Annotated in this window: 50 protein-coding genes and 1 pseudogene (1 of these 51 running past the window's edge); 36 read left to right on the top strand and 15 right to left on the bottom strand. The window is 73.3% G+C overall.

The genetic code is table 11. The features are described 5' to 3' along the window. Positions 1-347 precede the first annotated feature (347 nt). The gene (locus C4U44_RS17390; protein WP_103886698.1) at positions 348-1,667 is read right to left on the bottom strand and encodes a DUF1015 domain-containing protein; all 1,320 of its coding nucleotides are present in this window, start codon (positions 1,665-1,667) and stop codon (positions 348-350) included. A 75-nt stretch (positions 1,668-1,742) separates the two neighbouring features. On the opposite strand from C4U44_RS17390, the gene C4U44_RS17385 reads away from it, so the two are divergent. Next, positions 1,743-2,765 (top strand): HAD-IIA family hydrolase, encoded by a 1,023-nt coding sequence (locus tag C4U44_RS17385; protein ID WP_103886697.1) that lies wholly within the window; start codon positions 1,743-1,745, stop codon positions 2,763-2,765. Between the two features lie 44 nt (positions 2,766-2,809). Here C4U44_RS17385 and C4U44_RS17380 read toward each other — a convergent pair whose 3' ends face one another. Further along, entirely contained in the window at positions 2,810-3,664 is an 855-nt protein-coding gene (locus tag C4U44_RS17380) for a siderophore-interacting protein (protein WP_103886696.1), read from the bottom strand. A gap of 4 nt (positions 3,665-3,668) precedes the next feature. Further along, positions 3,669-4,688 carry an ABC transporter substrate-binding protein gene (locus C4U44_RS17375; protein WP_322973634.1) on the bottom strand — a complete coding sequence of 340 codons (1,020 nt, stop codon included), beginning with the start codon at positions 4,686-4,688 and terminating at the stop codon, positions 3,669-3,671. 91 nt (positions 4,689-4,779) lie between these two features. On the opposite strand from C4U44_RS17375, the gene C4U44_RS17370 reads away from it, so the two are divergent. The 3 genes from C4U44_RS17370 to C4U44_RS17360 all read left to right on the top strand — a co-directional run bounded on the left by C4U44_RS17370 (position 4,780) and on the right by C4U44_RS17360 (position 7,993). Beyond that, the gene (locus C4U44_RS17370; RefSeq protein ID WP_407642849.1) at positions 4,780-5,844 is read left to right on the top strand and encodes a FecCD family ABC transporter permease; all 1,065 of its coding nucleotides are present in this window, start codon (positions 4,780-4,782) and stop codon (positions 5,842-5,844) included. Beyond that, a complete protein-coding gene (locus tag C4U44_RS17365; RefSeq protein ID WP_103886693.1) occupies positions 5,841-6,872 on the top strand; it encodes a FecCD family ABC transporter permease in 1,032 nt (343 codons plus the stop codon). Before C4U44_RS17370 ends, C4U44_RS17365 begins: the two co-directional genes overlap by 4 nt. A 110-nt stretch (positions 6,873-6,982) precedes the next feature. Then, positions 6,983-7,993, top strand: coding sequence for an ABC transporter ATP-binding protein (locus C4U44_RS17360; RefSeq protein ID WP_103886692.1), 1,011 nt, complete (start codon positions 6,983-6,985; stop codon positions 7,991-7,993). Here the strand turns inward: C4U44_RS17360 and C4U44_RS17355 are convergent. Further along, complete coding sequence (locus tag C4U44_RS17355; protein WP_103886691.1) at positions 7,941-8,288, bottom strand: SCP2 sterol-binding domain-containing protein; 348 nt, start codon at positions 8,286-8,288, stop codon at positions 7,941-7,943. The genes C4U44_RS17360 and C4U44_RS17355 overlap by 53 nt on opposite strands. 156 nt (positions 8,289-8,444) lie before the next feature. Between C4U44_RS17355 and C4U44_RS41935 the strand changes: the two genes are divergently transcribed. The 7 genes from C4U44_RS41935 (at position 8,445) to C4U44_RS17320 (ending at position 15,830) form a co-directional block, all read left to right on the top strand. Beyond that, positions 8,445-9,674: a hypothetical protein gene (locus tag C4U44_RS41935; protein WP_200823283.1), complete on the top strand. Its 1,230-nt coding sequence runs from the start codon at positions 8,445-8,447 to the stop codon at positions 9,672-9,674. A 142-nt stretch (positions 9,675-9,816) separates the two neighbouring features. After that, a complete protein-coding gene (locus C4U44_RS43620) occupies positions 9,817-9,945 on the top strand; it encodes a hypothetical protein (protein ID WP_407642846.1) in 129 nt (42 codons plus the stop codon). Positions 9,946-9,952: 7 nt separating this feature from the next. Beyond that, on the top strand, positions 9,953-10,759 hold the full coding sequence (locus tag C4U44_RS17340) for a TlyA family RNA methyltransferase (RefSeq protein WP_103886689.1): 807 nt from the start codon (positions 9,953-9,955) through the stop codon (positions 10,757-10,759). After that, positions 10,756-11,700, top strand: coding sequence for an NAD kinase (locus tag C4U44_RS17335; protein WP_235032146.1), 945 nt, complete (start codon positions 10,756-10,758; stop codon positions 11,698-11,700). Before C4U44_RS17340 ends, C4U44_RS17335 begins: the two co-directional genes overlap by 4 nt. Before the next feature lie 59 nt (positions 11,701-11,759). Then, on the top strand, positions 11,760-13,538 hold the full coding sequence (recN, locus tag C4U44_RS17330; RefSeq protein ID WP_200823282.1) for a DNA repair protein RecN: 1,779 nt from the start codon (positions 11,760-11,762) through the stop codon (positions 13,536-13,538). A gap of 184 nt (positions 13,539-13,722) precedes the next feature. Further along, positions 13,723-14,553 carry a hypothetical protein gene (locus C4U44_RS17325; protein WP_235032145.1) on the top strand — a complete coding sequence of 277 codons (831 nt, stop codon included), beginning with the start codon at positions 13,723-13,725 and terminating at the stop codon, positions 14,551-14,553. A gap of 155 nt (positions 14,554-14,708) precedes the next feature. Then, positions 14,709-15,830 carry a glycosyltransferase family 4 protein gene (locus C4U44_RS17320; RefSeq protein WP_103886688.1) on the top strand — a complete coding sequence of 374 codons (1,122 nt, stop codon included), beginning with the start codon at positions 14,709-14,711 and terminating at the stop codon, positions 15,828-15,830. A 174-nt stretch (positions 15,831-16,004) separates the two neighbouring features. Here the strand turns inward: C4U44_RS17320 and C4U44_RS17315 are convergent, their stop codons facing one another. Next, positions 16,005-17,828 (bottom strand): glycoside hydrolase family 15 protein, encoded by a 1,824-nt coding sequence (locus tag C4U44_RS17315; RefSeq protein ID WP_265737332.1) that lies wholly within the window; start codon positions 17,826-17,828, stop codon positions 16,005-16,007. Between the two features lie 532 nt (positions 17,829-18,360). Between C4U44_RS17315 and C4U44_RS17310 the strand changes: the two genes are divergently transcribed. The 10 genes and pseudogenes from C4U44_RS17310 (at position 18,361) to C4U44_RS17260 (ending at position 31,162) form a co-directional block, all read left to right on the top strand. Next, a complete protein-coding gene (locus tag C4U44_RS17310) occupies positions 18,361-20,028 on the top strand; it encodes a CTP synthase (RefSeq protein ID WP_103886686.1) in 1,668 nt (555 codons plus the stop codon). A 64-nt stretch (positions 20,029-20,092) separates the two neighbouring features. Next, on the top strand, positions 20,093-20,716 hold the full coding sequence (locus C4U44_RS17305; RefSeq protein ID WP_103886685.1) for an NUDIX domain-containing protein: 624 nt from the start codon (positions 20,093-20,095) through the stop codon (positions 20,714-20,716). Positions 20,717-21,239: 523 nt separating this feature from the next. Then, positions 21,240-23,507, top strand: a complete 2,268-nt coding sequence (locus C4U44_RS17295; protein WP_103886683.1) for a tetratricopeptide repeat protein — start codon at positions 21,240-21,242, stop codon at positions 23,505-23,507. Between the two features lie 366 nt (positions 23,508-23,873). Continuing rightward, positions 23,874-24,989, top strand: a complete 1,116-nt coding sequence (gene ald, locus C4U44_RS17290; protein ID WP_103886756.1) for an alanine dehydrogenase — start codon at positions 23,874-23,876, stop codon at positions 24,987-24,989. A gap of 260 nt (positions 24,990-25,249) precedes the next feature. After that, the gene (locus tag C4U44_RS17285) at positions 25,250-26,338 is read left to right on the top strand and encodes a ParA family protein (RefSeq protein WP_103886682.1); all 1,089 of its coding nucleotides are present in this window, start codon (positions 25,250-25,252) and stop codon (positions 26,336-26,338) included. Continuing rightward, the gene (locus C4U44_RS17280; protein WP_103886681.1) at positions 26,323-26,958 is read left to right on the top strand and encodes a hypothetical protein; all 636 of its coding nucleotides are present in this window, start codon (positions 26,323-26,325) and stop codon (positions 26,956-26,958) included. The genes C4U44_RS17285 and C4U44_RS17280 overlap by 16 nt, the downstream gene beginning before the upstream one ends. A gap of 154 nt (positions 26,959-27,112) precedes the next feature. Further along, a pseudogene (locus C4U44_RS17275) lies at positions 27,113-28,225 on the top strand (segregation and condensation protein A); the annotation flags it as partial. A 191-nt stretch (positions 28,226-28,416) separates the two neighbouring features. Beyond that, complete coding sequence (gene scpB / locus C4U44_RS17270; protein WP_235032144.1) at positions 28,417-29,133, top strand: SMC-Scp complex subunit ScpB; 717 nt, start codon at positions 28,417-28,419, stop codon at positions 29,131-29,133. Continuing rightward, positions 29,133-30,206 carry a pseudouridine synthase gene (locus C4U44_RS17265; protein WP_103886680.1) on the top strand — a complete coding sequence of 358 codons (1,074 nt, stop codon included), beginning with the start codon at positions 29,133-29,135 and terminating at the stop codon, positions 30,204-30,206. Before scpB ends, C4U44_RS17265 begins: the two co-directional genes overlap by 1 nt. Before the next feature lie 113 nt (positions 30,207-30,319). After that, the gene (locus tag C4U44_RS17260; protein WP_103886679.1) at positions 30,320-31,162 is read left to right on the top strand and encodes a nucleotidyltransferase domain-containing protein; all 843 of its coding nucleotides are present in this window, start codon (positions 30,320-30,322) and stop codon (positions 31,160-31,162) included. Between the two features lie 36 nt (positions 31,163-31,198). Here C4U44_RS17260 and C4U44_RS17255 read toward each other — a convergent pair whose 3' ends face one another. Then, on the bottom strand, positions 31,199-31,963 hold the full coding sequence (locus C4U44_RS17255; RefSeq protein WP_103886678.1) for a nucleotidyltransferase domain-containing protein: 765 nt from the start codon (positions 31,961-31,963) through the stop codon (positions 31,199-31,201). A gap of 252 nt (positions 31,964-32,215) precedes the next feature. Between C4U44_RS17255 and C4U44_RS17250 the strand changes: the two genes are divergently transcribed. The 4 genes from C4U44_RS17250 (at position 32,216) to der (ending at position 36,481) form a co-directional block, all read left to right on the top strand. Further along, on the top strand, positions 32,216-33,301 hold the full coding sequence (locus C4U44_RS17250; protein WP_103886677.1) for a prephenate dehydrogenase: 1,086 nt from the start codon (positions 32,216-32,218) through the stop codon (positions 33,299-33,301). Between the two features lie 214 nt (positions 33,302-33,515). Next, positions 33,516-34,193 carry a (d)CMP kinase gene (cmk, locus tag C4U44_RS17245; RefSeq protein ID WP_103886676.1) on the top strand — a complete coding sequence of 226 codons (678 nt, stop codon included), beginning with the start codon at positions 33,516-33,518 and terminating at the stop codon, positions 34,191-34,193. Between the two features lie 134 nt (positions 34,194-34,327). Then, positions 34,328-34,915: a lysophospholipid acyltransferase family protein gene (locus tag C4U44_RS17240; RefSeq protein ID WP_103886754.1), complete on the top strand. Its 588-nt coding sequence runs from the start codon at positions 34,328-34,330 to the stop codon at positions 34,913-34,915. 108 nt (positions 34,916-35,023) lie between these two features. Further along, positions 35,024-36,481 (top strand): ribosome biogenesis GTPase Der, encoded by a 1,458-nt coding sequence (der, locus tag C4U44_RS17235; RefSeq protein WP_103886675.1) that lies wholly within the window; start codon positions 35,024-35,026, stop codon positions 36,479-36,481. 36 nt (positions 36,482-36,517) lie between these two features. Here the strand turns inward: der and C4U44_RS17230 are convergent, their stop codons facing one another. Together C4U44_RS17230 and C4U44_RS17225 are read right to left on the bottom strand one after the other, a co-directional pair. Continuing rightward, entirely contained in the window at positions 36,518-36,886 is a 369-nt protein-coding gene (locus tag C4U44_RS17230) for a hypothetical protein (RefSeq protein WP_146088281.1), read from the bottom strand. A gap of 218 nt (positions 36,887-37,104) precedes the next feature. Next, complete coding sequence (locus C4U44_RS17225; RefSeq protein ID WP_103886753.1) at positions 37,105-38,010, bottom strand: hypothetical protein; 906 nt, start codon at positions 38,008-38,010, stop codon at positions 37,105-37,107. Between the two features lie 787 nt (positions 38,011-38,797). Here C4U44_RS17225 and C4U44_RS43465 point away from each other — a divergent pair. Both C4U44_RS43465 and C4U44_RS17215 read left to right on the top strand, forming a co-directional pair. Further along, the gene (locus C4U44_RS43465) at positions 38,798-39,229 is read left to right on the top strand and encodes a LysM peptidoglycan-binding domain-containing protein (protein WP_322973631.1); all 432 of its coding nucleotides are present in this window, start codon (positions 38,798-38,800) and stop codon (positions 39,227-39,229) included. A 319-nt stretch (positions 39,230-39,548) separates the two neighbouring features. Further along, a complete protein-coding gene (locus C4U44_RS17215; RefSeq protein ID WP_103886672.1) occupies positions 39,549-39,767 on the top strand; it encodes an I78 family peptidase inhibitor in 219 nt (72 codons plus the stop codon). Here C4U44_RS17215 and C4U44_RS17210 read toward each other — a convergent pair. After that, positions 39,724-40,911 (bottom strand): phosphatase PAP2 family protein, encoded by a 1,188-nt coding sequence (locus C4U44_RS17210; protein WP_407642845.1) that lies wholly within the window; start codon positions 40,909-40,911, stop codon positions 39,724-39,726. The genes C4U44_RS17215 and C4U44_RS17210 overlap by 44 nt on opposite strands. Before the next feature lie 592 nt (positions 40,912-41,503). On the opposite strand from C4U44_RS17210, the gene C4U44_RS17205 reads away from it, so the two are divergent. Together C4U44_RS17205 and C4U44_RS17200 are read left to right on the top strand one after the other, a co-directional pair. Then, the gene (locus C4U44_RS17205) at positions 41,504-43,192 is read left to right on the top strand and encodes an MFS transporter (RefSeq protein WP_103886671.1); all 1,689 of its coding nucleotides are present in this window, start codon (positions 41,504-41,506) and stop codon (positions 43,190-43,192) included. Positions 43,193-43,253: 61 nt separating this feature from the next. Continuing rightward, complete coding sequence (locus C4U44_RS17200; protein ID WP_103886670.1) at positions 43,254-44,444, top strand: acyl-CoA dehydrogenase family protein; 1,191 nt, start codon at positions 43,254-43,256, stop codon at positions 44,442-44,444. Between the two features lie 118 nt (positions 44,445-44,562). Here C4U44_RS17200 and C4U44_RS43260 read toward each other — a convergent pair whose 3' ends face one another. Then, the gene (locus C4U44_RS43260; protein WP_265737331.1) at positions 44,563-44,691 is read right to left on the bottom strand and encodes a hypothetical protein; all 129 of its coding nucleotides are present in this window, start codon (positions 44,689-44,691) and stop codon (positions 44,563-44,565) included. A 118-nt stretch (positions 44,692-44,809) separates the two neighbouring features. Next, positions 44,810-45,253, bottom strand: coding sequence for a cell division protein SepF (locus tag C4U44_RS17195; protein WP_103886669.1), 444 nt, complete (start codon positions 45,251-45,253; stop codon positions 44,810-44,812). A gap of 392 nt (positions 45,254-45,645) precedes the next feature. Between C4U44_RS17195 and C4U44_RS17190 the strand changes: the two genes are divergently transcribed. Both C4U44_RS17190 and C4U44_RS17185 read left to right on the top strand, forming a co-directional pair. After that, positions 45,646-46,917, top strand: coding sequence for a DUF5685 family protein (locus C4U44_RS17190; protein ID WP_103886668.1), 1,272 nt, complete (start codon positions 45,646-45,648; stop codon positions 46,915-46,917). Between the two features lie 203 nt (positions 46,918-47,120). Further along, positions 47,121-48,077 (top strand): helix-turn-helix transcriptional regulator, encoded by a 957-nt coding sequence (locus C4U44_RS17185; protein ID WP_103886667.1) that lies wholly within the window; start codon positions 47,121-47,123, stop codon positions 48,075-48,077. On the opposite strand, the gene C4U44_RS17180 is transcribed toward C4U44_RS17185, so the two are convergent. Further along, positions 48,074-48,538, bottom strand: a complete 465-nt coding sequence (locus C4U44_RS17180) for a PPOX class F420-dependent oxidoreductase (RefSeq protein WP_103886666.1) — start codon at positions 48,536-48,538, stop codon at positions 48,074-48,076. The two genes, C4U44_RS17185 and C4U44_RS17180, sit on opposite strands and share 4 nt — an antisense overlap. A 109-nt stretch (positions 48,539-48,647) precedes the next feature. Then, on the bottom strand, positions 48,648-49,184 hold the full coding sequence (locus tag C4U44_RS17175; RefSeq protein ID WP_103886665.1) for an ArsR/SmtB family transcription factor: 537 nt from the start codon (positions 49,182-49,184) through the stop codon (positions 48,648-48,650). Positions 49,185-49,271: 87 nt separating this feature from the next. Between C4U44_RS17175 and C4U44_RS17170 the strand changes: the two genes are divergently transcribed. Next, a complete protein-coding gene (locus C4U44_RS17170) occupies positions 49,272-50,690 on the top strand; it encodes an MFS transporter (RefSeq protein WP_103886664.1) in 1,419 nt (472 codons plus the stop codon). Positions 50,691-51,051: 361 nt separating this feature from the next. Next, on the top strand, positions 51,052-52,044 hold the full coding sequence (locus C4U44_RS17165; protein WP_160145052.1) for a polyprenyl synthetase family protein: 993 nt from the start codon (positions 51,052-51,054) through the stop codon (positions 52,042-52,044). A 92-nt stretch (positions 52,045-52,136) separates the two neighbouring features. Here the strand turns inward: C4U44_RS17165 and C4U44_RS17160 are convergent, their stop codons facing one another. Continuing rightward, on the bottom strand, positions 52,137-52,895 hold the full coding sequence (locus C4U44_RS17160) for a hypothetical protein (protein WP_103886662.1): 759 nt from the start codon (positions 52,893-52,895) through the stop codon (positions 52,137-52,139). A 268-nt stretch (positions 52,896-53,163) separates the two neighbouring features. Here C4U44_RS17160 and C4U44_RS17155 point away from each other — a divergent pair, with 268 nt between their 5' ends. The 3 genes from C4U44_RS17155 to C4U44_RS17145 all read left to right on the top strand — a co-directional run bounded on the left by C4U44_RS17155 (position 53,164) and on the right by C4U44_RS17145 (position 55,706). Further along, positions 53,164-54,024 carry an esterase/lipase family protein gene (locus C4U44_RS17155; protein WP_103886661.1) on the top strand — a complete coding sequence of 287 codons (861 nt, stop codon included), beginning with the start codon at positions 53,164-53,166 and terminating at the stop codon, positions 54,022-54,024. Between the two features lie 177 nt (positions 54,025-54,201). Next, positions 54,202-55,338: a methyltransferase domain-containing protein gene (locus tag C4U44_RS17150; RefSeq protein WP_103886660.1), complete on the top strand. Its 1,137-nt coding sequence runs from the start codon at positions 54,202-54,204 to the stop codon at positions 55,336-55,338. Then, positions 55,335-55,706 carry a GntR family transcriptional regulator gene (locus tag C4U44_RS17145; RefSeq protein WP_103886659.1) on the top strand — a complete coding sequence of 124 codons (372 nt, stop codon included), beginning with the start codon at positions 55,335-55,337 and terminating at the stop codon, positions 55,704-55,706. Before C4U44_RS17150 ends, C4U44_RS17145 begins: the two co-directional genes overlap by 4 nt. Before the next feature lie 16 nt (positions 55,707-55,722). On the opposite strand, the gene C4U44_RS17140 is transcribed toward C4U44_RS17145, so the two are convergent. Further along, a protein-coding gene (locus tag C4U44_RS17140) for a DUF5925 domain-containing protein (protein ID WP_235032143.1) crosses the window boundary here: on the bottom strand, positions 55,723-56,670 show its 3' portion. It continues 219 nt past the right edge of the window; only the last 948 of its 1,167 coding nucleotides appear in the window; the start codon falls outside the window, past its right edge; its stop codon occupies positions 55,723-55,725.

Here is a 56,670-nt window from a genome sequence, read left to right as displayed (position 1 = left end):
GGACGACGCCGAGGGTGCGGACGACGCGGACGACGCGGACGACGCGGACGACGCCGAGGACGAGGACGACGCCGAGGACGCGGACGACGCGAAGGACGCCGACAACGCCGACGACGCGAAGGACGCCGACGACGAGGAGGACGGCGAATCGTCCGTGCCCTCGTCCTTCCTCGACTCCCCGTTCCGCGCCCCGGAGCACCCGGAGCGCGAGGACGACTGACCGGCCGGTGTGACCGGGCACCGGGCAGCACCCGGAGGAGAGGGGCGGCATCCGCGACAGCGCGGGTGCCGCCCTTTCCGTTCCCCGGGTCCAGGCGTCCAGGTGTCCAGGGCTCGAAACGTCCGCCTCAGCCCAGGTCCACGCTCCGCATCACCAGTCCGCTGGCCGGCTTCGGCCCGAAGGAGGTGGACTTGCGGGGCATCATCACGCCCTGCCGGGCCAGGTCGAGGACGATGTGCTCGCGTACCGGGTGCATGAGCACCGCGGTGCCGCCCAGTTGGCGGGCGAGGTGGACCGCCGCGTCGGCCTCGTGGATGTAGCGGATGTGATCGGGGGAGTCCGGCACCCGCCAGACGCGGTCGAGCAGCAGGCTGTGCAGGACGGTGGCGTCCAACTGCCGCCAGGCCGCGGGCCGGTCGTCCGGCACGGCCTCCCGCAGCCGGGCGGGGTCCGGGCGGTCCAGCAGGTGGAAGCCGTCGCCCGCCAGCAGGAAGGCGTTGCCCCGGGCCGGGCCGGCGCCCGGATCGGCACCCGCATCCGATCCCGCTGCCGCGCTCGCCTTCGCGAGCGCGTCGAGCGCGCCTTCGAGGTCGACGTCGACCAGCGGCCGTACCCGGAAGACCTCGCCGGCTGCCTCCAGCGCGGCGGCGGGCGTGAGTTGGGGGAGCAGGCGGTGGATGGCGCGCACCCGCAGCGGGTAGCGGGCGGTGTCCACCAGCAGCACGAGGCCGTAGTCCCAGCCGCTGCCGGGCGGATGGTCGGCCTGGAGCCGGCGGTAGGTGGCCCAGCGGTGGTGGCCGTCGGCGATGAGGGCCTGCAGGCCGGCCAGTTCGGCGTCGATCGCAGTGAGGTCGGCGGGATCGGTGAGGGCCCACAGCCGGTGCCGTACGCCGTCCTCCGTGGTCGTGGCGAGCAGCGGCTTCGCGGTGGCGGCGGTGCGGGCCACGACGTCGGCGGTGGCGGGGCCGTCGCGGTAGGCGAGCAGCAGGGGTTCGAGGTTGGCGCCGGTCGCGCGCATCAGGGCGGCGCGGTCGGCGACCGGTCCCGGCATGACGTCCTCGTGCGGCAGTACGGAGCCCTCCTCGGGGCCGCTCAGCCGCAGGGCGCCGATCACCCCGCGCTGGAGGTGGTCGCCGTCGGACTGCTCGTAGACGTAGAGGGCGGGGGCCGGGTCGGGGGCGAGGACACCCTGGTCGAGCCAGGCCGTCAGGGTGCGGGCGGCCTTGCGGTGCCGGGCGTCCGGGGTGGCGGCGTCCGGGAGGATCAGCCGGACCACGTTGTACGGGTCGGCCGTCTCCAGGTGGCGCTGTCCGTCGGGGCGTACCACGACGTCGTACGGCGGCGAGGTGACGGCGGCGAGGCTGCCGACGTGCTCCCGTACGAAGCGCAGCCCGCGGAAAGGCGCCAGGTGAGGGCCCCGCGGGTGGTCCTGATCGGTGTCGGTCATCCGCGCATGCTACGACGGCCTCCGGGCATGGGGGATGATCGACGGGTCGGCCACACACGAGGAGCCCGCCCCGCCATGACGCACCGCACCAGCCCGCACGGCAGCGAAGAGCCGCTGGACACCGCCTACGACACCGCCCTCCTCGACCTCGACGGCGTCGTCTACGCGGGCGGGGAGGCGATCGCGCACGCGGTGGAGTCCCTCGGCACGGCGCGGGAGCAGGGCATGCACCTCGCCTACGTCACCAACAACGCCTCGCGCACGCCGGACGCGGTCGCCGAGCACCTGACCCGGCTGGGGGTGCCGGCGGACCCGACGGACGTGATCACCTCGGCGCAGGCGGTGGCCCGGCTGATCGCCGAGCAGGTGCCGGCCGGTTCGAAGGTGCTGGCGGTGGGCGGTGAGGGGCTGATGGCGGCGCTGCGGGAGCGCGGCCTGGTACCGGTCGACTCCGCGGACGACGCGCCGGCGGCGGCGGTGCAGGGATACGGCCCCGACCTGCGCTGGGCCCAACTCGCGGAGATGGCCTACGCGGTGAACCGCGGGGTGCCGTGGTTCGCGTCGAACACCGACCTGACGATTCCCAGCGGCCGGGGGATCGCGCCGGGCAACGGTGCCGCGGTGCAGGCGGTGCGCTTCGCGACGGGCGGGTCCCCGCAGGTCGCGGGGAAGCCGCTGCCGCCGATGCACCGGGAGACGGTGCTGCGTACGGGCGCGCGGCGGCCGCTGGTGGTGGGGGACCGGCTGGACACCGACATCGAGGGGGCGTTCGCCGGCGGGGTCGACTCGCTGCTGGTGCTGACCGGGGTCACCGATCCCGCGGCCTTGCTGGCGGCTCCGCCGGAGCACCGCCCCACGTATGTCGGCCGCGACCTGCGGGACCTGCTCGCGGCGCAGCCGCCCGTCGAGGTGGCGGGGGAGGGCGCGGCGGCCTGTGGGGGGTGGACCGCGTCCGTGTCGGGGGGCGCCCTCGCGATCGAGGGCGAGGGCGAACCCCTCGACGGGTTGCGCGCGTTGTGCGGCGCGGCCTGGACCCGGGCGGGTGCGGGAAGCGGCGATCTGGACGTGGCCAAGGCGGTCGAACGCCTTGGCCTGTAGCCCGGAGCCACTGGCGCTCTCCGGCTCCGGGGAGCCGGTGCGGCTCAACTCGCGGCCGCGGACACCTTCTCCGCCGCCGCGACCGCCTCGGTGAGCAGGTCGTCCTCGGTGCGGCCCTGGCGCCAGTAGCCGGTGAAGCAGACGGCTCCGCGGTCCAGCCCGCACTGGGCGACCAGGTGGCGCCGCAGCGCCCGGACGCAGCCGGACTCGCCGGCCAACCAGGCGTAGGGGGAGGCGCCTTCGGGGACCGGGGTGGCGGTGATCGCGTCGACCAGGGCGGTGGTGCGGTCGCGGCCGGTGCGGACCAGCCAGGTGATCTCGGCGTCGGCCTTGGTGGGCATCAGGATGCGGTCGTCGGGGTGGCCGACCTCGACGAAGGCACGCACCGGCAGGTCGGCGGGGAGGGTGGCGAGGATGTTCGCCACCGCGGGCAGCGCGGTGGCGTCCGCGGCGAGCAGCACCCAGTCGGTGCCGGCCGGCGGGCGGAAGTCGACGCCGCCGTTGTCCTCGGTGACCGGCGCGAGGATCGCGACCTCGTCGCCGGGACGGGCCCGCGTGGCCCAGCGGGAGGCGGGGCCGAGGTCACCGTGCAGCGCGAAGTCGATGTCGAACTCGGGTGGGTCCTGGCGTACCGCGCTGATGGTGTAGGTGCGCATGATCCCGCGTACGCCGGGGTCGAGCGCGCGCCAGCGGGGGTACCAGTCGGCGTCGAGGACGTCGGGCAGCACGGGACCGGCCTGGCCGGGGTGCGGGAGGAACAGCTTGAAGCGCTGGTCCCGGCCGCCGCTGACGACCCGGGAAAGGTCGGCGCCGCCGAGTACCACGCGCAGCAGCGTCGGCGAGAGGGCCTGGGTGCGCACCACGCGCGGGTGGAAGAAGCGGTACGGCAGGTCCGACACGGTGTCAGCTCACCTTCTTCGCGGAGGTGATGGCCTTGGTCAGGGCGTCGATCCGGTCGGCGCACTTGGCGTAGGAGAAGATCGGCTCGCTCGGCCAGGGCACCACCTGGTCGGCCTTGACCGCGGGGAGCCGGCCCCATGTGGGCTTGCCGGTCAGGTCCTTGGGCTGGAGGGTCGCGGTCCGGCTGTCGAGCATGATGACGTCCGCCGTGTACTTGTCGGCGTTCTCCCAGCTCAGCGTCTCGAAGAAGCCGCCCTTGACGTTGTTCGGCATGATGAAGTCCACGCCGAGGCTCTTGTAGTAGCTCAGGTCGGAGGCGGAGGGCGGGGTGGAGACGTAGAAGGAGTCGGTGCTGGCGGAGGCGGCCATCACCGTGATGCCCGGATGCGCCTTGGCGGCGGCGCGCAGCTTCGCCGACGACTGCTCGAAGCGGGTCTTCTGGGCGGCGTTGGTGCCCGAGGTGAGGTCCGCGCCGAGGGCCCGGGCGAGTTCGGCGTAGCGCTGGAGCGGGGTGGTGATCGGGACGCCGGCGACGTTGATGCCGACACTGGGCGCGAGGGCGAGGATCTTCTTGGAGCTCTCGTCGGGGACGTACCAGAGCGTCGGCGCCTCGTACATGTGGCTGATCAGCAGGCCGGGGCTGAGGGCAGCGTACTTCTCGATGTTGAACTCGCCCCAGGTGTTGCCGATCACGGTGACCTTGCTGACGTCGATGTCGCCGGCCATCGGGTCGGCGGAGCCGTCCTTGAGGGTGGTGGGGCCGAACACGCCGGTGCACTCGACACCGTAGTCGTGCAGGGCGGCCGCGGAACCGATGTAGGCGACGAGGTGGCCCGGGATGTGGTCGGCCTTCACGGTCTTCTTGCGGTCGTCGGTGAAGGTGAACGGGCCGGACGGGGTCGCGCTGCCGGAGGCTTTGCCGTCCGCGCCGGAGTCGGACGACCCGGACGAGCCGCCGCACGCCGCCAGCAGCGCGCCGAGGCCGACCGATCCGCCGGCGGCGAGGACACCTCGGCGCGACATTCCGGACGGTGTTGCGAAACGGGACGAATGCATGACGGCTACCGCTCTGCTCGAAGGTACCTGGCGAGGGTAGGCTAACCTAACTCCCGTGCTGGTCGACCGTCACTCCCCGCCTGAGGCGGATACCGGGCCCCCGACGGCCCCACCGCGCGGCAGCGTCTCCGGTGCCAACGCGCGCCGGGCCACCGGCCTGCTGCTGGCCGTCGGGCTGCTCGCCCTCGTGGTGGTGGCGAGCGTCGCGATCGGCGCCAGGAACATCCCCGTCGACCAGGTCTGGCACGGCCTGTTCCACTACTCCGGCACCGACGACGACGTGGTGGTCCGCCAGTTGCGACTGCCCCGCACCGTGCTCGGGCTGATGGTCGGCGCGGCCCTCGGCGTGGCCGGCGCGGCGATGCAGGCGCTGACCCGCAACCCGCTCGCCGACCCGGGACTGCTCGGCGTCAACGCGGGGGCCGCCGCGGCCGTCGTCTCCGGGATCAGCTTCCTCGGCGTCACCTCGACCACCGGGTACGTCTGGTTCGCGCTGGCCGGCGCCGCCGTCGTGTCCGTGCTCGTCTACGCCATCGGCGGCAGCCGCTCCGCGACCCCGGTCCGTCTCGCGCTCGCCGGCACCGCGATCACCGCGCTGCTGCAGGGCTGGACCACCGCGGTCGAACTCACCGACAAGGTCGCGCTGGACCGGATGCGCTTCTGGCAGGTCGGCTCGCTCGCCTCCGCGGACATGGCCACCGTCCGGGACATCGCCCCTTTCCTCGCGGCCGGCGCGCTGCTCGCCCTCGCCGCGGCCCGGCCGCTGAACGCGGTCGCGCTCGGCGACGACACCGCCCGCGGTCTGGGCGCCAAACTGACCCGCACCCGCGTCATGGTGATGGCCGCGATCACCCTGCTGTGCGGCGCGGCCACCGCCGCGTGCGGGCCGATCGTCTTCGTCGGCCTGATGGTCCCGCACGTCGTGCGCGGCATCACCGGACCCGACATGCGCTGGATCCTCCCCTACGCCGCGGTGCTGTCGCCCGTGCTGCTGCTCGGTTCCGACATCATCGGACGCGTCGTCACCCGGCCCGCCGAACTGCAGGTCGGCATCGTCACCGCCGTCATCGGCGGCCCCGTCTTCATCGCCCTGGTCCGCCGCCGAAGGATGGCCGAACTGTGAGCCGGACCGTACTTCGCCGCGGCGGCAGGTCCGTACGCGTCGACCGGCGCTCCCTGCTGGTGTGCGTCGCCCTGCTGGTCGTCGCGCTGGCCGTGTCCGTGGTGCTGATCGGCACCGGCGACTACCACATCTCGCCGGCCGACGTCCTGCGCAGCCTCACCGGGCACGGCAACCCCGGACAGGACTTCATCGTCCGCCAACTGCGGCTGCCGCGCGTGGTGGTGGCGCTGCTGGTGGGCGCGAGCCTGGGGATGGCGGGGGCCGCCTTCCAGACCGTCTCGCGCAACCCGCTCGGCAGCCCCGACGTCATCGGCTTCGGCCAGGGCTCGGCCGCGGGCGCCCTGGTCGTGATCGTGCTGCTCAAGGGCTCGTCGTACGAGGTCGCGGTCGGAGCGGTCGCCGGCGGCCTGCTCACCGGGATCGCGGTCTACCTGCTGGCCTGGAAGCGCGGGGTGCACGGCTACCGGCTGGTGCTCGTCGGGATCGGCGCCTCCGCGGTGCTGTCCGCGGTCAACAGCTATCTCCTGGTCAAGGCGGACATCGTCGACGCGGCCCGGGCCGTGGTGTGGATCACCGGATCGCTCGACGGCCGGGACTGGTCGCAGGCATGGCCCCTGCTCGGCGCGTCCGTCGTCCTGATGCCGATCCTTCTCGTCAGTGGACGCGCCCTGCGGATCACCGAGATGGGCGATGACGCCGCCAGCGCGCTCGGTGTACACGTCGAGCGGATCCGGTTCGTCACGGTCCTGGTCGCCGTCCTGCTGACGGCCTCCGCGACCGCCGCCGCCGGACCGATCTCCTTCGTCGCCCTCACCGCGCCCCAACTCGCCCGCCGCCTCACCCGCTCGCCGGGCGTCGCCCTCGTCCCGTCCGCCCTCATGGGCGCGGCGCTGCTGGTCGCCGCCGACTGGGCCGCCCAGCGCGCCTTCGGCTCGGGGGAGGTGCCGGTCGGCGTCGCCACCGGGGTGCTCGGCGGCTCCTACCTGCTCTGGCTGCTGGTCAGCGAACGCAGGGCGGGGCGGATATGAGCGGCGGGACGGGCACGGGGACGCCGAGCGGGGCGGACCCGGGGCGCAAGCAGGGCCAGGGCCAGGATCAGGGCCGGTCAACGGCACGACCAGGAAAGGGGTTCCGCCGGATGTTCCGCGGTACCGACAAGTCGACACGTGCCGCGGGTGACCGGGCAGAGGGGGCCCAGGCCCACGGTCCGGCCCAGGTCCCTCCACAGGAATCGGCCCAGGGTCCGGCACCGGAGGCCCGCCTCGCCGCCGAGTCCGTCACGCTCGGGTACGACCAGCGGATCATCGCCGAGGACCTCTCGGTCGCGATACCCGACCGCTCCTTCACCGTCATCGTCGGCCCCAACGCCTGCGGCAAGTCCACCTTGCTGCGTGCCCTGTCGCGGTTGCTGAAGCCCGCCGAGGGCCGGGTGCTGCTGGACGGCCGGGCGATCGGCGCCCTTCCGGCCAAGGCCGTGGCCAGGACGCTCGGCCTGCTCCCGCAGAGTTCGGTCGCCCCCGACGGCATCACCGTATCCGGCCTGGTCGCCCGCGGCCGTTACCCGCACCAGGGCCTGCTGCGGCAGTGGTCCGCGGAGGACGAGCGGATCGTCGACGAGTCGATGGCCGCCACCGGCGTCGCCACCCTCGCCGATCGCTATGTCGACGAACTCTCCGGCGGCCAGCGGCAACGCGTGTGGATCGCGATGGCCCTCGCCCAGCAGACCCCGCTGCTGCTGCTCGACGAGCCGACCACCTTCCTCGACATCCAGCACCAGATCGACGTCCTCGACCTGTGCGCGGACCTGCACGAGCAGCGCGGCCGCACCCTCGTCGCGGTCCTCCACGACCTCAACCAGGCGGCCCGCTACGCCACCCACCTCATCGCCATGAAGGACGGCCGGATCGAGGCGCAGGGCCCGCCCGCCGAGATCATCACCACCGAACTGGTGGAACGCGTCTTCGGGGTGCGCTGCCGGATCATCGACGACCCGGAGAGCGGGACGCCCCTGGTGGTGCCCGCCGCCCGGCGCGCTTCCGGCGCCGGCCCGAAGGCGGACGACGCGGCGTCCGACGGCGCGGACCCGGCCGGCCCCGCTACAGCAGCGAGCGCAGCCTCAGCACGTCCCGCAGACTCGCCTGCACCCTGACCCGGCCGGAACCCCACGCCTTCGCGAAGTTCAGCTCGCCGTCGACCAGCCGGACCAGGTCGTCGCCGGTCATCGCCAGCCGGATCTGCGCCTTCCCCTCGGGCGGGCCCGGCCGGGCCACCACGTCCTGGATGCTGCCGTTCGCCAGCCGGCCGACGAAGGTGACGTCCAGGTCGGTGATCCGGCAACTCACCGAGCGGTCCAGCCCGGAGACGTCCCGGACCGCGTCGTCCGCCTGCGCGAGATTCGCCGACAAGGTCTCGAGCGCGCTGCGGCACTCCTCGATGGTGGCCATCGGCTGCGGTGTCTCCCGGTCGTGCGGTGCGTCCGGATGACGGTACCGCAGGGCCCGTCATCGGGGCCCGGCGACGGAAAGAGGTAGCGTCGTCACCGCATGCATCAGCGTGCGGCGACACGACATGCGTCGAGGGCGAAGCGAGGAGTGTGAGCGATGCGGGACGCGCTGCGTACCTGTCTGCAGATCGCGGGCGGCCTGACCGAGGCCACCCGGCGCCGTGCGGTCGAGGCGGCGAAGGAACTGTTCGACCAGGCCGGCATCGACCCGGCCGCACTCCAGCAGCGGATCGGTTCGGCGATCCCGGCGGAGGTGCAGACCCTTGCCGACGAGCTGATCGCGTCCGGGCGGGCCAACCGTGACCTGCTGGTCGGCCTCGTCAAGGAGGAGGTCGACAGGACGATGGGCCGGGTCGGCCGGCTCGCGGACGAGGTCACCAAGGTCGGCGTGGTCCTGGAGACGCTGGAGCGCCGGATCAGGAACCTGGAGACGCCCGAGCCCGGCACGGAGAAGCCGGCCCCGCCCAAGGGTCCCGGCAAGGCGGCGGACGAGGGCGGCGCGAAGGACCGGACGAAGGGCGCCACGACGCCGCCGCCGGTCGAGCACGTCCGCGTCGACCCCGAGCCGGCGGCGCCCGCCCGGCCCGCGCCGAGGAAGACCACGAGCGCGGGTCAGCAGTCGGTCGCCAACCCGCGCAGGACCGGCACGCCGAGCGGCTCGGCCGCCACCCGCAAGCCCACGGCGAAGAAGACCGCGAAGAAGACCGCGAAGAAGACCGCGAAGAAGGCCGCGCCGGCGAAGTCCGCGGCTCCCGCGAAGAAGGCGGCCGCGAAGAAGGCGGCGCCCACGAAGAAGGCGGCGGCGAAGAAGGCGCCCGCGACGCCTGCGAAGTCCGCCGCGCCGACGCAGTCCGCGGCACCTGCGCAGGCGACCCCGGCGACCGTGACTCCCGAGAAGCCCGCCGCCCCCGCGCCGGCGTCTCCGGCGACTACTGCGACGCCTAAGAAGGCCGCGACGGCCAAGAAGACGGCCACCGCGAAGAAGGCGACGACCGCCAAGAAGACGACCGGCGCGAAGAGGGCCGCGTCGACGCCGAAGAAGACCGCGACGCCGCGGAAGACGGCTGCCGCGCAGAAGACGGCGACCGCGCAGAAGGCCGCGGCCAAGAAGGCGACCCCGAAGAAGACGGCCACCGCCAAGAAGTCGGCGACGGCGCAGACGTCCTCATCCGCGCAGAAGACCGCACCCGCGCAGAAGACCGCACCCGCACAGACCTCGGCACCCGCACAGAAGTCCGCGCCCGCCAAGAAGTCGACCCCGGCCAAGAAGTCCGCCCCGGCCGCCGAGCCGACCCGGCCGAACGGCCCCGGCAGCGGCGATGAGTGAGGGCTACGACCTGCCGGGCTTGGCCCCCGAGCCCGGGTTCGCGCCTCCGGCGGACCCTTCCGGGCAGCCCCCGGCCGTGGCCGAACCCGATCGGGGGCCGGTGCACCTGGGGGTGACCGTCGATACGACGGGGAATGCTGAGGTGGACGCCGTGGTTGAGCGGCTGCGGGATGCTGACGCGCTCCCTACGGACGCGCACATCGAGGTGTACGAGGATGTGCACGCGGGACTGCGAAACGCGCTGACCGCGCTGGACGAGAACAGGGGCTGAACCGTACGTGGCACGACGCCGACTCGACGCTGAGCTGGTGCGCCGGAAACTCGCGCGCTCCCGGGAGCATGCGAGCCAGTTGATCGCCGCCGGCCGGGTGACCGTGGCGGGGGCGACCGCGACCAAGTCGGCCACGCAGGTGGAGACCAGCGTGGCCGTCGTCGTGGCGGAGGACCGCGACGAACCCGACTACGTGTCGCGGGGCGGGCACAAACTCGCGGGGGCGCTCGCCGCGTTCACCCCGCGGGGCCTGGTCGTGGCGGGCCGCCGGGCGCTGGACGCGGGCGCGTCCACCGGCGGCTTCACCGACGTCCTGCTGCGTGCGGGCGTCGCCGAGGTGGTCGCCGTCGACGTCGGGTACGGCCAGCTCGCCTGGTCGCTCCAGAGCGACGAGCGGGTCGTCGTCAAGGACCGCACCAACGTACGGGAACTGACGCTGGAGGCGGTCGACGGCAGGCCGGTGGACCTGGTCGTCGGCGACCTGTCCTTCATCCCGCTCGGCCTGGTGCTGCCCGCCCTGGTGCGGTGCGCCGCGCCCGACGCGGACCTGGTGCTGATGGTGAAGCCGCAGTTCGAGGTGGGCCGGGAGCGGCTGGGCAGCGGCGGCGTGGTCCGCAGCACCCAACTGCGGGCCGAGAGCGTCCGGAAGGTGGCCGAGCAGGCAGCCGCCCTCGGGCTGGGCGCCCTCGGTGTCACCGCGAGCCCGCTGCCCGGCCCGTCCGGGAACGTGGAGTACTTTCTGTGGCTGCGCTCCGGCGCCCCCGCGCTGGACCCGGCCGACGTCGACCGTGCTGTTGCGGAGGGGCCCCGATGAGCGAGTTGTCCAAGATGTCCGACGTGTCCGCGGTGGATGCGGCCGCGCACCGTACGGTCTTCCTGCTCACCCACACCGGCCGCGAGTCGGCGATCCGCAGTGCCGAGCGGGTGGTGCACGGGCTGCTGCGCTGCGGGATCGGGGTGCGGCTGCTGGAGGACGAGGCCGCGGACCTGCCGCTGCCGGCCGCGGTCGAACTCGTCGGCGAGGTCGGACCGGGTTCCGTGCAGGGCTGCGAGCTGATCATCGTGCTGGGCGGGGACGGCACCCTGCTGCGCGGCGCGGAGTTCGCCCGGGCGTCCGGCGTGCCCATGCTCGGGGTCAACCTCGGCCGGGTCGGCTTCCTCGCCGAGGCCGAGCGGGACGACCTCGACAAGGTCGTGGACCGCGTCGTCACCAAGGAGTACGAGGTCGAGGAGCGGATGACCCTCGACGTGCTGGTCCGCAACGACGGCCGCATCGTGCACACCGACTGGGCGCTCAACGAGGCGTCGGTCGAGAAGGCGTCGCGCGAGCGCCTGCTGGAGGTCGTCACCGAGGTCGACGGCCGCCCGGTCTCCGGGTTCGGCGGCGACGGCGTGGTGTGCGCGACCCCGACCGGCTCCACCGCGTACGCGTTCTCCGCCGGCGGGCCCGTGGTCTGGCCCGAGGTCGAGGCGCTGCTCATGGTGCCGATCAGCGCGCACGCGCTCTTCGCCCGGCCACTGGTCACCTCGCCGCGGTCCGTGCTCGCGGTGGAGGTCCAGCCGCAGTCCCAGCACGGGGTCCTGTGGTGCGACGGGCGGCGGACCGCCGAGCTCCGCCCGGGCGCGCGGGTCGAGGTCCGGCGCGGCGCGGTGCCGGTCCGGCTCGCCCGCCTCCACCACGCCTCCTTCACCGACCGCCTCGTCGCGAAGTTCGCCCTTCCGGTGTCCGGGTGGCGGGGCGTCGCGGCGCCCTGACCCCGGGAACCTCCGGGACCAGGTACCCCGGGCGGTCCCGCGGCCAGCAGAAACCTCGTATGGTCGTATCCGTGTTGGAGGAAATGCGGATTCGGTCGCTCGGAGTCATCGAGGATGCCGTGGTGGAGCTGTCACCCGGCTTCACCGCGGTGACCGGTGAGACCGGCGCGGGCAAGACCATGGTCGTCACCAGCCTGGGGCTGCTGCTCGGCGGCCGCGCCGACCCGGCGCTGGTGCGGATCGGCGCCAAGCAGGCGGTCGTCGAGGGCAGGATCAGCCTCGACCCGGACGCGCCCGCCGCGGTGCGGGCGGCGGAGGCCGGTGCGGAACTGGACGACGGCGACCTGCTGATCAGCCGGACCGTCTCGGCCGAGGGCCGCTCCCGCGCGCACGTCGGCGGACGCGGGGTCCCGGTCGGGCTGCTCGGCGAACTCGCCGACGAACTGGTCGCGGTGCACGGCCAGACCGACCAGCAGGGCCTGCTGCGCCCGGCGCGGCAGCGCGAGGCCCTGGACCGGTACGCGGGCGACGCCGTCGGCGGGCCGCTGGTGAAGTACGGCTCCGCGTACCGCCGGCTGCGGGACGTCGCCGAGCAGCTGGACGAACTCACCACCCGGGCAAGGGAACGCGCCCAGGAGGCCGATCTGCTCCGCTTCGGGGTGGAGGAGATCGGCGCGGCCGAACCGCTGCCCGGCGAGGACGTCGAACTCGCCGCCGAGGCGGAGCGGCTCGGCCACGCCGAGGCGCTCGCCTCCGCGGCGACCCTCGCGCACGCCGGCCTGGCCGGGAACCCGGAGGACCCCGAATCCGTCGACGCCGGCACGCTCGTCGCGGCGGCCCAGCGCGCGCTGGACGCGGTCAGCGCGCACGACCCCGTCCTGGCCGACCTCGCGGTCCGGCTCGGCGAGATCGGCATCCTGGCCGGTGACGTCGCCGGCGAGCTGGCCGGATACGCCGACAACCTCGACGCCGACCCGCTGCGGCTGGCCGTCGTCGAGGAGCGCCGCTCCGTCCTCGCCCACCTCGTCCGCAAGTACGGCGCCGACCCCGCCGACGCCGGGTCGGGCGAAGGCATCGACGCGGTGCTGGCCTGGGCCGAGCGCGGCGCCATCCGGCTCACCGAACTCGACGGCGACGACGACCGGATCACCGAACTCACCGCCGAACGGGACGGGTTGCGCACCGAACTCGGTGAACTCGCCCAGCACCTCACCGACGCCCGCACCGGGGCGGCCGAGCGGTTCGCCGCCGCCGTGACCGCGGAACTCGCCGAACTCGCCATGCCGCACGCCCGCGTCACCGTCGCGATCCGGCAGACCGACGCGGCCGACCCCGCCACCGGCATCGAGGTCGGCGGCCGCGCCGTCTACTTCGGGCCCACCGGCGCCGACGACGTCGAACTCCAACTCGCCCCGCACCCGGGCGCGCCCGCACGGCCCATCGCCAAGGGCGCCTCCGGCGGTGAGCTGTCCCGGGTGATGCTCGCGGTGGAAGTGGTCTTCGCCGGGTCCGACCCGGTGCCCACGTACCTCTTCGACGAGGTCGACGCTGGCGTCGGCGGCAAGGCCGCGGTCGAGGTCGGCCGGCGGCTCGCCCGGCTGGCGCGCACGGCCCAGGTCGTCGTCGTCACCCACCTTCCGCAGGTCGCGGCCTTCGCCGACCGGCAGTTGCTGGTGGAGAAGACGAACGACGGGTCCGTCACCCGCAGCGGTGTCTCCGTCCTCGAAGGGGAGGACCGCGTGCGTGAGCTGTCCCGCATGCTCGCGGGGCTGGAGGACTCGGAGCTGGGTCGCGCCCACGCCGAGGAACTCCTCGCCGCGGCCAAGGCATCTCGCTGAACCCGGCCCGCCCGGGCCGTCCCGCGCCGCCGGTTTCCGGACCGCCTTCCGGTGGCGGGAACCGGCGCGGTGCGGTGGACGGCGCCGCGGGGGCCGGTTCGCACGGGGCGCCGACGGGGCGCGAGCAGCCACGATCCGCGGCTGGTCCGGGAGTTCGCAGAACCAGCCAGGACGGGGAGAACACGTGAAGCCACGCAGCGGATACCTCTCGGTGGGCGCGGCCGCGGCCGCGGCGACCCGGGCCGCCTACCGTCAGCTGCGCCGCAGGCCCCCCGTCGAGGCGCGGCTGTGGCAGCGCACCAACTACGCGGGACGCGGCGTGGAGTTGTACGGCGGCCTGGCGGCGGCCGCGGGCGCCGCGACGGCGATGGCGGCGGCCCGCGGGGTGAGCGCGCGGGCGCGGATCGCCGCGGTCGGCGCGGCACTGGCGGCCGGAGCGTGCGGGGCGTACGACGACCAGAAGGGCGTGCCCGGCGAGCGCGGCTTCGCCACGCACCTGCGCGCGCTGCGGGAGAAGCGGCTGACATCGGGCGGGGTCAAGCTGCTGGGTATCGGCGCGGCGGGGCTGGCCGCGGGGGCGCTGCTGAAGACCCGCCCGCTCGACCAGGTGCTGGCCGGCGTGGTCATCGCGGGCAGCGCCCACGCGGTGAACCTCGCCGATGTCGCCCCGGGCCGCGCCGCGAAGGCCGTGATCACGGCCGGGCTGCCCGGGTTGCTGCGCCGCGGCCCCGGCGCGGTGCTCGCCTCCGCGCCGCTCGGCGCGGCCGCCGCGGTGCTGGGCGACGACCTGAACGAGCGGACCATGCTCGGCGACGCGGGCGCCCACGCGCTGGGTGCCGCGCTGGGCTCGGCACTCGCCCTCGCCGACGGCCGTACCGCGCTCTTCCTGCACGCCGCGGTCGTGGTCGCGCTGGCCGCCGCGGGCGACCGGGCCGGCGCGGGCGAGTGGTTCTGGACCGCCCCGGGGGTGCGGCGGTTGGACACCTGGGGCCGCCCGGCGCACCCGTTCGGGTGATCCGGGGTGCGGGTGGACACCAGCGAAGCCCTACGCGGCGGTCAGGCCCGGGCCACGGCCTGGCATCCTGGACCGGGCGCCCGCATCCGCGCCCACCGCGTCCGCCGCGTCCGCGCATCCGCAACCACGCCCACCGAGTCAGGAGTTCTCCCCGCGTGAGCAGCACCCCGCGCCCCGCCCAGGGGCAGCTCCACGCCGTGCACGTGCTGAGCACGGCGGCGGGTGCGCATGTCTGCTCGCTGGCGTCGGGACTGGTCGCGCGAGGCGTGGACGTCACCGTGTGCGGCCCGGCGTCCGTCGGTGCCGACTACGGATTCGCCGCGGCCGGCGCCCGGTTCGCCCCCGTCGAGCTCGGCCGGTCCGCCGCCTCCGACGCGCCCGCGGTCGCCGCGCTGCGGTCGCTCTGCGCCGGCGCGGGCGTGGTCCACGCGCACGGCCTGCGGGCGGCGCTGCTCGCCGCCCTCGCGCTCGGTGGCCGCCGCGTCCCGCTGGTGGTGTCCTGGCACGGCGCCGAGCCGCCCGCCGACGGCCGGGCCGGGCTGATGGCGCGCTGGCTGGAGCGCCGTGCGGTGCGCGCGGCCACCGTGGTGCTCGGCGTCTCCTCCGACCTGGTCGACCGGGCGCGCGGCCACGGTGCGCGCGACGTGCGGCTGGCGCCGGCCGCCGTACCGCGTCCGCTGCCCCGGCCCCCGCGGCCCCCTGCGGACGGGGAGTTGCGGAAGCGGCAGGTGCGGGCCGAGTTGGGCGCCGAGGACCGCCCGCTGCTGCTGGCCGTCGGCCGGCTGGAAGCGTCCAAGGGGTACGACCTGCTGCTGTCGGCGTCCGCGCACTGGGCCGACTCCGAACTGCGGCCGCTGCTCGTGATCGCGGGTGAGGGCGAGGAGCGGGCGGCCCTCGAACACCGCATCGACCTGGAGAAGTTGCCCGCGGTGCTGCTCGGGCGGCGTGACGACGTGCCCGAACTGCTGTCCGCCGCTGACCTCGTGGTGCTGCCCAGCCTCTGGGAGGGCCGCGCCCTGATCGCGCAGGAGGCGCTGCACGCCGGGGTGCCGCTGGTCGCCACCGCGGTCGGCGGCACCCCCGAACTCGTCGGCGAGGCCGCGCTGCTCGTGCCCTACGGCGACCCGTACGTGTTCGCGCGCGCGGTCACCGAGTTGCTGGCGGAGCCCGAGCGGCGTGTTGCTCTCGCCGTCGCCGGGCGGGCGCAGGCCGCCACTTGGCCCACCGAGGACGACACGGTGGCGCAGGTCCTCAGCGTCTACGACGAGTTGATCTGACCTTCCGGGGTGCCCCTTGTCCGCCGGTTGAGGGACCACCCGTGAGTGGGTGGCCTGCCGCGCAGTTCTCCCCCCAGAGCTCCGCCTGGGGGCACCCCCACACCACAGCCGGACCGCAAGGTCCCGCAACTCGCAGGCGGGGGTACCCCGGAGGGTCAGAGGCACCCTGGTTGATTACTGGAAGGCGCCGCAGGCGGTGAGGCGGAGGGCGGTGTCGATCAGGGGGACATGGCTGAACGCCTGGGGGAAGTTGCCCACTTGGCGCTGGCGGCGCGGATCCCACTCCTCGGCGAGCAGCCCCAGATCGTTGCGGAGCGCGAGCAACTTCTCGAAGAGGCGGCGGGCCTCCTGCACCCGCCCGATCATCGCAAGATCATCCGCAAGCCAGAACGAGCAGGCCAGGAAGGCCCCTTCGTCACCGGGCAGCCCGTCGAGGTTCTGGTCGCCGCTGCCGTCGCTGCGCGAGGTCGGATAGCGCAGCACGAACCCGTCCTCGGTGGACAGCTCCCGCTGGATCGCCTCGATGGTCCCGATCACCCGCTTGTCGTCCGGGGGAAGGAAGCCCATCTGCGGGATGAGCAGCAGGGAGGCGTCCAGCTCGCGCGAGCCGTAGGACTGGGTGAAGGTGTTGCGCTCCCGGTCGTAGCCCTTCTCGCAGACGTCGTAGTGGATCTCGTCCCGCAGGTCCTTCAGGCTCTCCAGCGGCCCGTCGATCTCGCCGGACTCGATGAGCTTGACGGTGCGGTCGACGGCCACCCAGGCCATCACCTTGGAGTGCACGAAGTGGCGGCGCGGGCCACGCACCTCCCAGATGCCCTCGTCGGGCTCCATCCAGTGCTTCTCCAGGTAGGCGATCAGCTTGAGCTGGAGCACGCTCGCGTAGTCGTTGCGGGTGAGGCCGGTCATGTGGCCCAGGTGCAGCGCCTCGGTGACCTCGCCGTACACGTCGAGCTGGAGCTGGTGCGCGGCCTGGTTGCCGATCCGTACCGGCGACGAGCCCTCGTACCCCGGCAGCCAGTGCAGCGTGTTCTCGCCCAGCTCACGCTCGCCGGCGATGCCGTACATGATCTGGAGGTTCTCCGGATCGCCGGCCACCGCGCGCAGCAGCCACTCGCGCCAGGCGCGGGCCTCGTCGCGGTAGCCGGTGCGCAGCAGCGAGGAGAGGGTGATCGCCGCGTCGCGCAGCCAGGTGAAGCGGTAGTCCCAGTTGCGCACCCCGCCGATGTCCTCCGGCAGGGAGGTGGTGGGCGCGGCGACGATCCCGCCGGTCGGCCCGTAGGTCAGGGCCTTGAGGGTGATCAGCGAGCGGATCACGGCTTCCCGGTAGGGGCCGCTGTACGTGCACTGTTCGACCCACTCCCGCCAGAAGTCCTCGGTCGCGTCGAGCGAGCCCTGCGGGTCGGGCAACGGCGGCTGCGGCTTGTGCGAGGGCTCCCAGCTGATCGTGAAGCACACCCGGTCGCCGGGGGAGACGGTGAAGTCGCTGTACGTCGTCAGCTCCTCACCGTACGTTTCGACATCGGTGTCCAGCCACACCGAGTCGGGACCGGCCACCGCGACCGTACGGTCCCCGACCTGCTGGACCCACGGGACCACCTGGCCGTAGGAGAAGCGCATCCGCAGGGAGGAGCGCATCGCCACCCGGCCGCTCACGCCCTCCACTATCCGGATCACCTGCGGCGCGCCGTCGCGCGGCGGCATGAAGTCGATCACCCGGACCGTGCCGGTGCGGGTGTCCCACTCCGACTCCAGGACCAGGGATTCGCCGCGGTAGTGGCGGCGTGTCGCGTCCGGCGTCCTCACGCCCTCGGCGACGGCCGGGCCGATCCGCCAGAAGCCGTGCTGATCGGTGCCGAGCAGGCCGGCGAAGACCGCCGGCGAGTCGAACCGCGGCAGGCACAGCCAGTCGACAGTGCCGTCCCTGCAGACCAGTGCAGCGGTCTGCATGTCGCCGATGAGTGCGTAGTCCTCGATACGCCCTGCCACGTGTAACTCCAGTCGAACACGGCGCCGCCCCCGTGGGACGGTCTTGCGGTATGGGGGCAATTCCTGCGGCAAAACAGCTCTGGAACTGTGGGCGAGCTGGTGATCCGGAAGGGGGCGGGGATGGTGCCGTGCCGGTCACTCGCGCAATGCGTTCGAGCAGAATACGTCCTCACAGGGAGCGGCGCGCGCCTCTCACTGATCTTTACTGAGCCGGTCGGGTGGCCGCACGCACCGGTGCGTGCGGATCGGCCGTCACCGCAGGCAGGCGCGTTCCGCGCCCGCCATCCAGCCTCGCACGCGCGGCGCCGCGCACGCGATCGGCACCCGGTCTCCGCGCGGTCGCCACGAATCCCACACACGCTCGCCATGCGGTCGCCGCCCGGTGAAAACTCCTCGGCGGCCCGCGCCTGCCGACATCCGCCCCCGACGGCGCTGATACCCTGGTAGCCCGTGGGCCGGTGGGCTGTGAACCACTGAACCGCCGCGACGGCGCGAACAACCTGAGCGCCGTCCCGACTCACCTCGCGACCACGGGAGCCCCCTCTTGGCAGCATTCTCGAACAGTGCGCCCAAATCCACGACGACCAAGCACATCTTCGTCACCGGAGGGGTGGCCTCCTCGCTGGGCAAGGGACTCACCGCCTCCAGCCTGGGCGCGCTGCTCAAGGCGCGTGGCCTGCGCGTCACCATGCAGAAGCTCGACCCGTACCTGAACGTGGACCCGGGCACCATGAACCCGTTCCAGCACGGTGAGGTCTTCGTCACGGACGACGGCGCGGAGACCGACCTCGACATCGGCCACTACGAGCGCTTCCTCGACGTGAACCTCGCGGGCTCCGCCAACGTCACCACCGGCCAGGTGTACTCCTCGGTGATCGCCAAGGAGCGGCGCGGCGAGTACCTGGGCGACACCGTCCAGGTCATCCCGCACATCACCAACGAGATCAAGTCCCGGATCCGGCGGATGGCCGGCGGCGACGTCGACGTGGTCATCACCGAGGTCGGCGGCACCGTCGGCGACATCGAGTCGCTGCCCTTCCTGGAGTCGGTCCGCCAGGTCCGCCACGAGGTCGGCCGCGACAACGTGTTCGTGGTGCACATCTCCCTGCTGCCCTACATCGGCCCGTCCGGCGAGCTGAAGACGAAGCCGACCCAGCACTCGGTGGCGGCTCTGCGCAACATCGGCATCCAGCCCGACGCGATCGTGCTGCGCGCCGACCGCGAGGTGCCCATCGCGATCAAGCGGAAGATCTCCCTGATGTGCGACGTCGACGAGGACGCGGTGGTCGCGGCGATCGACGCCCCGTCCATCTACGACATCCCCAAGGTGCTGCACACCGAGGGCCTGGACGCCTATGTGGTGCGGCGGCTCGACCTGCCGTTCCGCGACGTGGACTGGACCCAGTGGGACGATCTGCTCAAGCGGGTGCACGAACCCGCGCACGAGGTCACCGTCGCCCTGGTCGGCAAGTACATCGACCTGCCCGACGCCTACCTGTCCGTCACCGAGGCGATCCGGGCCGGCGGCTTCGCCAACAACGCCCGGGTCACCGTGAAGTGGGTCGCCTCCGACGAGTGCAAGACCCCGGCCGGCGCGGCGGCGCAGCTGGCCGGCGTCGACGCGGTGTGCGTGCCCGGTGGCTTCGGCGACCGCGGCGTCGAGGGCAAGGTCGGTGCGATCACCTACGCCCGCGAGCAGCGGCTGCCGCTGCTGGGCCTGTGCCTGGGCCTGCAGTGCATCGTGATCGAGGCCGCCCGCAACCTCGCCGGGATCGCCGACGCGAACTCCACCGAGTTCGACCCGGGCACCGCCCACCCGGTCATCTCCACCATGGCCGAGCAGCTCGACATCGTCGACGGCAAGGGCGACCTGGGCGGCACCATGCGGCTGGGCACCTATCCGGCCAAGCTCGCCGAGGGCTCCCTCGTCCGCGAGGTCTACGACGACCAGCCCTACGTCGAGGAGCGCCACCGGCACCGCTACGAGGTCAACAACGCCTACCGGGCCGAGCTCGAGCAGAAGACCGGGCTGGTCTTCTCGGGTACCTCGCCCGACAACAAGCTGGTGGAGTACGTCGAGTACCCGCGCGACGTGCACCCCTACCTGGTGGCGACCCAGGCCCACCCCGAGCTGAAGTCCCGGCCGACCCGCCCGCACCCGCTCTTCGCCGGACTGGTGAAGGCCGCGGTGGCGGCCCAGGCGAAGCGCTGAGACCGAGCCGGGGTCCGCGGACCCTGACGGCACCCTGACATCCGACCTCCCGGAAGGCCCACGCATGCTCCAGGACACCCCGCAGGAGTGGCGGGTCACCGCCACCTCCACGCCGTTCACCGGCAACAAGACCGGTGTGCGCACCGACCAGGTGGTGATGCCCGACGGTTCCACCGCCGGCCGTGACTACCAGGTGCACCCCGGTTCCGTGGCCGTCCTCGCGCTCGACGACGACGACCGGGTGCTGGTGCTCAAGCAGTACCGGCACCCGGTCCGGCACAAGCTGTGGGAGATCCCGGCCGGCCTGCTCGACATCCCCGGCGAGAACCCGCTGAACGCCGCGCAGCGCGAGCTGTACGAAGAGGCGCACGTCAAGGCCGACGACTGGCGGGTGCTCGCCGACATGTACACCAGCCCCGGCGGCTCCGACGAGGCGGTGCGGATCTTCCTGGCCCGTGGCGTCTCCGAGGCCGAGGGAGAGCGCTTCGCCGTCAGCGAGGAGGAGGCGGACCTGGAGTACGCGCGGGTGCCGCTGGCCGAGCTGGTGCAGGGCGTGCTGGCCGGCGAGCTGCACAACAGCTGCCTGGTGGTCGGCGTGCTCGCGCTCAGTGCCGCGCTCGGCACCGGCGGGCTCGACGCCTTGCGCCCGGCGGATTCGCCCTGGCCGGCGCGGCCCTTCACGACGTAGCCCCAGGCAAGGGTGCCCCGGCGGGTGATCCGAAAGGGTGATCATTCGGCCCTCCGTCGGCCACGGACCCAGGGGCGTGGCGCCCGGCGTGAACTAGGCTCGACGCGCCCCCTTCCCGGGGCATCACCTCACCTCCGGGAGCGTGCTCGTGCCGGACCAGGCCCTCGACCCGCGGCGGACTCCTGCGGGGAGCGCCGACGAGAACGGAGAGCCTGCGCCCGGGCGCCCCGCGGGGGAGCCGGGACCGATCGCGGAGCCGGCGGCCTCCTCGTCGGCGGGGGTGGGTCCGGTCGCGGAGGCAGTGCTTTCTCCGCCCACGGAGGCGGGTGCGGTCGCGGAGGCAGCGGTTTCTCCTTCCGCGGAGGCAGGTCCGGTCGCGGAGCCGGTGGTTTCTCCGTCCGCGGAGGCAGCCCCGTCCACGGCTGAGGTCCGGCCGGGTGTGGTGCCCCAGCCCGCCGCGGGTCCGCCGGTGCCGCCGCGCCCGACGCTCCCCCCGCGCCCGCCCGTCCCGCCGGCCGACCCTGTGGTCCCGCCACCTGCCCCGGCCCCTGTCCCCGCCGACGCCGAGCCGGTCGGCACCGTCGTCGCGCGTGAACTGCCCGGGCCGGCCCCCTACTTCGTCGGGCGGGAACGCGAACTGGCCCAGCTGCGCGCCGAGATCGGCCGGCCCGGGCTCGCCGTGGTGGGCGGCAAGCAGCCGGACCGCGGCCGGGTGCTGCTGGTCGTCGGCCGTCCCGGCGCCGGGCGGACCGAACTGGCGATCACCCTGGCCCGCGAGGTGGCGCCGGCGTACCCCGACGGGCAGTTCTTCCTGCGGCTCACCGGCACCGACGGCGATCCGGTCGCCCCCGCGGACACCGCCCGCGCGCTGCTGCGGGTGCTCGCCGCCGGCCGCCGCGCGGTTCCGGGACAGTCCGTTTCCGGTCACGTCGCTCCTGGTCATGTCGCTCCTGGCGGGGCCGTTCCCGGGCAGGCCCTTCCCGGCGGGGCGGAGGACGCGCCCGGCCCGGACCCGGCCGTCGATCCGGTCGCCGCCCTGCGCGAGGCGACCGCCGGGCGCCGCCTGCTGCTCGTCCTCGACGACGTGCCGCACGCCGACCAGCTCGCCGGGCTGCTGCCCGAGTCGCCCGGCAGCCTCGTGGTCGCCACCGCCGACGGCCCGCTGTCCGGCGTCCCCGACGTCCGGCCGTGCACCCTCGGCGGCCTGGACACCCCCGCGGCCCTCGCACTGCTCGCCCGCACCATCGGCGGGACCCGGGTGACCAACGACCCGCGCGCCGCCGAGACGCTGGTGCAGGAACTCTCCGGCCACCCCACCGCCGTGCGGCTGGCCGCGGCCTGGCTCGCCGCCCAGCCGCGTATGCCCCTGTCCGAGGCGGCCGTGCACCTGCACGCCACCCCCGACTCGCCGCTCACCCCGGCCCCGCCCGCGCCCGCGGCACCCCCCGCGTCGGCAGCCGGCCCGGCCGACGCGAAGGGCGTCGCCGCCGACGCTCCCGCCGCCGAGCAGCCGCCGCCCGCGCGCCGGCCCGCCGCGCCGGGCGAACTCCTCCGCGCCTTCCGGGCGGCCTACGGCACCCTTCCTCCCGCGGTCGCCCGACTCCTGCGCAGCCTCGTACTCGCTCCCGCCGGCAGCGTCGACGCCCACGTCGCCTCCGCGCTGGCCGGCTGCGCGGTCGACGTCGCCGAGCGCGCGCTCTCCGACCTCGCCGACTCCGCGCTGCTGCTCCGCGGCCCTGCTGACGGGTTGTACCGGGTGCCGGGGTGCCTCGAACCGCTGCTGCGCGCGCTGCTGGCCGCCACCGACCGCCCGCAGGACATCACCCTGGCCCGGGCCCGGATGCTGGAGCGGACGGTCCGGCTGCTGGAATCGTGCCGGGTCACGCTGGCCCGCGAGGCCGGCGCGGACGCGCTGCCCGGCACCGTACGCTTCGCCTCGCCCGCCGCCGCGGCCGAGTGGCTGCGCACCCGCCGCCCCGCGCTGATGGCCGCCGCCCGCGCCGCCGTGGCCGACGGCGAGCTCGACACCCTCGCCCGCCGGCTGATCACCGCCCTCGTCCGCGCCGTGCTCGCCCAGCCCGCGCCCCCGGCCGCCGGCCGCCCCCGCCGGCTCCCGGCCGGCGCCGACCGGTACGAGTTGCACACCCTCGCCCTCACCGTCGCCGAACGCCGCCACCTGCCCCACGAGAAGGCCGCCGCGCTGATCAACCTCGCGGACCTGGACGTCGAGGCGGGCCGTACCGACCGCGCCGTCACGGCGTACCGCAAGGCGCTCGAAGCCGCGCGCGCCGCCGACGACACCGGTGCCGAGGGTCGCGTGCTGGAGGCCATCGGTGCCTGCTACCTGGAACAGCGGGACCTGTCGCGGGCCTGCGACTGGTTCGGCCGCGCGCTCGCGCTGCGCCAGGGCCGCGGTGAACTCGTCGACCAGGCACGGCTGCACGCCCGGATCGGCGCCGTCCTGACCTACCTCGGCAGCCACGGCCCCGCGCTGCGGGAATGGCGTGCCGCGGCCGGGGTGCACCGCAGGCTCGGCGACCTGTCCTCGCAGGCCCGGGCGCTGGCCGAGGCGGCCCGGGTGCAGGAGTACGCCGGGCTGCCCGAGGACGCGATGCGCACCTGCCGGGACGCGCTCTACTACGCCCGCCAGGCCGGCGAGCGCCGCCTCGAAGCCGCCGTGCTGATGCGGTTGGCCGAGGCACTCCAGCGGCTCGGCGACAGCGGGGGCGCCGATCTCCAACGCGCCGCCGCCGGCCGCCTGCTGCAGGCGGGTGAGTCGCCGGCGTTCTGAGCCGGCCCGGCCCCCGAACACGGGTCAATCCCGGCCCGGTCCGGCGGTCCACCCCGTCCGCCTCTGCCGCTTCCGCGCCGGTGTGCCGCCCCCGCCTCCTCCTGGCCCGGCGGGTCCCGGCTCGTCCGGGCCCGGTGACCGGCACTTCTCGCTCCCCGGCGCCTTCAACCTACGAAACTGCCAATGCTCTCCGGGAAACCCACCACTTTGTAAGGCTGGACAGCGGCTACTCCTTCACTAGACTGAGCCCAGCCGCACACAAGCCGGTCAGATCCGGTGTGTCGCGCGATGCTGCCTCATGTCCGGACAGACGGATATATGGACGCACCCTCCCCTCCCCTCCTGAGTGCAAGGACCGTGATCGACGTGAAGGTGGGCATCCCCCGCGAGGTCAAGAACAACGAGTTCCGCGTGGCCATCACCCCCGCCGGTGTGCACGAACTCGTCCGGCACGGCCACCAGGTCGTCGTCGAGCAGGGCGCGGGAGCCGGCTCGTCCATCCCCGACGAGGAGTACGCCACCGCGGGTGCGGCGGTCCTCGGCACCGCCGACGAGGTGTGGGGCGCCGCCGACCTGCTGCTGAAGGTCAAGGAGCCGGTCGCCGAGGAGTACCACCGGCTGCGCAAGGACCAGATCCTCTTCACCTACCTGCACCTGGCCGCCTCCCGCGCCTGCACGGACGCCCTGCTGGAGTCCGGCACCACCGCGATCGCCTACGAGACGGTGGAGACCCCCGGACGCCGGCTGCCGCTGCTCGCCCCGATGTCGGAGGTCGCCGGGCGGCTGGCCCCCCAGGTCGGCGCGTACCACCTGATGCGCTCGGCCGGCGGCCGCGGAGTGCTGCCCGGCGGGGTGCCCGGGGTGAAGTCCGGCCGTGCGGTGGTGATCGGCGCGGGTGTCTCCGGCTGGCACGCCACCACCATCGCGCTCGGTCTCGGCTTCCACGTCACGCTGCTCGACAAGGACGTCGACAAACTGCGCGAGGCCGACAAGGTGTTCGGCAACCGCGTGCAGACCATCACCTCCAACGCCCTTGCGCTGGAGCAGGCCGTCCTCGACGCCGACCTCGTCGTCGGCGCGGTGCTGGTGCCCGGCGCCAAGGCCCCCAAGCTGGTCACCAACGAGCTGGTCTCCCGGATGAAGCCGGGTTCGGTACTTGTCGACATCGCGATCGACCAGGGCGGCTGCTTCGAGGACTCGCGCCCCACGACGCACGCCGAACCGACCTTCACCGTGCACGACTCGGTCTTCTACTGCGTGGCCAACATGCCCGGCGCGGTGCCCAACACGTCGACCTACGCGCTCACCAATGTGACGCTGCCCTACATCGTCGAACTGGCCAACCGCGGCTGGCGCGAGGCGCTGCGTCGCGACGCAGCGCTCGCCCTCGGCCTCAACACCCATGAGGGGCAGGTCGTTTACGGCCCGGTCGGCGAGGCCCACGGCCTGGACACCGCTGACCTGCACACCCTGCTGGGCTGAGCCCCGGCGCCGGGAGAAAACGTCACGCATCGGCACCTTGTGCCAACTACGCCTGCACGGCGGGGTCTTGTCCTTCGAGACCCCGCCGTTCGCGTGGTTACGCCCTTGACAGCCGGGTGTTCGCTTCCCGACACATCGTGCCGTCTCCGGCGGATTGTGTTGCTGCGGACCACCGACACGCCATAGAGTCGCGAAACGTCGGCTGTAGTCACGCTGACCTATTGAGAAGTTTCCTGGTCACCAAGGAGGTAAGACGACTTGTGAATGAGTCGACATTTGCTCCCGGGGGTGGTCAACCAGGAACGACCGTCGGTTCCGCAGCGGTCCGTACCTTCGAGTCCCGCCGGCCCGAGACGACGACCACGGAGACAGTGCCCGGTTACACCATGGCTCCTTACGACGATCACGATCTGCAAGACGGTCAGTTCTACGACCCCGACGCCGAATACGAGCCGGACCCGGAGTACGCCGCGACGCTCGCGCCCGACGCCGCCCGACAGCGCCGCGAGCGGGTCGGCCCCACCGGCCGCCCGCTGCCGTACTTCCCGATCCCGAACCCGCTGACCGACCACGGCCCGGCGAAGATCGTCGCGATGTGCAACCAGAAGGGCGGGGTCGGCAAGACCACCTCGACCATCAACCTGGGTGCCGCGCTCGCCGAGTACGGCCGCCGCGTGCTGCTCGTCGACTTCGACCCGCAGGGCGCCCTGTCGGTCGGCCTCGGGGTCAACCCGATGGAACTCGACATCACGGTCTACAACCTGCTGATGGAACGCGGGCTCGCCGCCGACGAGGTGCTGCTGAAGACCGCGGTCCCCGGCATGGACCTGTTGCCGAGCAACATCGACCTGTCCGCCGCCGAGGTGCAGCTGGTCAGCGAGGTCGCCCGCGAGTCCGCGCTGCAGCGCGCGCTCAAGCCGCTGATGGCCGACTACGACTACATCGTCATCGACTGCCAGCCCTCGCTCGGCCTGCTCACCGTCAACGCGCTGACCGCCGCGCACTCGGTGATCGTGCCGCTGGAGTGCGAGTTCTTCGCGCTGCGCGGCGTCGCGCTGCTCACCGAGACGATCGAGAAGGTCCGCGAGCGTCTCAACCCCGAACTCGAACTCGACGGCATCCTCGCCACGATGTACGACTCGCGCACCGTGCACAGCCGGGAGGTGCTGGCCCGGGTGGTCGAGGCGTTCGACGACCACGTCTTCCACACCGTCATCGGCCGCACCGTGCGGTTCCCGGAGACCACCGTCGCCGGTGAGCCGATCACCACGTACGCCTCCAACTCCGTGGGTGCCGCGGCCTATCGCCAACTCGCCAGGGAGGTGCTCGCCCGGTGCCACGCCGAGTGAGCCTGCCGGGCGCCGACGAACTGTTCCGGACCACCGGCGGCGCCGCACTCCAGGCACCCTCGCCGACCCACAGCGCCGAGGCCGACTCCGACGCGCGCTCCGGCGGCCCGGGCTCGCAGGGCACCGGCAACGGCACGGTCCAGGCCGCCGCGACGGCGCCCGCACCCGCCCGCAGCGACGAGCACACCGGCCGCGACGGGGCCTCCGCGGTTCCCCCCGGCCCGCGCCGACCGCTCACCGGCGAGCGCGCGCCCGAGCGCAACGGCACGGTCCAGGCCGCCGCGAGCGCCACCCCCGTGGCCACGGCGACCGTCACCTCGCAGAAGCCCACCCCCCCGCCGATCACCGCGACCCCGCAGCCGGCCGCGCCCGCCCGCCGCAAGGCGCCCCGTCAGAACCGCAGGCCCAGCGGCCGCGAGCGCCACGACGAGAAGATCACCGTCTACGTCTCCGCCGAGGAGCTGATGGATCTGGAGCACGCCCGCCTGGTGCTGCGCGGCGAGCACGGCCTCGCGATCGACCGCGGCCGGATCGTCCGTGAGGCCGTCGCGGTCGTGCTGGCCGACCTCGAATCCCGCGGTGACGCGAGCATCCTGGTCCGGCGGCTGCGCGGCCGCTGAGCCCCGCGGGGTGCGGTGCCTCGGCCCTCCGGAGTGCCTCGTCCCGTCGGGCGAGGGGCTACTTGCCGACGGGGGCTGCTCGCAGCAGTTCTGCCCCCGGAGCGCCGAACCCGCCGACGGAGCGCGAGCCGCTACGGCGAGTAGCCTGCTTCCGATGCCGACCTCACCCGCTGCTCGCCGCCGCAGCCTCGGACGCGGCCCCGCCGCCGAGGCGGAACCGGCCCCTGCCATGGAACCGTTGGCGGGAGACGCCGAACCCGTGGCGCCAGGCGCGGCCGAACCGTCCGGAGAAGCCGCACCCGGAGCCGTGGAAGCGTCGGAGGAGGCGGAAGCCGCTGCCGTACAGCCGCCGCAGGAGACGGAACCTGGTGACGGCCGGCCCGAGGAACCCGCGAACGTCGACGTCCCGGAAGCCGCTCGGATCCCGGAGGACGTCCCGACCCCGGAAGCCGCTCCGACGCCGGAAGCCGCCGGGGACCGTTTCACCGTACGGCTGGCGAACTTCGAGGGGCCGTTCGACCTGCTGCTCCAGCTGATCTCGAAGCACCGGCTCGACGTGACCGAGATCGCGCTGTCGAAGGTCACCAACGAGTTCATGGCCCACATCCACGCGATGGGCCCGGACTGGGACCTGGACCAGACCACGGAGTTCCTGGTGGTCGCGGCGACGCTGCTGGACCTGAAGGCCGCACGGCTGCTGCCGGCCGCCGAGGTGGAGGACGAGGCGGACCTCGCGCTGCTGGAGGCGCGGGACCTGCTGTTCGCGCGACTGCTGCAGTACCGCGCGTTCAAGCAGATCGCGGCGATCTTCGCGGAACGGCTCGAACAGGAGGCGCTGCGCCACCCGCGGACCGTCGGCCTGGAGCCGCAGCACGCCGAGCTGCTGCCGGAGGTGGTGCTGAGCATCGGCCCGGAGCGGTTCGCGCGCCTGGCGGTGAAGGCGATGCAGCCGAAGCCGAAGCCGCAGGTGTACGTGGACCACATCCACGCCCCCCTGGTGAGCGTGCGGGAGCAGGCCGAGCACGTGATCGCCCTGCTGCGCGAGCGGGGTGCGGCAAGCTTCGGGGAGCTCACCGCGGACGCGGCCGACACGCTCACGGTCGTGGCCCGCTTCCTGGCGCTGCTGGAGCTGTACCGGGAGAAGGCGGTCGCACTGGACCAGGAGGAGGCGCTGGGCCTGCTCCAGGTGCGGTGGACGGGGACGGCCGAGGACGCGGCTCCGCTGGTGACGGACGAGTTCGACCAGGAGCGCCCGCCGAAGCCCCCGGCGGGGGGCCGTGAGCGGGGCGGCCGTGCGGAGGGTGACGCCACCGGGTCCGCCGGCAGCGAGTCCTCCGTCATCGGGTCCGGTGAGCCCGAGACCGGTGAGCCCGAGACCGGTGAGCCCGAGACCGGTGAGCCCGAGATCGGCGAGACCGACATCAGTGAGCCCGGTTCCGCCGGGAGAGGAGAGCAGGGATGACCGACGTGACGGACCTCACGCGGGCCGCTTCCGGCGCCGCCGTCCCGGCCGCCGAGCCCGCTCCGGCGGGGCTGCTCGCCGCCGCCACCGCCGAGCTGGAGCTGAAGCCGGCGCTGGAGGCCGTGCTGATGGTGGTCGACGAGCCGGCGACCGAGGAGCACCTCGCGAAGGTGCTGGACCGGCCGAGGCGGGCGGTCGGCAAGGCGCTGCGCGAGCTGTCCGACGACTACACCCGCGAGGGCAGGGGCTTCGACCTGCGGCTGGTCGCGGGCGGCTGGCGGTTCTACACCCGCCCGGAGTTCTCCCCGGCGGTGGAGAGCTTCGTGCTGGACGGCCAGCAGGCCCGGCTGACGCAGGCCGCACTGGAGACGCTGGCGGTGGTCGCGTACCGCCAACCGGTGAGCCGGTCCCGGGTCTCGGCGGTGCGCGGGGTGAACTGCGACGGTGTCATGCGCACCCTGCTCCAGCGCGGGCTCGTGGAGGAAGGTGGGACGGAACCCGAGACAGGTGCGATCCTGTACAGGACGACGAACTACTTCCTGGAACGTATGGGCCTGCGCAGCCTCGATGAGCTGCCCGAGCTCGCCCCGTTCCTGCCGGAGGCGGAAGCGGTCGAGGCGGAGTCCGCGGAAGGGCTGCCGTCCTTCGACCCGGACGCCCCGGACGATCCACCGACGACCTCGAACTCGATCACCTCGATTACGGAACCTTGATGCGAAGCAGCGACAGGAACAGCGGCGGCAACCGGAAACCCCGCGGCGGCAGTGGCGGCGGCTCTGCCGACCGGCGCGGCGGGGAGCCGGAGCGCCCCCGCAAGCCCCGTCCGGAGGAGCGCCGCTACGACGTCGGCGGCACCGGCCAGTCCGGTGCGAACAGGCCCGGCGGCATGCCCCGCACCAAGGACGCCGGCGGTGCCAAGCCCGGCGCCCGGCCGACCGGCAACCGGGGCCGCAAGCCGGTCCCGGCCCGGCCGCGCGAGCTCGACGCCCAGATCGAGGAGCGCAACCGGGAGCGGCACAGCAAGCCCCAGGTCAAGACGCCCAAGACGTTCCCGGGTGCCGAGCAGGAGGGTGAGCGGCTGCAGAAGGTGCTGGCCAGGGCCGGCATGGGCTCGCGCCGGGCGTGTGAGGAGCTGATCGAGCAGCTCCGGGTCGAGGTGAACGGCGAGATCGTCACCGAGCAGGGCATGCGGGTCGACCCCGACCGCGACGAGGTGAAGGTCGACGGCCTGACCGTCGCCACCCAGTCGTACCTGTTCTTCGCGCTCAACAAGCCGGCCGGCGTGGTCTCCACCATGGAGGACCCCGACGGGCGGCAGTGCCTGGGCGACTACGTCACCAACCGCGACACCCGGCTCTTCCACGTCGGCCGGCTCGACACCGAGACCGAGGGGCTGATCCTGCTCACCAACCACGGCGAGCTGGCCCACCGGCTGACCCACCCGCGGTACGGCGTGAAGAAGACCTACCTCGCCGCGATCCAGGGCCCGCTGCCGCGCGACCTCGGCAAGCAGCTCAAGAGCGGTATCGAGCTGGAGGACGGCTGGGCCCGCGCCGACCACTTCCGGATCGTGCAGAACACCGGCAAGAACTACCTCGTCGAGGTCACCCTCCACGAGGGCCGGAAGCACATCGTGCGCCGGATGCTGGCCGAGGCCGGCTTCCCCGTCGACAAGCTGGTGCGCACCAGCTTCGGGCCGATCCCGCTGGGCGACCAGAAGTCCGGCTGGCTGCGCCGCCTCACCAACACCGAGGTCGGCATGCTCATGCGCGAGGTCGACCTGTAGGACGGCGCCCCGGAGTGGGGGAGCCCCGGGTAAGGGGCGCGATCCAGGGCGGCGGCCCCTTACCGGGGACCGCCGCCTCGCCAACGGGCCGCCCTTGGCGCTTGGATGAGCGGATGACCGTGCCCGCCTCCGCCGCTTCAGCCGCTCCTTCTCCCGCTTCCGTCGTCCCCGCCGCCTCCCCGTCCGCCCTGTCGGCCGCAGGCGTGCCCGACCTCGGCCCGGCCGTCCGCGACCTGGTGGGCGGCGGCCCGGAGCTGCTGTTCGTCACCGTCTCCGGTGCGCACCTCTACGGCTTCCCCTCCCAGGACTCCGACGTGGACCTGCGGGGCGTGCACCTGCTCCCGCTGCGCGAGGTGATCGGCCTGCGCGAGGGGGAGCCGACCCGGACCCGGATGTGGGAGCGCGAGGGCCTGGAACTGGACCTGGTCACCCACGATCTGCTGAAGTTCGCCCGGCTCATGCTGCGCCGCAACGGCTACGTGCTGGAGCAGGTGCTCTCGCCGCTGGTCGTCCGCACCACCGCCGTCCACGCCGAACTCGCCGCCCTCGCACCCGGCGTGGTCACCGCGGGCCACGCGCACCACTACCGGGGCTTCGCCACCACCCAGTGGCGCCTGCACCTCAGGAACGGCGAACTCAAGCCGCTCCTCTACACGTTCCGCGTGCTGCTCACCGGCATCCACCTCATGCGTACCGGCCGCGTCCTGGCCGACCTCCCCACGCTGCTCGCCGAGGTCCCCGAGGCACCCGCCTACCTCCCTGACCTGATAGCCGCCAAGGCCGCCGCCGAGCACGCCCCCGCCCCCGGTCTCGCGCCGGACCGCCTCCTCGCGGACGTCGAGGCACTCCACACCACCCTCTCCGCCGCCCAGGGCGCCTCCGCGCTCCCGGCACACCCGACCGCCCAGGACGGCCTCCACGACCTGGTGGTCCGTACCCGAGAGGGCGCCGTCTGACGAGCCGGCCCTCGCCCGCCGCTTCCCGGGGACGGGCTAGGAGCGTCGTGCGACGTCCGCGACGGGCGAGGACAGGTCGGGAGAGGCCGAGACGCCCCGTACGCGGATCAGGAAGTCCTCGACGCGGGTGCGGTCCGGGTCGGCCGGTAGCGGGCTGCGGGGAGAGGCGTCGTCGATCTCGTCGTGGAGCGTGCGGGTCCAGGCCCGGACCTCGTCCCAGGTGAGTTCGCCGCGTTTGACGGCCAGCAGGCGGTCGCGGTGCTCACGGGCGTCGATGTCGAGCCGGCCGGTGCGCAGCAGGTCGCGGCAACTGGTGAGCAGCCGTAGCAGGTGCATCGCGTGCTTCCAGCGGGGCCGCCCGTGGGTGCGGATGTCTGCCTCGAGCTTGCCGAACTGCTGCGCGGCGTACCCGCGGAAGGTCGACTCGGCGTGACGGGACAGGAACGCCTCGCGCAGGTGGAGCAGTTCGCGGCCGGTGGCGTCGGCGTACTCGACGAGGGGGGAGTGCAGGCACTCCAGGATGTTCGGGTTGGCGCGCAGCGCGAGCACGCAGAAGCGCTCCAGCTCCCAGGAGAACTGCTCGTCCAGCGGCCCCGTGACGTGGGTGGGCGGCTTGTCCAGCCGCCAGAACAGCGGGGTCGGCGCCACGAACACGCCGCGCCGGTCGGTGTCGCTGGCGTCCGTGGCCAGACCGAAGGCGCGCGAGCCCATCACGCACGCGTAGACCGTGTGGTCCCTGACCAGTTCGTGCTGCTCCACGTCGTCCCCCAGCGCCTCGCCTCTCAGGGCGATTATGTCCATTCGCTCGGACCGGGCGCGCGATTTTCGTGTTCCGCACGGTGAGCGCGGGTGACCCGGGAGTGATGCGGCGGCTGGGACGCGGGGGAGCCGCGGGTGCTGCGGAGGCGCGCGCGATCCGTGACCCGGGCGTCTCGGCCCGCGGTCCGCGCGGCGCCGTCAGGGGGCGCATGGCTACGCTGGACGCGGACCGCGGAAGCGTCCCGACCGTCGTCGTACCGTCCCCCACCGCCGCACCCGCAAGGACACCGCCTCGTGAGGACCGCCCTCGTCATCGGAACCGGCCTGATGGGCACGTCGGCCGCGCTCGCCCTCAACGGTCGCGGCGTGGACGTGTACCTCCAGGACCACGACGAAACCGTCGCGCGCACCGCCGAGGCGCTCGGCGCGGGCACCTGCGCGGCGCCGCCGGAGCCCGTGGACCTGGTGGTCGTCGCCGTGCCGCCCGCCCATGTGGCGACGACCCTCGCCGAGGCGATCGGCGGCGGGCGGGGCCGCGGCTACCTGGACGTGGCCAGCGTCAAGGGCGGCCCGCGCCGCGACCTCGACGCCCTGGGCTGCGACCTCAGCGGCTACATCGGCACCCACCCCATGGCGGGCCGGGAGCGCTCCGGCCCGCTGGCGGCGACCGCCGACCTCTTCGAGGGCCGCCCCTGGGTGCTGACCCCCACCGCGGCCACCGCCACGGACGTCCTCAACCTCGCCCTGGAACTGGTCGCGCTTTGCCGCGCGGTCCCTGTCGTGATGGACGCCGACGCGCACGATCGCGCGGTGGCGCTGGTCTCGCACACCCCGCAGCTCGTCTCCAGCATGGTCGCCGCCCGGCTGGAACACGCCGAGGACTCCGCCGTACGCCTGTGCGGCCAGGGCATCCTCGACGTCACCCGCGTCGCCGGATCCGATCCGGGCATGTGGATGGACATCCTCGCGGCGAACCCCGGACCGGTCGCCGACGTGCTCGCCGACCTCTCCTCCGACCTCGCCGAGACCGTCACCGCGCTGCGCGCCCTGCAGTCCGCCGACGACGACAAGCGGCGCGGTGGCGCGGCGGGGATCGAGGACATACTGCGGCGCGGCAACGCCGGTCGCGCCAAGGTCCCCGGCAAGCACGGCGCCGCCCCGAAGCCGTACGAGATCGTCAGCGTCCTGATCGGCGACCAGCCCGGCGAGCTGGCCCGGCTCTTCGCCGACGCGGGCGCGGCCGGCGTCAACATCGAGGACGTGCGGATCGAGCATTCGGCAGGGCAGCAGGCGGGCCTGGTCAACCTGCTGGTCGAGCCGCGCAGCGCGCCCGTCCTGACGGCGGCGCTGCGCGAGCGCGGCTGGGCGCTGCGGCAGTAGCGGCGGAAGGAGGCTGCGCCGCCGGGTGCCAGTCGCGCCGGGTGCCGGCCGCGCCCAGGTGCCGGCTGGCGGGGTCCGCCGGGACGCCCACGGTCCGGCGCGGCACCGGCGGTGGCGCTGGGCCACCCGGGGGGCCGGTAACCTTGAGGGATGGCATCCGGCGCCCGCCGGCCCGCCCGTACCCCTCATCCGTGCACGAGGAAGGCCACCTGCTGTGTCAATTCCGGTGATCGTCGCGATCGACGGCCCCTCCGGCACGGGCAAGTCCAGCACATCCAGGGCGGTCGCCGCCCGGCTCGGCCTGAGCTACCTGGACACGGGCGCGCAGTACCGCGCGATCACCTGGTGGATGCTGAGCAACGGCGTCGACGTCAACGACCCGCTGGCCATCGCCGACCAGGCGGGCAAGCCGGCGATCGTGGCCGGCACCGACCCGGCCGCCCCCGCGATCACCGTGGACGGCGTGGACGCCTCCGGGCCGATCCGCACCCAGGAGGTCACCGCCGCGGTCAGCGCGGTGAGCGCCGTGCCCGAGGTGCGGACCCGGATGGTCGAGATCCAGCGTGCCGCGGCCGCCTCCGCGCCGGCCGGCATCGTGGTCGAGGGCAGGGACATCGGCACCACCGTGCTGCCCGACGCCACCGTGAAGATCTTCCTCACCGCCTCCCCCGAGGTCCGGGCGGCCCGCCGCAGCGGCGAGCTGAAGGGCGCGCAGTCCGTCGCCGACACCCAGGCCGCCCTGATCCGCCGGGACGCCGCCGACTCCGGCCGTACGACCTCCCCGCTCGCCAAGGCCGACGACGCCGTCGAGGTGGACACCAGCGAGCTCAGCCTCGAGCAGGTCGTCGAGCAGGTCGTGGCACTGGTCGGGGAGAAGCGAGCGGCGCGGTGACTACGCAGCGCGGGACCGCGCCGCCGACCACGGCCTCGACCTCGCCCCGGGCTTCGCACCGGACCCCGGCGCAGCCCTCCGCGCTGCCGAGCGAGCGCGGTGCCGCGGTGGGGCGGGGCATCGGCATCGGGCTGATGAACGGCCTGTGGCGGCCCCGGGTGCTCGGCGACTGGCGGCTGCCCAGCCACGGCCCGGTCATCCTCGCGGGCAACCACAGCCACAACGTCGACGGGCCGATGCTGATCGGCACCTGCCCGCGGCCGCTGCACTTCCTGGTGAAGAAGGAGGCGTTCGTCGGCCCGCTCGACCTGTTCCTGCGCTCCATCGGGCAGGTCAAGGTCGACCGCTCCGGCGCCGACCGCGGCGCGATCACCACGGCGCTGGGGGTGCTGGAGCGGGGCGGGGTGCTGGGCATCTTCCCCGAGGGCACCCGCGGCGACGGCGACTTCGCCCAGCTGCGGGCCGGCCTGGCCTACTTCGCGGTCCGCTCGGGCGCCCCGGTCGTCCCGGTCGCGGTCCTCGGCAGCGCCCGGCGCGGCCGGGTGGTCGGCGGGCTGCCACCGCTGCGGGCCCGGATCGACGTGGTCTACGGCGAACCGTTCGAGGCGGGCGACGGCAGCGGGCGGCGGACCCGCAGCGCGCTCGACGAGGCCACCGTGCGGATCCAGGCGCACCTGACCGCGCACCTCGCGGAGGCCAGGCGGGCCACCGGCCGGGGCTGACCGGCGCCGCGGCCGGTCCCCGGACCCGGCCCCCGGGCTGCGTGCCCCGCCCGGCCGTACCGGGAGCGCCCCCACGTACTTGTTCTTGCTGATCGACGGAGAGACCTCATGGACCAGGGATACGAACACGGCGATTCCGACGCCCTCGGAGACGCCGAATACGCCGAGTTCATGCAGCTCGCCGAGGAGGAGGGCTTCGACCCCGAAGAGGTCGCCGACGACCTCGCGGAGGCCGGGCACGGCCCCCTCCCGGTGCTCGCCGTGGTCGGCAGGCCCAATGTCGGCAAGTCGACACTGGTGAACCGGATCATCGGCCGCCGCGAGGCCGTCGTGGAGGACCGCCCCGGCGTCACCCGCGACCGGGTCACCTACGAGGCCAACTGGAACGGCCGGCGCTTCAAGCTGGTCGACACCGGCGGCTGGGAGCAGGACGTGCTCGGCATCGACGCGTCCGTGGCCGCCCAGGCCGAGTTCGCGATCGAGGCCGCCGACGCGGTGGTCTTCGTGGTCGACGCGACCGTGGGCGCCACCGACACCGACGAGGCGGTCGTGAAGCTGCTGCGCCGGGCCGGCAAGCCCGTGGTGCTGGCCGCCAACAAGGTCGACGGGCCCTCCGGCGAGGCCGACGCGTACGCGCTGTGGAACCTCGGCCTCGGCGAGCCCTACCCGATCTCCTCGCTGCACGGCCGCGGCACCGGCGACCTGCTGGACGCCATCATCGAGGCACTGCCCGAGGCCCCGGAGATGACCTTCGGCGAGGCCGTCGGCGGCCCGCGCCGGGTCGCGCTCATCGGCCGCCCCAACGTCGGCAAGTCGTCGCTGCTCAACAAGGTGGCGGGCAGCGACCGGGTGGTCGTCAACGAGGTCGCCGGCACCACCCGCGACCCGGTCGACGAGCTGATCCAGCTCGGCGGGGTGACCTGGAAGTTCATCGACACCGCCGGCATCAGGCGACGGGTCCACCTCACCGAGGGCGCCGACTACTACGCCTCGCTGCGCACCGCGGCCGCGCTGGAGAAGGCCGAGGTCGCGGTGATCCTGGTCGACGCGAGCGAGACGCTCACCGAGCAGGACACCCGGATCATCTCGATGGCCGTCGAGGCCGGCCGGGCCGTGGTCATCGCCTACAACAAGTGGGACCTGATGGAGGAGGAGCGCCGCTACTACCTGGAACGGGAGATCGAGCGCGACCTCGTCCAGGTGCAGTGGGCGCCCCGGGTCAACGTCTCGGCGCGGACCGGCCGGCACATGGAGAGGCTGGTCCCGGCGATCGAGTCCGCGCTGGCCGGCTGGGAGACCCGGGTGCCGACCGGGCGGCTGAACGCCTTCCTCGGCGAGCTGGTCTCGGCGCACCCGCACCCGATCCGGGGCGGCAAGCAGCCGCGGATCCTGTTCGGCACGCAGGCGGGCACCCGGCCGCCGCGCTTCGTGCTCTTCGCCTCGGGCTTCCTGGAGGCGGGCTACCGCCGGTTCATCGAGCGCCGGCTGCGCGAGGAGTTCGGCTTCGAGGGGACGCCGATCCAGGTGTCGGTCCGGGTCCGCGAGAAGCGCGGCCGCAAGAAGTAAGCCGCAGTACCCCCCCGCGCGCCCGGCGTGCGGGGGCTACCGCATGCGGTTGTCGCCGCGGCCCGGGGGGAGCGCCGCCGGGCCGTCGCCGTTCGCACCGCCGCGCCGGCCGGTTCCGGGCCGCCCGCCTTGGCCGCCCTGCGGGCCGCCGGCGCCGTTGCCCATGCCGCCCTGCCCGTTGCCCATGCCGTTCGGCCCGTCGGCCGGATCGCTCCGGTGCCGCCCGCCCGGCGCGAACGGCGGGTATTCCGTGTGCCAGGCCGCGAACCCCTTGAACTGAAGCGATTCCTCGCCGCTGCGGTCACCCGGAAGGGTGCGGAAGAGCCTTCGGTACTCGGAGTACAGCGCGTCGTAGATCGGCGTGTTCGTCGCACCGCCCCCGGTCGCGTCCTGCGCGGTGCGCATGGCCGGGATGTAGCGCTGGTAAGGGGCTGGGGAGGGGGCGTCGAAGCTGTACACGTAACTGCCAACGACGCGACGCCGGGCGGGATGCGGGCCGCACGACGGAATTGCCCATCTTTGACCAGGTCACAGGGGTACCGAAGGCGGATGGGCGTGCGAGGGGCGCGCACGTGATGCCGTGCGCGCCCCTCGGTCGGCGGATCGGTCGGACGATCCGACGATCAGGTTCCGGACAGCGGCATGGAGGCCGCCACGAGCTGGCCGCGCGAGCACGCCCGGGCCAGCGCGTCCCGCATCAGGTCCTCGCGCGGCTGGCGGCCGATCGAACCGGCCGGACCGGCGTACACGTAGACCTCGTTGCCGCGCTGGACCGCGGCCCGCCAGCCGTCGCTGACCTGGAGCGGCTGGTGGGCCTGCCACCAGGCCGCGGCCGGCCCGCCGCCCGCGCCCGGCTGGAGCACCGCGTGCAGCTTGCCCATCGCCAGCAGGACCGACCAGCCCGGCAGCGGCGACGGCGGCGCCTCCAGGTCCAGCTGGGGCACGAAGCCCTGCTCGATCAGGAGCGGCAGGAAGTCGTCACCGCCGCCGGTGGAGCCGACCCGGGCGACCGGCCCGGTCGGCTCGACCACGAGCGCGGGCCGCAGCTGCTCCTCCACGATGATCAGACCGCAGGTGATGCCCAGCACTGCCTGACGGGGTGCGGCGTGGAGGCCGGGCGTGGCCGCGGGGGCGCCGATGCCGGGCCCGACGCTCCCGGGCGCCGCAGAGCCGCCCGCCGGCTGCCCCGACAGCCCGGTCGACCCCGGCGGCATCCCGCCCGCGGGCACGGGGGCCGGGCCCGGCTGGCCGGCCAGCGGGGCGCCGCCGGAGATGCTGGCGACCGCCCCCTGCAACTGGGCCTCGGACACCGGCACCACCTGCGAGGGGATGCAGGCGGCGTGCGCGAAGGCCAGGACGGCGGTCTCGTCGCCCACGAACAGGACGGTGCTGGTCGGCTCCTGCCCGCTGTCGCCGGGCGTGCGGCAGGACGTGCAGTCGTACGTGCCGGGCGAGCTCTCGCCGGTGAGAAGCCGCTCGGTCTCCTCGTCGCCGATCTCGGCTCGTACCTCGTCACTCACGTCGAGCATGGGCGCCACGGGAGTCTCCTTGGAAGTGCGGTGCTGCGGTCAGGAATGCGGGCCGAAGGCTCCGGCCGCCGAGCGGAGGCCCGGCGCACTGTGACAACGGACCGCCCGCGCAGGGGGTCACGGTTTCCGGGGTACGCGTTGCGCCGCGCGGGTGGGCCGTCCGGGTGGGGTAGGGGCCGCGCCGTGCCGTGCCGCCGGAAATACCGGGTGCAGCCGTGCCTAGCGTGGCCCGATGATCGAACTGTCGAACTTGTCGGACTCACCTGATGTGTCAGCCCCGCCAACCGCGCCAGCTCAGTCAGTCCAGCCCGTCCGGTCGGCCCCGCCGGCCCCACCCTCCCTGCCAGGCGGGCCGGCCCTGCCGGCCCCTCCGGCTTCGCAGGACAGACCCGCCCAGCCCGTCCCGTCCCCGCCGCGTATGCGTGGCCCCCGTGGCGCCGCCGCGGCCGCCGTGCTCGGTGCGTGCGCGCTGATCCCGCTGGCGGCCCAGCCCGCCGCGGCGGCGCCCGCCGCCCACCGGTCGGTCCCGACCCCCGGCCGCGCGTGGTCCGCCGCGTCCTCGGCGCTGACCTTTCCCGTCGGTGGGGCTTCGCCGGCGACACCGGCCGTGGCCGCGCCCCAGGAGGTACCCGCGGCGGGTCCGGCCGCGGCTGCGGCTCCGGCCGTAGCACCGGCAGGAGGACCGGCCGCAGCTCCGGCGGTAGGACCGGCCGCAGTTCCGGCCGGGGCGGCACCGGCCGCGGCTGAACCAGCGGCGGCTGCACCGGCCGTGGCCCCCGTCCCGCGCGTGACGTCCTTCACCCGGCAGCGTTCCGTCTGGGACGACCTGGCCATGTGCGAGAGCAGCGGCGACTGGCACATCGACAGCGGCAACGGCTTCTACGGCGGCCTCCAGTTCTTCCAGCCCACGTGGGAGTCGTTCGGCGGCCTGAAGTACGCGCGCCGCGCCGACCTGGCCACCCCGCAGCACCAGATCGACATCGCGGAGGCGGTGCTCCGGGTCCAGGGCTGGGACGCCTGGCCGGTCTGCTCGCGCCGCGCCGGCAGGAGCGGCTTCAAGCACCTCGTGCACACCGTGCACCCCGGCGAGACGCTGGCGAGCACCGCGCGCGACTACGGCGTGGACGGAGGCTGGCAACGGCTGTACGAGCTCAACAAGGCGCTCGTCGGCTCCGATCCGAACGTGCTGCTGCCAGGAGCCGTCCTCACGGTGAACTGACCGCCAACCGCCTGCCAACCGACCGCCAACAGTCCGTCAATTCAGCGCACAACGAACGGAATCGGACTCGGATCGGAGCGGAAAACGACCGGCGGGTGACCGCGGGACGGGCCCGGCCGAGCGCTCCACGCGTACGGGGCCGACGGGATTCCGTCGGCCCCGTACCCACGACCGGCCGCGGACCGTGGTCGCTCGCCCTTAAGGTGTCGGTGTCCGGTAAACCACTGGAAATGACGGTTTTTTGTGCAGGGACTGTGCGGAACTTGTGCGTGCCGGTCATCGGGCGGCGCGGTGCTATTCCGCCGAATAGCGTGGTGTCATGGCACCGCTACCGAACCCGCCCGGCCGCAATCCGAACGACGACCTCGACGCCTATGTCGGCCTGGCCGCCGCGGAGGCGGAAGCCCGGGCCCGTGAGCGCGGCTGGACCACGGTCCGCAGCCTGCCGCCCGGGACGGTGGTGACGATGGAGTTCGTCCTCGGGCGGCTCAACTTCATCGTGGACGAGGGCCGTGTGCAGCGCTGCTGGCTTGGCTGAGCGGCGGCACCGGACGCGCCGTCTGGCGGTCCACCGGACGCCGCCGGGCGCCGACGGCCCCGGGCGGTGTGCGGTCCCCGCGGACGGTGGGCGGACGGTTCGACGGGTGTCCGCCGCCCGGGGAGGTCGGGGAGCCGCCTGCCGGGGTCGCGGCAGCAGGTGAGCCGATGGCCGGGTTCGCGACCGCGGTGGCGGCGACGGTCGCACCCGAGGGTGTCTTGACGCCGGGTGCGCCAGTGCTGGTGGAGAGGCCGCCGGAGGAGGCGAGGGCCCCGGGCGGTGCCGGGACGGTGCTCGGCCCGCCGACCTGCGCGGCGGAACCCACCGGCTCGCGGTCCGGCTCGCCGTCCCCGCTGTGTTGCCCGGACGGTGTGGGAGGGGCGGGGACCGTCGCACCGGCGGCCGCGGGACGTGCGCGCCGCGACCGGACCCGCAGCCAGCCGTCGGTGATCCAGTCCTCGGCCCTGGCCATGAACGGCTCGAACCACGGCAGCGCCAGCAGGATCAGCAGCCCTGCCGCCCAGCCGAGCAGCACGTCGCTCACCCAGTGCGTACCGAGGTAGACGGTGGTCGCGCCCACTCCGAGCGCCAGCAGCGCGCTGGCGATCGAGCCCCAGCGGCGGGCGCGCGGAGTCGTGGCGAGATAGGCCAGTACGCCCCAGGTCACCACCGCATTGGCGGTATGCCCGGAAGGAAATATATCTCCGCCTGCGAACATCTCCGCGGAGCCGACGGTCGTCGCGTAATGCGGACCGAGCCGGCCGAGACCGTATTTCACGGCCCCCACGGTGATGTTGAGCAGCAGCAACGAGGTGCCGAGTACCAGCAGGGGGTGCAGGGTGCGGTGGCGCCACGCCCGCCAGCCCAGCCACGCCAGCACCATCACGGCCGTGGGGCCGCGCTGGCCGAGGACCACGAAATAGTCCAGGAACGCGTGGATTTGTGGCCATTGCTTGTACGGGCGCCACAGCATGACCTGCCAGTCGAGCGTCACCAGCTTCGACGTGGTGACCACGCCGACGACGATTGCGACGTAGGCGACCACGGTGAGGCCGAACAGCCACACGCGTGTTCGGCTCATCCGCGGCAGGCCACGGCTCACCGGTCGCTCCGCCGCGCGGTCGGGCCTGTTATCGGTACGCACTGAATCGACGTTACAGCGTGTGATGGCATGCAACCGTCGTACAGCCGGATTTGTAATGACGATGTGATGTGGAGTGCGTCTCACCACCCCTTTGGCGGACGGTGATTGAGGTGAATAGCAGGAGACCGTGAAGTTTATGTTCGGGTGTTGATACTCACATCGCCATCTTCTTATTCGACGCTTATTTCCCTCGAATTTATTCAGGGTTTCCCGCGCGCTCGCCGCGGCGGCGCCGGGCGGGCGCGGGCCGTGGCGGGCCCGGGCGGGCCTTGGCGCGGCGGGTGGGCCCGAAAGGTCCGCGCCGTGGGGCGGCGGGGGATCGGCCCGGGGTGTCGCCGGAACGGCACTTGGAACGGGGCCGGGTCGGCGAAAGCACGGCGGCCGGTGAATGGCACGTCGATCGGGGCGGAGCAGGCCCGTTCGGCGTGCTCGGCCCGATCGGGTGACGGCACCTGGCGTCCTGTAGCCCGTCCGAGTGAGCCATCAGCCTACCGGCCGAGCGGCCGGGCCCGCGGCCGGGCACTGCGGGGTCACGTACGCTGGCGATTCACCTGCGATTCACCCGCCCGGAAGCAGCCGTGGAGGTACGCCTATGACGCGGCCGGTCAGCCGCTGGACCATCCTCGTCGTGCTGTGCGCGAGCCTGTTCATCGTCGCGCTCGACGCCACGGTGCTGCACGTGGCCGTGCCCGCGCTCACCGAGGATCTGCGGCCCGGCTCGCAGGACCTGCTGTGGATCGTCGACGCGTACCCGCTGATCGCGGCGTCGCTGCTGATCCTCTTCGGCACGCTCGGGGACCGGATCGGCCGCCGCCGGGTGCTGCTGATGGGCTACGCCCTCTTCGGTGCCGCCTCGGCCATGGCGGCCTTCGCACCCACACCGCACGTCCTGATCGCCGCCCGGGCGCTGCTCGGCGCCGGCGGTGCGATGATCATGCCCGCCACGCTGTCGATCCTGCGGCAGGTCTTCCCCGACCGGCGCGAGCGGGCGACGGCGATCGGCGTGTGGAGCGCGGTCGCGGCCGTCGGCGCGGCCATCGGGCCGGTACTCGGCGGGTTCCTCGTCGAGCACTTCTGGTGGGGCTCGGTCTTCCTGGTCAACATCCCGCTGATGGCGGTGATGCTGCCGCTCGGCCGGCTGCTGCTGCCCGAGTCCCGCGGCTCGCACGACGGCCCCTGGGACCTGGCGGGAGCGGCGGCCGCCGCGGTGGGCATCCTGGGTGCGGTCTTCGGCGTCAAACGCTTCGGCGCCGGCGCGTCCCCCATCGACCCCTCGGTCTTCGTGCCGCTGCTGCTGGGGCTGGCCCTGCTGGTGTTCTTCGTCCGGCGCCAACGGCGCCTCGCGCACCCGCTGATCGACGTGCGGATGTTCGCGCAGGCGGCGTTCTCCACCTCGGTGGGCTGCATCGTGCTCGCCATGCTGGCGCTGGTCGGGCTCGAACTCATCGCGGTGCAGTACCTGCAGCTCGTGCTCGGGCTGAGCCCGCTGGACACCGGGCTGCGCCTGCTGCCGCTCACCTTCGCCGCGATCGCCGCCGGTCTGGCGGGGTCGCGCGCCCTGGCCCGCTTCGGCCCGCGCCGGATGGTCGGCGGCGGCTTCCTGCTCACCGCGCTCGCGGTGCTCTCCCTGACCGCGATGGGCGAGAACGACCGCCCCATGCTGCTCACCACCGTCTTCGTGGCCCTCGGCTTCGGCCTGGAGGCCACCTTGTTCGGGGCGTACGAGTCGATGCTCAGCCACGCCCCCGCCCACCGCGCGGGCGGCGCGGCCGCGGTGGGGGAGACCGCGTACCAACTCGGCGCCGGGCTGGGTATCGCGCTGCTCGGCAGCGTGATGAACGCCACCTACGCGCCGCACGCCCGCGGGGTCGACGCCGCGGACACCACCGCGGCCGGCCAGTCGCTGGGCGGTGCCTACGACGTGGCGAACCGGATCGGCGGCACCCCCGGCGCGGCGCTGCGGCATGCCGCGCGTCACTCGTTCGTGCACGGCCTGCACATGACGCTCCTGGTCAGCGCGGTGCTGCTGCTGTCGGGCGCATGCGCGGCCCGGCGGTTGCCGCGGGTGATGGAGTGCGGCGCGGGGGAGGAGCGCGTGCCGAGTGCCGAGCCCGCCGGGGCGTCGGGCCCGGGGGCGAACGCCGGTGCGGAACTCCCGTGGCCGGTGCGCCGCAGGCCGGACGGGGTGCACGGTGTCCGCCCGGGTGCCGCGAACCGCGGAGCTGTCGCCCCCACCTCCGCCCGCCCCGGCGCCGTACGCTCTGGACGGGCGCGGGACTGAGCCGTAACGTCGGCGCCGAGCGCGATTACCACTGCTAGTTTTACGGGCCGGAGGTCCACCCATGTCCGCATCGTCCAGGGCGCCCTTCGACCCCTACGACCCGCTGGGTCTGGACGACCTGCTCACCCCCGAGGACCGGGCGGTGCGCGACACCGTCCGCGGCTGGGCCGCGCAACGGGTGCTGCCCCACGTGGCCGGCTGGTACGAGCGCGGCGAGCTGCCCGAGATCCGTGAACTCGCCCGCGAACTCGGCGGCATCGGCGCCCTCGGCATGCAACTGACCGGCTACGGCTGCGCGGGCGCGAGCGCCGTGCAGTACGGCCTGGCCTGCGTGGAGTTGGAGGCCGCCGACTCCGGCATCCGTTCCCTGGTGTCGGTGCAGGGCTCGCTGGCGATGTACGCCATCCACCGCTTCGGCTCCGCGGAGCAGAAGGAACGCTGGCTGCCGTCCATGGCCGCGGGCGAGGTGATCGGCTGCTTCGGCCTGACCGAGCCGGACCACGGCTCCGACCCGGCCGGCATGCGCACCCGCGCGGTACGGGACGGCTCGGACTGGTTGCTCGACGGCCGCAAGATGTGGATCACGAATGGATCGGTCGCGGGAGTGGCCGTGGTGTGGGCGGCGACCGACGAGGGGGTGCGTGGCTTCGTGGTGCCCACCGACACCCCGGGCTTCTCCGCCCCGGAGATCCGGCACAAGTGGAGTCTGCGCGCCTCGGTCACCAGCGAACTGGTGCTGGACGGCGTACGGCTGCCGGCGGACGCGGTACTGCCCGAGGTCACCGGCCTGCGCGGCCCGCTGAGCTGCCTCAACCACGCGCGCTACGGCATCGTGTGGGGCGCGATGGGTGCGGCCCGGGCCTGCTTCGAGGCGGCCCTGGAGTACGCCCGCGGGCGCGAGCAGTTCGGCCGGCCGATCGGCGCCTTCCAGCTCACCCAGGCGAAACTGGCCGACATGGCGGTCGAACTCCACAAGGGCATCCTGCTCGCCCACCACCTCGGGCGGCGGATGGACGCGGGCACGCTGCGCCCGGAACAGGTCAGCTTCGGCAAGCTCAACAACGTGCGCGAGGCGATCGAGATCTGCCGCACCGCGCGCACCGTCCTGGGCGCCAACGGCATCTCGCTGGAGTATCCGGTGATGCGGCACGCGACCAACCTGGAGTCGGTGCTCACCTACGAGGGCACCGTGGAGATGCACCAGCTCGTCCTGGGCAAGGCACTCACCGGGTTCGACGCCTTCCGCGGGTGAGGCGCCGGCGGTCCTCCGGCTCAGCGCTCCGACCTGCGCCCCGGTGTCCATAAGGGCTCGCGGCCTGACGTGCGGAGGGGGCGTGGACGCTCGACGGGCCGTTCGGGGTTCGCGTCCCTCACAGCATCCACCTCAGGACGCTCGGCGTGCCCCAGTCCGCCAGGAACCACAGCGCGGCCACCGCGGCCGTCGCCGCGGCGAACTGGGCGACGGTCGCCCACCGGCCGTTCCCGTTCCCGTTGCTCATCACGTGCCCCCGTTCGGTGTCGTCGCAGCCGGGCCGAACGGTGCGACCGACGATGACGGCCGGCCCGCAGGTCGAAGCGCGTTCGAGAGGAGGGCCCGCAGGTCGGTCCGCGTCATCGTCAGTTCTGGTTGAAGAAGCCGTCTCCGGTGCGGCGGGCGTCGGCGTTCATCACGGAGTAGTCGGCCGGGGTCAGCAGGAACACCCGGGTGGCCACCCGCTCGATGGAGCCGCGCAGGCCGAAGGTCAACCCGGCGGCGAAGTCCACCACGCGCTTGGCGTCGGAGGACTCCATCGCGGTCAGGTTGATGATGACCGGGACGCCGTCTCGGAACAGCTCACCGATACCGCGCGCGTCGCGGAACCCGTCGGGCGTCACCGTGGCGATCCGCCGGCCCTCCTCCTCGGCCGACTCGGTGGCAACTCTCACCCGCGGGTCGGTCACCCACGTGTCGGCGCGCTCCGGGCCCTCGCCGTAGTCGGCGTACTCCTCGTCGTAGTAACCCTCGCCGCCGTTGTCGTCGACGAGGCCAAGCCAGGCACTCGCCCGTCGAACCGAACCCATGGACGCCTCCTCTCTCGCACGCGGTCTGTACCGTCCGCTTAGTCCTATCGTCATCCATGATGAGGGTGATGCGCCAAGGGGATAGGCGCCATGCAGGCGACTTGTGACGGTACTGGCACACACGATAGTGGCGCACCGTCAAGCAAGGGCAGGCATTGGACAGCTGACGATGCGATGGGAACGTCCTCCACGATCGAGTGATTCCAGGGGCCGTACGGCCCTACGGTCACGGCGTGCCACACCGATAACATGACCGCCGATCGGCTTGTCGAACCTGACCGACGATCAAAGTGCAGGTGGCGCAGGTCACAAGACCGTCCGAGCCGGAGGGCAGGGCGGCCGCCGCGCCGACTTGGTCTCGCCACCTGAGAGTCCAACGGGGGAGTGGAAGCATGTTCGGGATCATTCGGCCCTGCAGGCACCGGATGTCGGAGGGGATGGCGGCCTCCTGGCTGGCCCACCTGTGCGGGCTGTGCCTCGCCCTGCGGGACGGGCACGGGCAGTTCGCCCGCATCGCCACCAATTACGACGGTCTGATCATCTCGGTGCTGGTCGAAGCGCAGTCGGCGCCCACCCCCGAGCTGCGGCGCACCGCGGGTCCCTGCCCGCTGCGCGGCATGCGTACCGCGCCCGTCGCGAAGGGCGAGGGCGCCCGGTTGGCCGCGGCGGTCTCGCTGGTCCTCGCCTCCGCGAAGGTGCGCGACCATGTCGACGACGGGGACGGCGCGTTCGGCCGCCGCCCCGTCGCCCTCGCCGCCCGCAAGGTCGCCCGACGCTGGGACCGGGCCGGCGCGCAGACCGGTGGCGACCTCGGCTTCGACACCGCGGTGCTGGTCGACGCCGTCGGCAGGCAGGGCGACGTCGAAGCCACGGCCGGCCCCGGCAGTTGCGTGCTGTCGGTGACCGAACCGACCGAGACCGCCACTGCCGCGGCCTTCGCCCACACCGCGGTCCTCGCCGGCCGGCCGGACAACACCGCCCCGCTCCAGGAGGCAGGGCGGCTGTTCGGCCGGCTCGCCCACCTGCTCGACGCCGTCGAGGACCTGGCCGAGGACGCCCGGACCGGCGCCTGGAACCCGCTCACCGCGACCGGCACCGACCTCGCCGAGGCCCGGCGGCTGTGCGACGACGCGCGCCACGGCATCCGCCTCGCCCTGCGGGAGGTCGACTTCGCGGACACCGCCTCGGCCCGCCTCGCCCACACCCTGCTCGTCCACGAACTGGAACGCTCCGTCGACCGGGCATTCGGCACCAGCACCTGCTCGCACGGTCCCGCCGGGCAGAACAGCAACCCCTACCAGGGCAATCCCTACACCGGCAGCCCTTACGCGCCCGGCGCACCCGACCAGCAGCCCTACCCGCCCGGGCAGCCCGGCGGCCCGGGCGGCCCCGGCGGCTTCCCGCCGCCACCCGAACCACCGCGCCGCCGCGGCCTGCTGGCCGGGTGCCTCGTCTACGCCGGTCTGTGCTGCACGTGCCAACTCTGCTGCACCGACCACGATGACGCCTGGACCGGCCAGCGACGCGAGTCCTGGTGCGGAAGTTGCGGTGACTGCGGCGACTGCGGTGGCTGCTCGGACTGCTGCAACTGCTGTCAGTGCTGCGGGAACTGCGACTGCGGGGACTGCGGGTGTGATGGTTGCGACTGCGGTTGTGACTGCTGAACGGGCGCCCGGTGGTGCGCACCCGAGACCGGTCCTCGCCCCTTCCGTCTGTCGCGCGGTCCCGGACCCCGCCGTCGAGCCGTACGTGGCCACCACCCACTCACTGCCCGGCGCCGCCCGGCGCCGTCAGGCTCTTCCTCCTCCCCTCTCCGAGATCACCTCGCGGTCAACTCCTGTCCTGATGCGCTGGCAGACTGAACACCATGCTGGAAACGTCGGCCCGACTTCTGCGCCTGCTCTCCCTCCTCCAGTCGCGCCGTGACTGGACGGGCCCGGAACTGGCCGAGCGACTCGACGTCACCGCCCGCACGGTCCGGCGGGACGTCGAGCGTTTGCGCGCCCTCGGCTATCCCGTCCACGCCACCCCCGGAACCGCCGGCGGCTACCGGCTGGGTGCCGGGGCCGCCCTACCGCCGCTGCTGCTCGACGACGAGGAGGCCGTCGCAGTGGCGCTCTGCCTGCGGACCGGTGCGGTCGGCGGCGTCGAGGGCATCGAGGAGACCTCGGCGCGCGCGCTGACCAAACTGGAGCAGGTCCTTCCCTCGCGGCTGCGGCACCGGGTGCAGGCGATGCAGGCGGTCACGGTGCGCCCGATGCCCGCCACGGTGACGGTCGGCCAGGAGCTGCTGACCGTGATCGGCGCCGCCTGCCGGGACCAGGAACGGCTGCGCTTCGACTACCTCGACCACGGTGGCACCAGCACCCGCCGCACCGTCGAGCCGTACCGGCTGGTCCATCACGGCCGCCGCTGGTACCTGCTCGCGTTCGACACCGATCGGGACGACTGGCGGACCTTCCGGGTGGACCGGATCGATCCGAAGACGCCCACCGGACCCCGCTTCACCCCGCGCGCACTCCCGGAGGACCCCGCCTCCTACGTCGCCCAGGGCGTCACCTCCCGCGCCTACCGCTTCCAGTCCAGGGTGGTCCTGCACGCTTCCGCGGAGGTCGTGGCCGGGCTGGCCTGGTCCGGATTCGGAATGCTCACCGCGCTGGGACCCGACACGTGTGAACTGACCACCGGATTCCAGTCGTTGGACTCCCTCGCGATGTTCCTCGGCATGACCGGGGTGGAGTTCGAGGTCAAGGAGCCGCCCGAACTGGTCGCCGCTCTCGCGGCGGTGTCCGGTCGGCTGGCCCGGGCGGCGGGCACCGCCTAGTCCAGGGCTCCACTGGTGCTGCCCTGAGTGCTGCCCCAGCCGTAGGCACGCTCGGCGCGCAGGCGTATGACCAGCCTCCCGTCGGACACCATCGCCACGCGGTACTCCTCCCAGTCCGGGTGCTCGCCGGCGATCGACCGGTAGACCTCGACCAACTCGTCGACCGTGGCGTCGTGCGGATCGGCGGCCACCGGGCTCAGCTCGGCGTCACCCTCGGCGACCAGATAGGCCCCGAGGTCGGGTGTCGTGACGTAGAAGCTCGCCCGCGAGTCGCGGCGGAGGTTGTGGACCTTGGCCCGGCTCTCGGTGGCGGAGATGCGGATGTAGCGGGTGGACTCGTCGTAGTGGAACGTCACGTTGGACAGCTGTGGCCTGCCGTCCTTCTTGATCGTGACGAGCGCGCCGTTCCGCTGGTCCTTGAGCAGGTCCAGCAGCGGGCTGGTCGCGGGGGCCTGGTGCATGATCACTCCTGAGGGGATTCGCTGACGGATGCCGATGATTACTGCCTGTGTCTGTGAGAACGCAGCGTGTCCGGCCGTTGTTCCGGATCGAATGTCGGATCGCACGGATTCACTCGTCCGAGTGGTCGCCGGGCCGCGGGTCCGGCTCCACCAGGGGAAACGCCATCACCGTCGCGCCGATGCCGACCGTACCCGCGGCGTGCGGAGCCTGCGCGGCGTCGTGCAACTCGTCGAACAGCGCGGCCAGTCGCCGCCGGAAACCGTCCCACGCCTCCGGGGAGACCCACAGTTCCAGGTCGGACGTGACGCCCTCCGCGTCCGGCGCCCGCCGGCCCGCGCGGTCCCGCAGATTGTGGGCCAGGGCCTCGGCGAGCAGCGGCGCCGCCTCGTGTTTCTGGTCGGACAGGGGAGAGGCGTGCACCGCGCGGTAGCGCCGCTCCCTGCCACCGCGGTTGGTCCGCACCTCGGCGAGTTCGACCAGTCCGGCGGCGTCCAGCCTGCGCAGGTGCTGGCTGGCCAGCGCGTGCGAGATGCCGAGCTCGCGGGCGAGTTCGGCGGCCGACAACGGGACGTTCCAGACCAGGGAGACCATCCGCAGCCGCAGCGGGTGGGCCAGCGCGCGAAGAAGGGGGTCGGTCGCGGTCATGGGCCCATTACACCGTGCCCACGCGGACGGCGCTGACGCCTCGTAGGGCATTGTCCTGCTCGACTCCCAATGATTAGATTGGGAGTCATGACGGTACGGAAGGTCCTGAAGGACCGCGCGGCGACCACGTACCTCGGCGGGGTCCTGGTCTCCGGGTTCGGCGACTCGGCGATGACCCTGGTCGCGGGGATCTGGGTGAAGACGCTCACGGGTTCCGACAGCCTCGCTGCCGCGGTGACCTTCTGCGTGTGGGCGCCCACCCTGGTCGGCCCGGTACTCGGCACCGTCGCCGACCGGGTGCGGCGACGCGTCCTGCTCATCCGCATCAACGTGCTCCTCGCCACCCTGCTCCCGGTGCTTCTCGCGGTGCGGGCGGGTCGGGACGTCTGGCTGGTCTTCGCGGTGTTCACCGTGATCGGCGCCGCCTCCGTCCTCTCGGACGCGGCCGAGGCCGGCATCGTCACCTCCGCCGTACCGCCCGACCTGCGGGGCGACTTCAACGGCCTGCGGATGACGGTCAACGAGGCGATGAAGCTCCTCGCCCCGCTCGCCGGTGCCGGGCTCTTCCTCCGCTTCGGCGGCGGCGCGGTCGCCCTGCTCGATGCCGCGACGTTCCTGCTCGCGGCGGTCGCCTTCGCCGCGCTGCGGGTCCGGGAGCAGGCTCCCGCCCCGGTCGCCGGCCACTGGCGGGAGCAGACCGCCGAGGGGGTGCGGAGCCTGAGGAGCGATCCGCTGCTGTTGCGCCTGGTGGCGGCGGGTGCTGTCGCCATGTTCCTGTCCGGGATCAGCAGCGCGGCCATCTACGCGATGACGGACTCGGGACTGCACCGCCCGCCGGCGTTCGTCGCCGTCCTCTACGCGGTGCAGGGGAGCGGATCGATCGTCGCGGGTGTGGTCTCCGGCGCGGTCATGCGCCGCCTGCAGGAACGCGCCTTCGCCGCCCTCGGCCTGATGCTGTTCACGGCGGGTGCCGCCCTGCGGGCCGTACCGTCCCTGCCGGTCTGCCTCGCGGGCACCCTGGCCATCGGGATCGGACTGCCCTGGGTGATCGTCGCCGCCTTCACCGCTGTCCAGCAGCGAACCGACCCCGCGCTGGTCGGGCGGGTGGCCGCGGCCGCGGGCACGGTGGTCTTCGCCCCCACGGCGGTCGCCGCGGCCGTCGGCGCCGGGATGGTCGCCCTCGTCGACTTCCGGGTGCAACTCACGGCGGTCGGTGTCTTCGGCTGGCTCGCCGCCTGGCTCCTGCTGCTGCGCCGTCCCCGAACGGAAACGGGGCAACGGGACGCCGCTCTCCCGCTCGGGACCGACTGCAAGGCTGAGGTCGGGGCTGCTTTCGAAACGGCTGCCGGATCCGGTTCCGGCATCGACTCCGGTGCCGACCCGCTGTCCGCCTCCGTCCTCCCGCCCGTTCCGCGCCGCACCGCCGGTGGGTCCCGGGGGGAAGAGGGTGGGGCGTGGGCCACGCGGATACGGGCGGCGGTGCGGGTCCGTCCGCGAGGACGCTGACGGGTTGACGTGGTCCTGCCTCCCACCCTCGCGGGCGTGGCGGCGTCGGATCTCCGGCCGCGCGCCCTGGCGGCGGGACCGTAGATCGCGAGACTGCTGGGCGGCGGCATCACGGCTCGGCGGATGGCCGGGCGGCGGCTGCGCGGGGTCGCCGCAGCGTCGTTCTTCGTTCACTCACAGGCCGGTGAATGCTGCGGTGGGTGAGCCACCTATTGTGTGGGTATCCGCCGCTCCCGCACCCCGCCCGGTCCTCCGGTCGAGCGAACGGGCAGGCGGGGTCCTGATCGTTGTCCTGCTTGAGAGCTGGTGGAGTGTGCGCGGTGGCGTGGAGCTCGGCCCCGAGCCCCTCCTGACGCTCCCCGTGGCGGAGGAGAACCTCGCGGGAGGGTGCGCGGTCGAACTGACGGCGTCACTGCTCGGGTACCTGGAATCCGCCTGCGCCTCGGACGACCGGCTGGGCGCACTGATGCGCTACGCGCTGCTGCCGGGCGGGAAACTGCTGCGTCCTCTGCTCCTGCTGGAGACCGTCGCGGCATTGGACGGCGATCCGGTGGCGGCGTTGCCGGCTGCCGCGGCCCTGGAGATGCTGCACGCGGCCACGCTCGTGCACGACGACATCATCGACCAGGATGCGCTGCGACGCGGGCGCCCCAGTGTGGCCGCGCGATTCGGACGGGCCGACGCACTGGTGGGCGGGGACGCCATGATGTGCGCCGCGCTCGGCCAGGCCCGGGCCCTGCGCTCCAGCGGCTATGACGCCGACCGGGCCCTCCAGGTGCTGGAGGTGATCAGCACGGCTGCGGTCGAGGTCAGCCGCGGTCAGATGATGGAAGCCGATCTGGTCGGCCGTATGGACTGTGCCATCGCGGAATACCTGCGGATGGTCCGGCTCAAGACCGGATCCCTGCTGGATGCGGCGACCCGAGTGGCCACCGTGCTGACGGACGCGGGCGAGCCGCACTCCCGCGCGCTCGCCCGGTTCGCCGACCACCTCGGGGTCGCGTTCCAGATGCAGGACGACCTGCTGCCGTATGCCGACGACGCCGGGGCGGCGGGCAAGCCGGCGCTCAGCGACCTGCGCAACCGGCGCCCGACCCTGCCGGTGCTGATCGCCTTCCGCAACGCCGCTCCCCGGCAGCGCCGGATGCTGCAGGATCTGTGGCGCCGGCCGGCCGAGGACGCGCAGCACGCGCTGGCCGAACTCCTGGAGACGGGCGGTGCGTTGCACGCGGCTCGGGCCACCGCGACCGAGCACCTCACCGCCGCGCTGACCGCGCTGGACGACCTGCCTCCGGGTCGTCACCGCGACCACCTCGCCGCCATGGCGGGGAGGCTGGCCGCCCGCCGGTCCTGACCGCGCGGTGTCCCCGGGCGTCCCCGGTCGGCGGCAGGGCCCTTCTTCCTTCGACGGACAGGGGTACGAGGACGAGGTCGCGGTGGTGCTGCTCATCCCGCCATGTGGGTGGTGCGGTCGAAGGCGACCCGGAACTGGGGGAAGCGTGCCCTGTTCGGATCGAGCAGGTCGATCAGTGCCACGAGTTGGGTCTGCAGCTCCTGGAGCCGGTCCACGGCGGGGGCGGCGTCCGCGGCGAGCCGGTCCACGTCTGCGAGCAGCACCTCCAGCCATGCGGCGAAGACCCGGTCGTTCGCCAACTTCGCGCAGAACTCCGCGTAGCCCAGGCACCGGCGCCGGCCCGGTTCTCCGTCGGGATGCACCATCACCTCGCCGATCGCCCGCTGCTGGGCGCGGAACAGGCGCAGTTCGTCGCTCGCGGGGTCGATCGCGGCCAGGCTCGCGCCGATGCGTGAGATCTGCAGCATGATCTGCGTGTTGACGCGGCTCCTGCCAAGGTCGAGGAACTGTATGTCCCGGCGCAGGATCTCCACCCAGCCGAGGTACTCGGCGAGCACGAAGACGGTGCTGCGCCGGACGAAGTCGGCCTCGGCCGCGGTGCCCTGGGTGAGGAAGGCCGTCAGGAACCCGGAGCCGCGCTCGGGGTCCTGGTCGATGGCATGGCCGTGCAGGATGTTGTACAGCCTGGTCTGCAGGTCGAACGCGGCCCAGGCCAGGGAGGCGCCGTACCGGTCCATGTAGTTGCGGTGTTCCCATGACTGCAGGCGCCGTTGCTGCCAGTAGCTGAAGAGCGCGGCAGCCGCCGCACCGCAGACGGCGACGATCGCCGAAACCAAGGACAACGAGTCCATGCCACCCCCCGGGCGATGGTGTCATCGAGCGCCACCAGGCTAGGGGACGCCGTGGCCCGCGCTCACCGGTGCGGCCCCGGCCGTGGTCGGGCCCGACCCGCGGACGGTCAAGGTCGGCGGGACCCGGTCCGCACGACATTTTTTACCCGCCCGCAACTAGCCCTGATCTTTCTACCCGTGCGTAACTTGTCATGAGTCCAGCAAAGTGATCCGGATCACAGGCTGCCGGGCGTCGTTGGCCCACTTCCCTGACCTGCGAGGAGATCACATGAGGTTGCCCTGGAAACGGCTGCTGGCCGTTTTCTCGCTGACGACCGTGCTGGCGATCGCGCCCTCCGCCGTCGCCTCCGCGTCCGCCGGCTCCGCGCCGACCAGCGGTTGGAACAACTACTCCTGCCACCCGTCCGCCCAGCACCCCCGGCCCGTCGTCCTGGTGCACGGCACCCTCGGCAACGGCACCGACAACTGGCTCGTGCTCGCCCCCTATCTCGTGGCGCGCGGCTACTGCGTCTTCTCCTTCGACTACGGCATGCTTCCCGGCGAGAGTCTGGTCGGCGGGCTGGGGCCGATCGCCGACTCGGCGCAGCAGCTCTCCGACTTCACCGACCGCGTACTTGCGGCCACCCATGCCGCCAAGGTCGACATGGTGGGCCACTCGCAGGGCGGCATGATGCCGCGCTACTACCTGAAGTTCCTCGGTGGCGCCGCCAAGGTGAATGCCCTGGTCGCACTGGCACCGGACAACCACGGCACCACTCTCGACGGGCTGAACGCACTGCTGCCGTACTTCCCCGCCGCGGTCGACCTGCTCCGGGACGACCTCCCCGGTCTGACCGACCAGTTGGTGGGATCGGACTTCCTGGGTCAACTCAACGCGGGCGGCGACACCGTGCCCGGCGTCCACTACACGGTGATCTCCACCATCTACGACGAGGTCGTCACGCCCTACACGAGCCAGGCGCTGTCGGGCCCGAACGTCCGCAACGTGGTGATCCAGAACCTTTGCCCGCTCGACGTGTCCGAGCACGTCGCCCTCGGCCTGACCGACCGCATCGCGTTCCACGAGGCGGCGAACGCGCTCGACCCCGCGCACGCCACCCCGACCACCTGCCTGTCGGCGGTCAGTTGACCCAGGGCGGGGACGTCCGCGAGCCGCCGGCCGTCAAGGCGTGCCATCCGACGCTCGTTGGCCACCCGGAACGCGGTCGGCTCCTCCACGGGATGCGACATCCCCTGGAGGAGCCGGGCGGGGCGGTTCCCGCGAAGCGGTCGCCTGGCTGTCAGAGGCGGATGGGACCCTTCCCCCATGAGCACCGAGACAGACAACCGGCGGTACTGGGATGCCGCCGCCGACCACTTCGACGACGAGCCCGACCACGGGCTGCGCGATCCGCGCGTCCGGTCGGCCTGGGAGACACGACTGCGGTCGTGGCTCCCCACGTCGCCGTGTGACCTGCTCGACCTCGGCTGCGGCACCGGAAGCCTCGCGCAACTCGCGGTCGCCGACGGGCACCGGGTCGTCGCGCTGGACCGGTCGGAGCGAATGGCCGGGCGGGCCCGCGCGAAGCTCGCCGGCACGGACGCCCGGGTGCTCGTCGCAGACGCGGCCCATCCGCCCGTGGGCACAGGCGGGTTCGACGTCGTACTCGTCCGCCACGTGGTGTGGGCCCTGCCCGATCCCGAGGCCGCGCTGCGGCGGTGGGCCGACCTGCTGCGTCCCGGCGGGCGGCTCGTCCTCATCGAGGGTCGATGGGGATCTCCGCCGGCCGGGATCTCCGCCGATGCCCTCGCCGAACTCACCGCACCCTTCGGCGGTTCCACCCACATCGAGCACCTTGCCCAGGAGACGGCCCTGTGGGGCCGCGCGGTGTCCGACGAACGCTACGCGGCGGTGGTCCGGCCCGCCCCGCGCTCCTCCCGCCGTCACACGGAGATCGTCGACGTCCATCTGATCCTGCTGCGTGGCGAAGAGGTGCTGCTGTCCCGGCGGCACGGCACGGGCTACGCGGACGGCCTGCTGCACGCGCCGTCCGGGCACCTCGAGGACGGCGAGGACGTGAGGAGCGGCATGCTCCGGGAGACCCGCGAGGAGATCGGGCTGGAGCTGGCCCCCGGCGACCTGGAAGCCGCCCTGGTGATGCAGCACCGCTCCCCCGAGGGCCGGGCGAGGATCGGCTGGTTCTTCGTCGCGCGCCGTGCGGCCGGCGACGCCGAGCCGGTCAACCGCGAACCCGACAAGTGCTCGGGCCTCGGCTGGTACCCGCTGGACGAGCTGCCGGACGACATGGTCGCCTACTGCCGCGCGGCCATCGACGGATACCGGGCGGGACACCGTTTCCTGCTCCATCTGCACGAGAGCGGCGACACCATCGCCTACGCTCCGGACGGTCCGGCCCGGGCGGTGCCGCTGGCGCCGCCCGGTGTGCCAGTATCCGGCGTATGAGCTTGAGGATCACGATCGATCTGGACGCGGCCAGCGCTCCGTACGAGCAGGTGCGCGCCCAGATCGCCGAGGAGGCGCGGGCCGGTCTCCTCCCGGTCAACTACAAGCTGCCCACCGTGCGCGGCCTCGCCGAGCAGTTGGGGCTCGCGGCGAACACCGTCGCGAAGGCGTACCGCGCGCTGGAGGCCGACGGGGTGATCGAGACCCGGGGCCGGCACGGCACGTACATCGCGGCGGGTGACGCGCAGGCCCGCGAGGTGGCCGCTGCCGCAACCGCTTACGCGGAGCGGGCGCGCCGCCTGGGCCTGGACCGCGAGGCCGCCCGCGCCGCGATGGAGGAGGCCCTGCGGGCGGCGTACGGCGAGTAGTTCACGCCGTACGCCGTCACAGGTAGAGGCCGCCTTCGGTCCGGGTCGGTCCGGCCAGGGCGGGAGAGGCTCCGCGCCGCAAGGCGTACAACTCGGCGAGGGTGGCGCCGTCACGGCCGATGCCTTCACCGGTGCCGAGCCATCGCACCGCCTCTTCCCGGTTCAGCGGGCCGACCTCGATGCGGGCCAGGCAGCGACCGGGCCTGACCACTGCCGGGTGCAGGCGCTCCAGATCCTCGTTGGTGGTGATGCCGACCAGGACGTTGCGGCCCTGGCCGAGCAGCCCGTCGGTGAGGTTGAGCAGCCGCGACAGCGCCTGGCCGGTCTCGTGCTTGGCCTGGCCGCGGATGAGTTCGTCGCAGTCCTCCAGCAGGAGCAGCCGCCACCGGCCACCCTCGTCGTCGTTCTCACCGATGGCGATGTCCATCAGGTAGCCGACGTCGTTGAAGAGGCGCTCGGGGTCCAGTACGCAGTCCACCTGGCACCAGTCACGCCATGAGCGCGCGAGCGTGCGGAGCGCGGACGTCTTCCCGGTGCCGGGCGGCCCGTGGAGCAGCAGCAGCCGCCCGGTGACGTCGTCGGCGGTCAGCTTCATCAGGCCGTCCATCGCGTCGGCCACCGGCGCCGAGTAGTTGCCGCGCAGCTCCTCCCAGGTGGCGGCGGAGATCTTCCGGGTGGTGCGGTGCGGGCCGCGCCGGGGCGAGACGTACCAGAAGCCCATGGTGATGTTGTCGGACTGCGGCTCCGGTTCGTCCTCCGCGTCGTCGACGACCGACTTCAGCACCTGCTCGGCGAGTTCGTCGGAGGTCGCGGCCACGGTGACGTCGGCCCCCCGGTTCCAGCGCGAGACCAGGATCGTCCAGCCGTCGCCCTCGGCCAGCAGAGCGCTGCGGTCCTTGTCGCGCGCCTGCCGCAGCAGGGCCGCGTCCGGGGGGACCAGGGTGAGGCCCGGTTTGACGCTCTC

It is taken from the genome of Actinacidiphila yanglinensis, assembly GCF_900107965.1.
GTDB classification, from domain to species: Bacteria; Actinomycetota; Actinomycetes; order Streptomycetales; family Streptomycetaceae; genus Actinacidiphila; species Actinacidiphila yanglinensis.
This window is presented reverse-complemented; position numbering and strand designations above follow the sequence as displayed.

Excerpts from the sequence above, each read along its gene's own strand:
- C4U44_RS17170 (WP_103886664.1), top strand. The coding sequence starts at position 49,272 with ATGACGGTACGGAAGGTCCTGAAGGACCGCGCGGCGACCACGTACCTC.
- der (WP_103886675.1), top strand. The coding sequence starts at position 35,024 with ATGGACCAGGGATACGAACACGGCGATTCCGACGCCCTCGGAGACGCC.
- C4U44_RS41935 (WP_200823283.1), top strand. The coding sequence starts at position 8,445 with ATGCGGGACGCGCTGCGTACCTGTCTGCAGATCGCGGGCGGCCTGACC.
- C4U44_RS17255 (WP_103886678.1), bottom strand. The coding sequence starts at position 31,963 with ATGGACATAATCGCCCTGAGAGGCGAGGCGCTGGGGGACGACGTGGAG.
- C4U44_RS17240 (WP_103886754.1), top strand. The coding sequence starts at position 34,328 with ATGAACGGCCTGTGGCGGCCCCGGGTGCTCGGCGACTGGCGGCTGCCC.
- C4U44_RS17155 (WP_103886661.1), top strand. The coding sequence starts at position 53,164 with ATGAGGTTGCCCTGGAAACGGCTGCTGGCCGTTTTCTCGCTGACGACC.
- scpB (WP_235032144.1), top strand. The coding sequence starts at position 28,417 with ATGACCGACGTGACGGACCTCACGCGGGCCGCTTCCGGCGCCGCCGTC.
- C4U44_RS17175 (WP_103886665.1), bottom strand. The coding sequence starts at position 49,184 with ATGACCGCGACCGACCCCCTTCTTCGCGCGCTGGCCCACCCGCTGCGG.
- C4U44_RS17195 (WP_103886669.1), bottom strand. The coding sequence starts at position 45,253 with ATGGGTTCGGTTCGACGGGCGAGTGCCTGGCTTGGCCTCGTCGACGAC.
- C4U44_RS17305 (WP_103886685.1), top strand. The coding sequence starts at position 20,093 with ATGCTCCAGGACACCCCGCAGGAGTGGCGGGTCACCGCCACCTCCACG.
- C4U44_RS17335 (WP_235032146.1), top strand. The coding sequence starts at position 10,756 with ATGAGCGAGTTGTCCAAGATGTCCGACGTGTCCGCGGTGGATGCGGCC.
- C4U44_RS17355 (WP_103886691.1), bottom strand. The coding sequence starts at position 8,288 with ATGGCCACCATCGAGGAGTGCCGCAGCGCGCTCGAGACCTTGTCGGCG.
- C4U44_RS17205 (WP_103886671.1), top strand. The coding sequence starts at position 41,504 with ATGACGCGGCCGGTCAGCCGCTGGACCATCCTCGTCGTGCTGTGCGCG.
- C4U44_RS17225 (WP_103886753.1), bottom strand. The coding sequence starts at position 38,010 with ATGCTCGACGTGAGTGACGAGGTACGAGCCGAGATCGGCGACGAGGAG.
- C4U44_RS17190 (WP_103886668.1), top strand. The coding sequence starts at position 45,646 with ATGTTCGGGATCATTCGGCCCTGCAGGCACCGGATGTCGGAGGGGATG.
- C4U44_RS17200 (WP_103886670.1), top strand. The coding sequence starts at position 43,254 with ATGTCCGCATCGTCCAGGGCGCCCTTCGACCCCTACGACCCGCTGGGT.
- C4U44_RS17265 (WP_103886680.1), top strand. The coding sequence starts at position 29,133 with ATGCGAAGCAGCGACAGGAACAGCGGCGGCAACCGGAAACCCCGCGGC.
- C4U44_RS17360 (WP_103886692.1), top strand. The coding sequence starts at position 6,983 with ATGTTCCGCGGTACCGACAAGTCGACACGTGCCGCGGGTGACCGGGCA.
- C4U44_RS17145 (WP_103886659.1), top strand. The coding sequence starts at position 55,335 with ATGAGCTTGAGGATCACGATCGATCTGGACGCGGCCAGCGCTCCGTAC.
- recN (WP_200823282.1), top strand. The coding sequence starts at position 11,760 with ATGGTCGTATCCGTGTTGGAGGAAATGCGGATTCGGTCGCTCGGAGTC.
- C4U44_RS17150 (WP_103886660.1), top strand. The coding sequence starts at position 54,202 with ATGAGCACCGAGACAGACAACCGGCGGTACTGGGATGCCGCCGCCGAC.
- C4U44_RS17230 (WP_146088281.1), bottom strand. The coding sequence starts at position 36,886 with ATGCGCACCGCGCAGGACGCGACCGGGGGCGGTGCGACGAACACGCCG.
- C4U44_RS17180 (WP_103886666.1), bottom strand. The coding sequence starts at position 48,538 with ATGCACCAGGCCCCCGCGACCAGCCCGCTGCTGGACCTGCTCAAGGAC.
- C4U44_RS17260 (WP_103886679.1), top strand. The coding sequence starts at position 30,320 with ATGACCGTGCCCGCCTCCGCCGCTTCAGCCGCTCCTTCTCCCGCTTCC.
- C4U44_RS17215 (WP_103886672.1), top strand. The coding sequence starts at position 39,549 with ATGGCACCGCTACCGAACCCGCCCGGCCGCAATCCGAACGACGACCTC.
- C4U44_RS43260 (WP_265737331.1), bottom strand. The coding sequence starts at position 44,691 with ATGAGCAACGGGAACGGGAACGGCCGGTGGGCGACCGTCGCCCAGTTC.
- C4U44_RS17390 (WP_103886698.1), bottom strand. The coding sequence starts at position 1,667 with ATGACCGACACCGATCAGGACCACCCGCGGGGCCCTCACCTGGCGCCT.
- C4U44_RS17375 (WP_322973634.1), bottom strand. The coding sequence starts at position 4,688 with ATGTCGCGCCGAGGTGTCCTCGCCGCCGGCGGATCGGTCGGCCTCGGC.
- C4U44_RS17185 (WP_103886667.1), top strand. The coding sequence starts at position 47,121 with ATGCTGGAAACGTCGGCCCGACTTCTGCGCCTGCTCTCCCTCCTCCAG.
- C4U44_RS17385 (WP_103886697.1), top strand. The coding sequence starts at position 1,743 with ATGACGCACCGCACCAGCCCGCACGGCAGCGAAGAGCCGCTGGACACC.
- C4U44_RS17160 (WP_103886662.1), bottom strand. The coding sequence starts at position 52,895 with ATGGACTCGTTGTCCTTGGTTTCGGCGATCGTCGCCGTCTGCGGTGCG.